Below are 57,671 nucleotides of genomic sequence, written 5' to 3' on the forward strand. Positions count from 1 at the left end.
GTCACCTGACTTCTGGTTGTGGGCGCGATCGTTGCGACTTCGCGCCCGCTTTAGGCGCAACGATCACGCCCACAACCAAAGAAGGTCAGTCGACTACCGTGCCCTTCGGGACCACCACCAGGCCGCTCTCCGTCACCGTGAAGCCCCTGGCGCGGTCCTCGTCGTGGTCGACGCCGATCCGGGCCCGCTCGTTGACGATGACGTTCTTGTCGACGATCGCCCGGTGCACGTGCGCGTACCGGTGCACCTGGACGTCGTCCATCAGCACGGAGTTCGACACGTTCGACCAGGAGTGCAGGTGCACGCCCGGCGAGAGCACCGACCCGGCGGCCTGCGCGCCCGAGATGAGCACGCCCGGCGACACGATCGACTCCGCCGCGTGCCCCATCCGGCCCGGCCCGGCGTGCACGAACTTCGCCGGCGGCAGCCCCGTGTAACCCGTGTACAGGGGCCACTCGTAGTTGTAGAGGTTGAAGATCGGGTGCACGGCGATGAGGTCGGTGTGGGCGTCGTAATACGAGTCGATCGTCCCGACGTCGCGCCAGTAGCCACGGTCGCGCTCGGTGGAGCCGGGCACGTCGTTGCGGATGAAGTCGTAGACGCCGGCGGTGCCCTCGGCGACGAACGCGGGGATGATGTCGCCGCCCATGTCGTGCCGGGAGTCGGGGTTGGCGGCGTCCTTGGTGACGGCCTCGACCAGCGCGTCGGCGTCGAACACGTAGTTGCCCATGGACGCGAGGATCTCGCCGGGGGAGTCGGGCAGGCCCGCCACATCTGTGGGCTTCTCCAGGAACTCGCGGATCTTGGTGGGGTCGGCGGGGTCGACGTCGATGACGCCGAACTGGTCGGCCATGCCGATCGGCTGCCGGATGGCGGCGACCGACGCGCGCGCACCCGACTCGATGTGCGCGTCCACCATCTGCGAGAAGTCCATGCGGTAGACGTGGTCGGCGCCGACCACGACCACGATGTCGGGACGCTCGTCGTCGATGATGTTCAGGCACTGGTAGATCGCGTCGGCGCTGCCGAGATACCAGTGCTTGCCGACGCGCTGCTGCGCCGGCACGGGCGCCACGAAGTTCCCCAGCAGCGGCGACATGCGCCACGTCTTGGAGATGTGGCGGTCCAGGGAGTGGGATTTGTACTGCGTCAGCACGACGACGTGCAGATAACGCGAGTTGACGATGTTGGACAGGGCGAAGTCCACCAGGCGGTAGATACCCCCGAAGGGGACTGCCGGCTTGGCGCGGGCGGCGGTCAGCGGCATCAGCCGCTTTCCCTCGCCGCCGGCGAGGACGATCGCTAGGACGCGGGGGGCAGAAGCCATACCGTGAGATTAGGGCCTTGAGGCCCAGTACGTCAGGTGGCGCGCTGTGACGTCGCGCGCGCTAGGTTGGGCCCGTGTCCGATGTCCCAGCCTCGCCAGGCTTCGCCCCCGTCCCCATCCCCGGTCCGGTCTCCGTTCGGAGCACCACCCGGCGGCCCGCGGACATGCTCCGCGTGGACCTCCTGACCCGCGAGTTCCCGCCGCACGTGTACGGCGGCGCCGGCGTGCACGTGGCCGAGCTGGCCGCCGTCCTGGCGCAGCACGCGGAGGTGCGGGTGCGCTGCTTCGACGGCCCGCGCGACGCCGTGACGGAGGCGTCCGGCGTCACGGGCTACTCGACCCCGGCGGCCCTCTCGCGCGCGAACCCGGCCCTGGCCACCCTGGGCACGGATCTCGTGATGGCCGACGACGTCGCAGGCGCCGACCTGGTCCACTCCCACACCTGGTACGCCAACATGGCGGGCCACCTCGGCGGCCTCCTGCACGGCGTGCCGCACGTCGTCACCGCGCACTCCCTCGAGCCGCTGCGGCCCTGGAAGGCCGAGCAGCTCGGCGGCGGCTACGCGCTCTCGTCGTGGGCGGAGCGCACGGCCTACCTGGGCGCCGCGGGCGTCATTGCGGTCTCCGCGGGCATGCGGGCCGACATCCTGCGCGTCTACCCGGAGCTCGACCCCGAGCGCGTGCACGTGGTGCACAACGGCATCGACCTGTCGGGCTGGCGGCGGCCCGACACCGGGAGCTCAACGGTGCAGTCCGCCGCCGCGGCGACCGTGCGCCGGTACGGCATCGACCCCGACCGGCCCGCCGTCGTGTTCGTCGGACGGATCACCCGGCAGAAGGGCCTGCCGTACCTGCTGCGGGCCGCCGCCGAGCTGCCGCCGGAGGTGCAGCTCGTGCTGTGCGCGGGCGTGCCGGACACGCCCGCGATCATGGCCGAGGTGGTGGCCCTCGTGGAGCGCCTGCGCGAGACGCGCACCGGCATCGTCTGGATCGAGGAGATGCTCCCGCGGCCAGACCTCATCGCGGTCCTCGCCGCGTGCACCGTCTTCGTGTGCCCGAGCGTCTACGAGCCGCTCGGCATCGTGAACCTCGAGGCCATGGCCGTGGGCCTGCCTGTGGTGGGCACGGCGACGGGCGGCATCCCCGAGGTGGTCGACGACGGTGTCACCGGCCTGCTGGTCCCCATCGAGCAGTCCGACGACGGCACCGGCACGCCGCTCGACCCCGACCGGTTCGTCGCCGACCTGGCGGAGGCGCTCACCCGCGTGGCCACCGACCCCGAGGGCGCGGCTGCGATGGGAGCCGCCGGCCGCCGTCGGGCCGAGGACCACTTCGCCTGGACGGCGATCGCGGACCGCACGATGGAGGTCTACCGGCAGGTGCTGTCGCAGGCCTGAACCGCCATGAGGGTCAGGCGACCCGGCCGTAGGTCGCCGCGCTCATCGCGTGGCGGGCCGTGCGGTCCACCTCGCGCAGCGCCGTGGACCGCTGGTCGACCTGAAAGACGTTCACGGCGCCGCCGTCGTCCACCTTGCCCAGCGCCACTATCGCGCGCAGGCGCGCCGCGAGGTCCAGCACGCGGGCGCGCCGGCCGTCCAGGTGCGGCACCGGCCACGACGACGTGCTGGCCGACCGGATCCGCTCGATCGCGTCGGCCGCGTCGTCGCGCCAGCGGGCGACGTCGAGCTGGTCCAGGGCGTCCGTCGCGGTCATCAGGCTCGTGCGCAGCTCACGCTCGGCGTCGGCGACCGACCCGATGGTGCCGAGCACCAGCCGGGTCCACTCCGGGATCTCCAGCACGTGCCACGTCACCATGTGCCCTGGCTCGATGTGGCTGCCGAACGCCTGGACCCGCGGTATCGCGGCCCAGCTCCCGGCGTCCGTCGTGACCACGACGCACTCGCCGGCCTCAGTGGCCTCGTGGTTGGCCGCGGCAGGAACACCCGCGGCGTCGCCGGGTGCGGGCAGCAGCGCGCAGACCTCTCGCGGCCCCACCGTCCAGGCGGTGAAGAGCGTGTCGAGGTCGGTTCCGTCGGCAAAGCCGGGTAGCCCCTCCACGGTGTGCGGCTCGTCGTCGCCCACCACGGACTTCACGGCGTCCGAGGTGTCGCCCACGCCCTGCAGCCACAGGGCGAGCAGCACGCTCCGTGGGAGGTCCTGATCGGTGTCCACCGCAGAACTGTAAATGACTCCTCCTCGGGTAGGGTCGGGACCCATGAGCTCGGTTCTCCACCTTGCGGGCGTAACCGTCCGTCGCGGCACCTCGATCATCCTCGATTCTGTGGACTGGCAGGTGAACGAGGGAGAACGGTGGATCGTTCTCGGCCCCAACGGCGCCGGCAAGACAACTCTCCTCCAGATCGTCGCCGCGCGCCTGCACCCGACGTCGGGCACGGCCACCATCCTCGACTCGACCCTGGGCAAGGTCGACGTGTTCGAGCTGCGCCCGCGGATCGGCCTCTCGAGCGCGGCGCTCGCGGAGCGTCTGCCGACGGCGGAGTCGGTGCGCGACGTCGTGCTGACCGCCGCCTACGGCGTGACCGGGCGCTGGCACGAGAGCTACGACGAGCTCGACGAGCAGCGCGCGAAGGACCTGCTGGCGGCGTTCGACGTCGACCACCTCGTCGACCGCACGTACGGCACCCTCTCGGAGGGCGAGCGCAAGCGCGTGCAGATCGCCCGTGCGCTCATGACCGACCCCGAGCTGCTGCTGCTCGACGAGCCCGGCGCCGGCCTCGACCTGGGCGGCCGCGAGGAGCTCGTGGGCGCGCTGTCCGAGCTCGCGAGCGATCCCGCCTCGCCCGTGCTGGTGCACGTGACGCACCATGTCGAGGAGATCCCGCCGGGTTTCACCCACCTCCTGCTCATGAAGAAGAGCGGGATCCAGGCTGCCGGGCCGATCGAGGAGGTCCTCACCGCGGACAACCTCTCGGCCGCGTTCGGGCTGCCGCTGATCGTGGCGCACGGCGGCGGGCGCTGGCTCGCACGCGCCGCCCGCTGACCCGGGCTGCCGCGCTCCGGCGCGCTGCGCCGGACAGCGTTTGACGCGCCCTTTGACGCGCGCTGCGGCGCCCGGGGAATTGGTAGCGCCGCACCGGCAGAAGCCGGAATGTCAGCGCGCTAGATAAAACCCGCTGAAACGTCGATTTCGCTACCGCTGTGTCAGTGGACCTTGGTAAAGTCCGGGCAAAGGTCCGAGGTAGCGGTAAATTCACCGCGAGGGCCCGTCGCCGGAGAGGTTCCGGCGGCGACCGGTCGCCAGCCGGAGTGGACGCTCGGAGGGAGCAACCCATGGCGTGGTTGTGGTGGGTAGGGGCGGCGCTGATATTCGCGCTGATCGAGCTCTTGTCGTTGGACTTCGTCTTCATCATGTTTGCGGGCGGCGCGCTGGCCGCAGCCGTCGCGAACGGCGCCGGTTCCCCCCTGTGGGTGCAGGCCATCGTGTTCGTGGTCGCATCGGTGGTGCTGCTGGTCACGCTGCGGCCCACGCTGATCCGACACCTGCGCAACAGCACGCCCAAGGCGCCCACCAACGCGGAGGCGAACCTCGGTCGCACGGCGTCGGTGGTCCAGGAGGTCAGCACCGCATCGGGGCTGATCAAGCTCAGCGGAGAGGTGTGGAGCGCGCGGGCCGTGCCTGGCTCGCCTCTGCTGCCTGCCGGCACTAGCGTTCGTGTCGTCCAGATCGACGGCGCGACCGCCGTCGTCGAGCCGGCGTAGCCGCCAGGCGCCTGGGCGCCGGCCTTGTCGTTCCTGCTTGAAGAAGTCCCAGACAGTCCAGTCAGAAGCTTGAAATCGTCCGTGCGGGCCTGGGTGCTCGCGTAAAGGAGACGTTCGTGGAGTCATTCGGGCAAGTCCTGCTCTACCTGATCATTGCCCTGGTCGTGATCGTCGGCATCGTCGCGGTGATCCGTGCCGTGCGGATCGTTCCTCAGTCGGTGGCGCTCGTGGTCGAGCGCCTGGGTCGGTACTCCAAGACGCTCGACCCCGGCCTGCACGTGCTGGTGCCGTTCGTCGACCGAGTCCGCGCCGGCGTGGACCTGCGTGAGCAGGTCGTGTCGTTCCCGCCCCAGCCGGTGATCACCAGCGACAACCTGGTGGTCGAGATCGACACGGTCATCTACTTCCAGGTGACGGACGCCAAGTCCGCGGTCTACGAGATCGCGAACTACATCACGGCCATCGAGCAGCTCACCGTCACGACGCTGCGTAACGTCATCGGTTCGATGGACCTGGAGCAGACGCTCACCAGCCGTGACCAGATCAACGGCCAGCTGCGTGGTGTGCTGGACGAGGCGACCGGCCGCTGGGGCATCCGCGTCAACCGCGTCGAGCTCAAGTCGATCGAGCCGCCGCCCTCGATCCAGGGCGCGATGGAGCAGCAGATGCGCGCCGAGCGTGACCGCCGCGCCGCCATCCTCACCGCGGAGGGCATCAAGCAGTCGGCCATCCTGACGGCCGAGGGTGAGAAGCAGTCCGCGATCCTGACGGCCGAGGGTGCCGCGCAGTCGCAGATCCTCCGGGCCGAGGGTGAGTCCCGAGCGATCCTCCAGGTCTTCGAGGCCATCCACCGGGGCGACGCCGACTCCAAGCTGCTGGCCTACCAGTACCTGCAGATGCTGCCGAAGATCGCGGAGGGCACGTCGAACACGACGTGGGTCATCCCGACCGAGTTCACCGCGGCGCTGGGCAGCATCGCCAAGGGCTTCGGCGGGGTGCCCGGCACCCCGGGCATCCCGACGCCGCCGAGTGGCGACGAGCAGCCGGGCGCACCGCGCACCGCGGTCCTCGACCGGCCGCTGCTGCAGGACCCGGGCGAGGCCCTTGCCGAGGCGCAGCGCCAGGCCGAGGCCGCCGTGGCCGACGCGACGAGCGCCGGCACCCGGTCGGGCGAGCCGTTCGACCCCCGCACGGAGCGCGGCCAGCGTCCCGGCGGCGACTCGACGCCCCCGCCGCCGGTGCCCCCGGCACCGCCGGCCGGCTGAGCTGAGCCGGCCCGACGTCAGCAGTTCCCAGAAGCCCTCCGGTGTTCGCACCGGGGGGCTTCTGGCATGCAGGAATCTGCTCAGCGGGATCCGCGCAGCAAATCTGCTCACCGAATAAAAAGTTGCGGAGTGAGTGCTCACTCATTTACCGTCGCGGGCATGGACAGCGCACGACGTCGGGCAGTCCCCATGGCACCCGAGGACCGGAAGGCGGCCATCATCGACTCGGTGCTCCCGCTGGTCGCGGACCGGGGGAACGACGTGACCTCGCGCGAGCTGGCGCAGGCCGCCGGCGTCGCGGAAGGCACCCTGTTCCGGGCGTTCGGCGACAAGACCGCGCTGGTGGGAGCCGTAGCCGTCGAGGGCCTGCACCGGGCGGCCCGCCCTGAGGAGACACTCGCGGAGCTCGCCGCCATCGACCCCGGCCTTCCGCTGGAGCGGCGGCTGGAGCTGGTGATCGAGACGGGCCGTGACCGCTGGGCCGAGGTCATGCGGTGGATGTCCGTGCTGCGGCACCTGCACGGCACCATGCCCCCGCCCGACGACGGCGAGGCGCGCCGGAAGATGGGCGAGTTCCGCAAGGTGCTCATGGCCCAGCGCGCGAGCCAGCGCGAGGCTACCGTCGAAGGCATCACCGCGGTCCTGGCGCCCGACCTGCACCGCCTGCGGGTCCCCGTCGAGGTGGCGATCTCCCTCATCGAGTCCGCGACGGCGGGCACGCACTCGCCCATCGACAACCACCCCGCGGTTCCCGCCGATGTCCTGGCCGACGCCCTGGTGAACGGGCTCGCCGGTCCCGAGGAGCCGCGCTCCGTGCCACCCGAGCCGGAGTCCGCCAGGCCCCCCGGATCAGCTGAACCCCCCACGACCCGAACCCGCAGCCCCGAAGGGATCCATTGATGCTTGTCACGCTCGCCCGAAGGTACTTGGGCCCGTACCGCTGGGCGGTGGTCGCGGTGCTCGTCCTGCAGCTGGTGCAGACGCTCGCGGCGCTGTATCTGCCCAGCCTGAACGCGGACATCATCGACGACGGCGTGGTGGTCGGCGACATCGGCCACATCTGGAGCACCGGCGGCTGGATGCTCGTCGTCTCGCTGGGCCAGGTCGTCGCGTCGGTCGTCGCCGTCTACTTCGGCGCGCAGGTCGCTACGGCCTTCGGCCGGGACCTGCGGCGCGACCTGTTCCACACCGTCCAGACCTACTCCGCGCGGGAGATGGCCCAGTTCGGCGCGCCGACCCTGATCACGCGCGGCACCAACGACGTGCAGCAGGTCCAGATGACCGTGCTCATGACGTTCACCATCATGGTGATGGCCCCGATCATGCTGGTCGGCGGCGTGATCCTGGCGCTGGCGGAGGACGTCACGCTGTCGGGGCTGCTGCTCATCATCGTGCCGGTGCTGGCCGCCACGGCGGGCGTCATCGTGTGGCGCATGGTGCCGCACTTCCGGCGTATGCAGAAGCGCATCGACGCCATCAACAGCGTGCTGCGCGAGCAGATCACCGGGCTGCGGGTGGTCCGCGCGTTCGTGCGGGAGCACCGCGAGAAGGAGCGCTTCGGTGTGGTGAACGAGGAGCTGTTCGACACCTCGCTGCGCGCCGGCCGCCTCATGGCGCTCACGTTCCCCGTGGTCATGCTCATCATGAACATGGCGTCCGTGCTCGTGCTGTGGTTCGGCGCGCGCGAAATCGAGGCGGGGGGCATGCAGATCGGCTCCCTCACGGCGTTCCTGAGCTACATCATGTACATCCTCATGGCCGTGATGATGTCGACGATGATCTTCATGATGATCCCGCGCGCCTCGGTCGCGGCGGAGCGCATCGGGGAGGTCCTGGAGACCAGGTCGTCCGTCGTCGACCCGGAGTCTCCGGTCGCCCTGGCGGGGGCCTCGACAGGCTCGACCAGCGGGGCCGACGACGACGGCGGGGCCGGCCCGCGCGGCCGCGTCACGTTCGAGGACGTCGAGTTCCGCTACCCGGGCGCTGAGGCGCCGGTGCTGCACGACCTGACGTTCACGGCCGAGCCGGGCCAGATCACGGCGATCATCGGCTCGACGGGTTCCGGCAAGACGACGCTCCTGAACCTGGTGCCGCGCCTGTTCGACGCGACGGGCGGCACGGTCCGCATCGACGGGATCGACGTGCGCGACGTGACGCAGCGCGACCTCGGCTCGCTCATGGGGCTCGTGCCGCAGAAGGCGTTCCTGTTCACCGGGACCGTCGCGGACAACCTCCGGTACGGCAAGCCCGACGCCTCCGACGAGGAGATGTGGGCGGCGCTCGAGGTGGCGCAGGCCAAGGACTTTGTCGAGGCGCTGCGCGACGACGAGAACGAGAGCGGCCTCGAGGCGGTGGTTGCCCAGGGCGGTGCGACGTTCTCCGGCGGCCAGCGGCAGCGGCTCGCCATCGCGAGGGCCGTGATCCGGGGGCCCCGCATCTACCTGTTCGACGACAGCTTCTCCGCGCTCGACTACTCGACCGACGCGCGGCTGCGGGCGGCCCTGCGGCCACAGACCGCCTCCGCCACGACGATCATCGTGGCGCAGCGGGTCGCGACCATCCGCGACGCCGACCAGATCCTGGTGCTCGACCATGGTCGAATCGTCGGCCGCGGCACGCACGCGGAGCTGCTGGCCGACAACCCGACGTACCAGGAGATCGTCACGTCCCAGATGAGCCTTGAGGAGGCGGCATGATCGACGATGGCGGAGCCGCGATCGTGCCGGCCGACCGGGTGCGGGTGTCCCGCAAGGCACAGGAGGAGGCGGCATGATCGACAATGGCGGAGCCGCGATCGTGCCGGCCGACCGGGTGCGGGTGTCCCGCAAGGCACAGGAGGCGGCATGAGCGCGCAGGACAAGCCCCAGAGCAGCGCGGCGACCACTGCCGCGCCGCCGGCACCGCCGCGCGGTCCAGGCGGGGGCCCCGGCCGCGGTCCTGGGCCGATGGGTATGGGCATGGGCATGCCCGTGCAGAAGCCGATGGACTTCAAGGGTTCGCTGCGCCGACTCGCCGCCGTGCTGCGGCCGGAGCGCCTGAACGTCGTGGTCCTGATGGTGCTGGGCATCGGTTCGGTGGCGCTCACCGTGCTGGGGCCCAAGCTGCTGGGCAACGCGACGAACGTGATCTTCGCGGGCTTCGTGGGTTCGGGCTTGCCCGCGAACCTGACCACCGAGCAGGCGATCGAAGGGCTCCGCCAGCGGGGCCAGGACCAGCAGGCGGACCTGCTGTCCGGCGTGCCCGGCGTCGTGCCCGGTCAGGGCATCGACTTCACGCTGCTGGCGCAGACCCTCGGCTGGGTGGTGGCGGCGTACCTCGGGGCGTTCCTGTTCGGCTGGCTGCAGGCGCGGATCACCACCGGCGTCGTGCAGCGGACGATGCGGAACCTGCGCGACGAGGTGGAGGCCAAGCTGCACCGCATCCCCTTGTCGTACGTCGATGCGAAGCAGCGCGGCGAGATCCTGTCGCGCGTCACCAACGACATCGACAACGTGGCCCAGACGACGACGCAGACCCTCGCGCAGCTCGTGACCGCAGCGCTCACCGTGGTGGGCGTGCTCGGCATGATGTTCTGGATCTCGCCGGTCCTGGCCCTCGTGGCGCTGGTGACGGTGCCGCTGTCCGTGATCCTGACGGCGCAGATCGCCAAGCGCAGCCAGCCGCAGTTCGTTGAGCAGTGGGCGGCCACGGGGCGCCTCAACGCGCACATCGAGGAGTCGTTCACGGGCCACGCGCTCGTGAAGGTCTACGGGCACCAGGAGACCACCGCCGAGGCGTTCGCCAAGGAGAACGGCGCGCTGTACTCGTCGAGCTTCAAGGCGCAGTTCATCTCGGGCACCATCCAGCCCGCGATGGGGTTCCTCGCGAACCTGAACTACGTGGTCGTGGCGGTGGTCGGCGGGCTCCGCGTGGCGTCCGGCACGCTGTCGCTGGGCGACGTGCAGGCGTTCATCCAGTACTCGCGCCAGTTCACGCAGCCGCTCACGCAGGTCGCAGCGATGATGAACCTGCTGCAGTCCGGCGTCGCCTCCGCGGAGCGGGTGTTCGAGCTCCTGGACGCGCCGGAGCAGTCGCCGGACCCGGCGGAGTCGCAGAAGGTGGAGCCCGTGCGCGGGCGCGTCGCGTTCGAGGACGTCACGTTCTCGTACACGCCGGACCGGCCGCTCATCACCGGGCTGAACCTGGTCGCGGAGCCGGGGCAGACCATCGCCGTCGTCGGCCCCACGGGCGCGGGCAAGACGACGCTGGTCAACCTGCTCATGCGGTTCTACGAGGTGGACGGCGGGCGCATCACGCTGGACGGCGTGGACACGCGCGACATGTCGCGCGACGACCTGCGCTCGTCGATCGGGATGGTGCTGCAGGACACGTGGCTGTTCAAGGGCACGATCGAGCAGAACCTGCGGTACGGGGTGGCGGACGGCGTCACGGTCGGTGAGGAGGAGTTCCTCGCCGCCACCCGGGCCACCCACGTGGACCCGTTCGTGCGGACCCTTCCCGACGGCTACGACACCGTCGTGGACGAGGAGGGCTCCAGCGTCAGCGCGGGGGAGAAGCAGCTGCTCACGCTCGCGCGGGCGTTCCTCGCCGACCCGGCGATCCTGGTGCTCGACGAGGCGACGTCGTCCGTGGACACCCGCACCGAGGTGCTGGTGCAGGAGGCGATGAACCGGCTGCGCAAGGACCGGACGTCGTTCGTCATCGCGCATCGCCTGTCCACGATCCGCGACGCCGACGTGATCCTCGTGATGGAGCACGGCGACATCGTGGAGCAGGGCTCGCACGACGAGCTGCTCGCTGCCGACGGCGCGTACGCGCGGCTGTACGCGAGCCAGTTCGCGGCGCCGGCGGTGGAGGAGCCGGCGGCGACGTAGCGGGCATCGGCTGTTTCGTTGACCCGGTCGGCATATCGTGTTTCGATAGTATCGATAAACGATATGCCGACCGAAGGGTGACGATGATGGCTCAGCGAGTGTCCAGTGGCCAGCGACAGGAGTTCGTGCTGCTGATTGTCCTGGGCGGCCTGGCCGTCCTCGTGGGTGCGGTGGGAATCGTCCGGGAGCTCATCCAGATCCTGCCCAACACGCACATCCCGGTCGCGGTCGACCTCACGGACGTACCGCACGAGCTCCTGCTGGACGGCGCCTCCGGCGTCGGCTCCACCGGCGTCGAGGTCACCGACGCGGTGGTCCGCGTCTCCCACCTCGGCCCGACGCCGCTCGCGCTCGCGCTGGCCGCCGCGCTGCTGCCGGCGATAACGCTCATGGTGGTCGCGGCGTGCTTCACGGTGCTCGGGATGTCGTTCTACCGGGGGGACTTCTTCGTCCGCCGGTGCCTCGTAGCGATCATCACGGCGGCAGTGGCGCTGGTGGTGGCCTCCGTGGCGATACCCACGCTGCAGATGCTGGCGGCTGAGGGCGCCCTGGAGAGCCTCGGCGTGGGCTCCGGCCAGCTGGCGGCCATGGGCGTCGACGGGCCCCTCTCCCTGGCGGGTGCCCTGCTCGCCGCCGTCGGGCACGCCTTCTGGCGCGGCGTCCACCTGCAGGAGGACACGGAGGGCCTGGTCTGATGCCGACGGAGGACGGCGACGGCCGCGTGCACTGCCGGCTGGACGAGCTCCTCGCGGAACGCGGCATGACGCTGGCGCGGCTGGCGGAGCTGGTCGGCGTCACGGTGGTGAACCTGTCGGTGCTCAAGAACGACCGTGCTCGGGCGATCCGGTTCTCCACCCTGACGGCGATCTGCGACGTCCTCCAGTGCGAGGTCGGTGAGCTCCTGGTGGTGACGCCACACGCGTGAGACCCGGCGCTAGGGTCGGCGCGTGACCTCTCTCTTCACCGCGCCCGACGACGGACGCACGCCCGACCCAAGCCTGGCGCACCGGCACGCCGATGCCACCGTGACCCTGCGCGGACCGGACGGTGCGCCGCTCGCCGACCGCGACGTCGTCGTACGGCAGACCCGGCACGCGTTCCTGTTCGGCTGCATCGGGTTCGACCTCATCGACCTCGCGAACGGCACCTCGCAGGACCCGGAGTACGACGGCCGCCTCGCCGACGCCTGGTTCGACGTCTTCAACCAGACCACGCTCCCGTTCTACTGGGGCACGTTCGAGCCCGAGCGCGGGGCCCCGCGGACCGAGCGCCTGCTCGGCGCGGCGCGCTGGTTCGCCGAGCGGGGCGTCGTGGTCAAGGGGCACCCGCTGGTGTGGCACACGGTCCAGCCGGGCTGGCTGCTCGGCCTGCCCGACGCCGAGGTGGAGCGGCTGCAGCGGGAGCGCATCCGGCGCGACGTCGGCGCCTTCCGGGGCGTGATCGACACGTGGGACGCGATCAACGAGGTGGTGATCATGCCCGTGTTCACCGCTGAGGAGAACTCGATCACGCCCCTGGCGCGGACCAAGGGGCGCGTCGAGATGATCCGGATGGCGTTCGAGGAGGCACGCGCCGAGAACCCGGGCGCGACGCTGCTGCTCAACGACTTCGACATGTCGACGGCGTACGAGTGCCTCATCGAGGCGGTGCTGGAGGCCGGGATCCCGATCGACCGGCTCGGCCTGCAGAGCCACATGCACCAGGGCTACTGGGGCCAGGAGAAGACCCTCGCGATCCTGGACCGGTTCTCGCGCTACAACATCCCGATCCACTTCACGGAGACCACGCTGCTCTCGGGCGACGTGATGCCGGAACACGTGGTGGACCTCAACGACTGGCAGGTCGAGTCGTGGCCGTCGACGCCGGAGGGTGAGGCGCGCCAGGCCGACGAGGTGGAGCGCCACTACCGCACGCTGCTGTCGCACCCGAGCGTGGAGGCCATGACCTACTGGGGCCTGTCCGACCGGGGGATGTGGCTGAACGCCCCGGGCGGGCTGCTGCGCGACGACGGGTCGCCGAAGCCCGCGTTCGACCGGCTGCGGGAGCTGGTCAAGGGCGAGTGGTGGCTGCCGCCCACGGAACTGCGTACCGACGCCGAGGGCCGGGTGCGGTTCGGCGGTTTCCTGGGCGACTACCGGATAACGGCCGACGGCGGTGCCGTGGACGTCACGCTGGACCACCCCGGCGCCCTGGACCTGTCCGCCACGCTCCCACGGGACTAGCTGTGCACCTCTTGGTTGTGGGCGTGATCGTTGCGCCTACGCGCCCGGTTTAGGCGCAACGATCCCGCCCACAACAAATCGAGGTTCAGGGGGCGGCGATCGGTTCCAGCGCGTTCAGGGTCTCCACCACCTGGTCGTAGTCGCCGCGGACCTCGCCGTAGCGGAGGAACTTGACCCGCTCGACCTGGATCTCGTGCGCGTCGGGCTGGGACTCCAGGAGACTCATGGTCTCGTCGGCGTACTCGTCGAGCGGCATGGCGTGGGGGTCCTCGTCGTGGCCCGGCATGAGGGCGGTCTGCACGGACGGCGGCACCAGCTCGACCACGGACACGCTCGTGCCCGCGAACTGCAGCCGGATGCTCTCCGACAGCATGTGGATCGCGGCCTTGGACGCGTTGTACGTCGCCGTCGCGCGCAACGGGGTGTGCGCCAGGCCGGACGACACGGTCAGGATGGTCGCGTCCGGCCGGCTCTGCAGGTGCTCGGTGAACGCGGCGATCAGCCGGATCGGGCCCAGCATGTTGGTGGTGACGACGGCCTCGGCGTCCGCGAGGAAGCCCGGGGTGCGCCAGTCCTCGGCTCGCATGATCCCGGCCATCGGAACCAGCACGTTCACCTCGGGGAACCGTTCGATCACCTCGGCGGAGACGACGGCGATCGAGGCCGCGTCCGCCGTGTCGATCCGCACGGTGGCCGGGCCCCGCTCGGCGGCGGCCTCCAGCGCTGCGGTGTCGCGGCCGCCGACGATCACGGTGTTGCCCCTTGCCTGGAGGCGGGTCGCCAGGGCGAGGCCGATGCCGCGCGTCCCGCCGGGAATGAAGATGGTGTTGCCTGTTGTGTTCATGGCCCCACGGTGCGGCCCCCGCGCCGACGGCGGGAGAGACCCGGTGAACCAGGGACCGGCGATCCCTGGTTCGCATCCGTGGCGCGGCGCACGATAGGTGCATGAACCGAGCCGCCCTCGCCGACTTCCTCCGCCGACGCCGCGAGGCCCTGCGCCCGTCCGACGTCGGGCTGGTGCCCGGGCCGCGCCGTCGGGCACCGGGGCTGCGCCGGGAGGAGGTGGCCGCCCTCACCGGGATGTCCGTGGACTACTACGCGCGGCTGGAGCAGCAGCGCGGGCCGCAGCCGTCGGAGCAGATGCTCGCGGCGCTCGCGCGGGCGCTCCGCCTGACCGTGGAGGAGCGCGACTACCTGTTCCGGCTCGCCGGGCACGGCGTGCCGCGGCGTCTGCCGCTCGAGTCGCACGTCGCGCCGGCCCTGCTCCGGGTGCTCGACCGGCTCGAGGACTCCCCGGCCCTGATCCTGTCGGGCCTGGGCGAGGTGCTCGTGCAGAACCGGCTCGCCGAGGCGATCTTCGGGGCGCCGCCGGCTACCGGCCTGGCCCGCAGCTCGGTGTACCGGTGGTTCATGGAGCCGGAGTCCAGGAACGTGTACCCGCCCGAGGACCACGAACGGCAGGGCCGGAGCCAGGTCGCCTCCCTGCGAGCGGCGCACGCGGCGGCCGGACCCGGTTCGGCCGCCGACGAGGTGCTGCGCGTCCTGCTGCGGGAGAGCCCCGAGTTCGTCCGCATGTGGGAGCTGCACGAGGTGTCCCGGCGGTTCGAGGACCACAAGACGCTGGTGCACCCCGAGCTCGGCCGGATCGACGTCGACTGCCAGGCGCTGTTCACCGAGGACCAGTCGCAGGCGTTGCTGGTGCTGACGCCGGCGCCCGGCACCGAGGCCGAGGAGAAGGTCCGCCTGCTGGCGGTGCTGGGCCACGAGACCTTCGCGTAGGCAGGGGCGCGGAGGCCGACATGAGAGTGCCCGGGCTGCAAGGCCCGGGCATTCTCATGGTGTCGGCCGATGCGACGATCAGCCGGTGATCAGGACGTACGGGCTCGTGAAGCCCGCGAACGTCAGCGTGTAGGTCCAGCTCTCGAGCGTGACGCTGCCCGGCTGGACGGAGGGGGTCCAGTTGGGGTTCGGGCAGTCGGCCTGCGCGAGAATCTCAGCGTTGGTCGGGGTCGTCGAGGTCAGCGCCGGGACGGTGAGCCGGCCGTTCTTGCTCGAGGTGAGGGACGCGCTGGTGACCTCGGTCACCGAGTCGTCGTGGGACTCGACGAGCGAGCCGCCGCGGTTGGTGCACTGGATGGTCGCTGAGTACGTCGCGGCCAGGGCGACCGTTGCGTTGGTGCGCCCGACGCCGGCGAGCTCATACGTGGTACAGCTGACACCCGCCGCGGACTCGGTACAGTCGATGGTTCCCGTCTGGAGGTGCGTGCCTGAGGGCGCATTCGCGGGGAACACGGCTGCAGACGCCGGGCTGGAAAAGATCAGCAGGGCGAACAATGCGGTTATAGCGGTCAATACCGCTGTGAACGCGCGTTTTGAAGTGAACATGGTGGTGCGCTCCTTCGTGTTTTGGACATGGCGCCCGAATGGCGCGCTCTTTGATTCTTCCGGGATGTCCCGGAAGGGATCGGATGGGTGTTCTGCGAGGTAGATGCCGGTGTTTACCTAGGCATCCAATCGCGACGTTACCTCTCCGTGATGTCGGTCACAATAGGTAGCGCAGGCCTACACATTTAGTCGTTTCAGTGCGACGGTCGAAGGGGTTAAAAAAGCATTCACGTGCATTTCATGGCCGATACATCTTCGTATTCTGATCGGCATTTCAGGCGGCATCAGAACGTCAGCGCAGCGCGCGCCGGTGTCCCTCTCGCCACTTCTCCGTCGGCGGATGCGAGGATCGTCCCGTGCACGACGACGAACGCTGCCCCTGCCTCTCCGGCGACACCTACGGCGCCTGCTGCGGGCGCTACCACTCCGGTGCCGCGACCGCACCGACCGCCGAGGCGCTGATGCGCTCGCGGTACTCCGCGTTCGCGGTCGGGGACGACGCCTACCTGCTGGCGACGTGGGCGCCGCAGACCCGGCCGGACACCGCCGGGACCGGCGACGAGCAGTGGCGCCGCCTGGACATCCACCGCACGGAGCGGGGCGGCCCGTTCGACACCACCGGCGTCGTCGAGTTCACCGCCTTCTACAGCTACCCGGCCACCGGCGTGCGGGGCAGCCTGCACGAGACCAGCCGCTTCGTCCGCGAGGCCGGGCGCTGGTACTACGTCGACGGCGACCGGGAGGCCCGCGACCGCTAGGGCTGGGCAGGCCGGGTCAGATCCAGCCTTCCTCCCAGGCGCGGTGGGCTGCCGCATGGCGGGTGGCGACGCCGAGCTTGGCCATCGCGGACGACAGGTAGTTGCGGACCGTCCCCGGCGCGAGATGCACGGCGCCGGCGATGTCCGACACGGGTGCTCCCGTCCGCGCCTCGCGCAGGACCTCCAGCTCGCGGTCCGTCAGCGGGCACTCGTTCTCCGTGAGCGCTGACGCGGCGATCTCCGGGTCCACGTACCGGCGGCCCGCGGCGACGTCGCGCACGATCTGCGCGAGCCGCGCGGCCGGCGTCGACTTGGGCACGAAGCCGCTCACCCCGGCGGCGAGGGCCCGGCGCAGGACGGCGGGGCGGGCGTGCCGCGTGACGATGATGATCCGGGGCGGCGTGCCGTCGGTCCGGGCCAGGATCTGCGCGGCCGCGTGCAGCCCGTCGGTGGGCGGCATCTCGAGGTCCAGCACGGCGACGTCGGGCCGGTGCTGCTCGGCGAGCCGCACGGCGTGGGTGGTTGTGGCGGCCTCGGCCAAGACCTGCAGGTCGTCCTCGAGGTCGAGGAGGGCGCAGAGCGCACCGCGCAGCAGCTCCTCGTCGTCGGCCAGCAGCAGGCGGATCATCCGGCCACCGTCGCGGTGACCACGAACCGGTCGTCGTCGCCGGCCCACGACAGACGCCCACCGACGGCGTCGAGCCGCTCCGCGAGGGACGCGAGCCCGGTGCCGTCGCCCGCAGATCCGTCGCCCGGCCGCGCCGGCCGTGCGCCGTCGTTGTCGATCACGAGGCGGGCGCCGGCGTCGTCGGGCACCAGGACGATCGCGGCGCGGGTGGCGCGGCTGTGCCGCAGCACGTTGGTGGTGGCCTCGCGCACCACGAGGCCGAGGAGGCTCCGCGGCGCGTCGGGGAGGGACGCCGCGAGGCCGGCGTCGACGTCGGCCCGGACCTCGACGCCCGCAGCGGCCAGGACTTTTGACGCGTTGGCGATCTCAGCGTCCAGGGTGGTCCGGCGGTAGCCCTGCACCAGGGCGCGGGTCTCGCGCAGCGCGTCCCCGGCGAGCTGCTGCACCTCGCGCATCTGCTCGGCGGCCCGCGCCGGATCGGCCTCCGCCAGCCGCGCCGCTAGCTCGCTCTTCAGGGCGATCACCTGGAGGTGGTGCCCCTGGATGTCGTGCAGGTCGGCGGCGAACCGGAGGCGCTCGTCGGCGACGGCGAGCTCCCCGGCGAGGCGCCGGGCATCGTCGAGACGGGCCGCGACCTGCCAGGCGTGGAGCATGCCGACCATGGCGGGGCCGAATGCCAGAACCATCAGGGCGGGCATCCACGCCGCATGCGCAACGTTGGGCTCGCCCATGGCCAGGGCCGCGACCAGCCCGATCGTCGGCAGCACGAGCAGGGCGGCGCCGAGCGTGAACCACGCCTGGCGGGCGGGCAGGAACGTGACCAGCACCGAGATCGTGGCGGCGGGCGCGATCGGCCAGATGCCAAAGCTGCCGAGCGCGAGCGGCACCGCGGCGGCGACGAGCGCCGCGCAGCAGGCGGTCGCGAGCCAGGCGGCCGACGGCGCCTCGTCCCGGATCCGCCGTGCCAGCAGGACACCGCACGCGACGATCGTCGTCGCCGTCGCCAGACCCGTGAGGGCGCGGAGACCGGCCTGGACGTCCGGGTCCAGCACCCAGTCGCCGACCGAGAAGCCCAGCACGCACGCCACCGTCCCCGCGAGGACCCACCACGTGTTGCGGCGGAAGCTCACGAGGCCGCTGCCGTCGTCGTCCGCGACGGCCCTGGCGGTGCTCATGACGCCATCCTGCCAGCGACGACGCCCCCCGGGCGGACTGCTGGGGGCCTTCATGACATCTGTCATGCCGGCTCGTGACAGGTGCCCGCGACCAGGTGCGGTCCCGCACTACTGGCCGCGGCCGCCGTCGGACAGCGTGGAGACCAGCGCGGCGAGGAGCGCCGCCCGGAACGAGGAGACAGGGACATGACGGAGACAACGGGCCAGGCGGGATCGGCGCACGGGCACCTGCACGGGGCTGCGCACGGGACGGGCCACGGGACCGTGCCCGCGACGCGGGCGCGCAAGGCGCTGAGGTTCCTCGCGCACCTGGCCGAGATGGTCGTGGTGATGGTGCTCGGGATGATGCTGCTGGCACCGGTGTGGGACTGGGCGGGCGCGGCCCTCGGGATCGAGGCGGTGCTGGGCCGGCCGGACGTCGCCGCGGTCGTGATGGTTCTCGACATGGTGGTCGCCATGACGGTGTGGATGCGGGTGCGGCGGCACGGCTGGGCCCCGATCTGGGAGATGAACGGGGCGATGGCGGCGCCGTTCGTGGTGCTGCTCGTTCTGTACTGGGCCGGCGCCGTCACCGCCGGCGACATGATGCTCTGGGGACACGTGCTGATGGTGCCCGCGATGGCGGGAGCGATGCTCCTGCGCCGGGCCGAGTACACCGAGCACGTCCATGGCCGGCGGCAGCGGTGACGGTCGTTCCCTGATCCGGGCGGCCCGCTCCGACCGGCGCCGATGAGCGGGGCCTTGCGGCCCCGCTCATCGTCATGCTGCCGTCACAGCGTCCAGCGCTGGTTGGCGCCGCCGTTGCACGGGTACTGCTTCAGCCGGACGCTGTTCGCCGTCGACGAGGCCGGCACGTCGAGGCACTTGCCCGAGTGCCGAGCGACGATCTCGACGTAGCCGCCGGTGACGCTGCGGAGCTGCCACTGCTGGTTGGTGCCGCTGCCGCACGCGTACTGGATGATCGCAGCGCCGTCGGCCGTCGAGGCGTTGTTGACGTCCAGACACTTGCCGGAGTGCTGCGCGACGAGGTTGTGGTAGCCGTTGCCGAGGTCGTGCAGGGCCCACAGCTGGTTGGCCGCGCCGCCGCAGGTGTACTGGACGATCTCGGCCGCGTTCGCCGTCGACGCGCCGACCACGTCGACGCACTTGCCGGAGCTCTGGTTCACGATGTCGGTGGCGCCGCTGCCGCCGTTGCCCGTGTTGGCGTTGACGTTGTCGCCCCACGCCCAGCGGAGGCGGTTGGCGCCGGATGCGTTGCGGATCGTGAGGTTGAGGTTGGTGCCGCTGCCGCCCTTGATGTACATCGAGTAGCCGTCGTAGCCGATGTCGCCGGGCTTGCCGCCGATCGCCGGCCAGTAGGTGCCGCCCATCTGGTTCTCGCGCATGACGTCGGTGACCGCGCGGATGTGGCGGACGAAGTTGTCGCCGCTGTTCGGGTCGCCGTAGTTCAGGCCGCTGTTCATGGCCGCACCGAACTCGGTCATGACCGCGCGGGAGGCGCAGCTCCCGAGACGGGTGATGACGTGGTTGCGCCAGCCCTCGTACGTGTTCGTGCCGTAGAAGAACGCGTAGTGGTGGTAGGACAGCAGCGTCCCGCTGAAGCGGCTGTCGTTGCACACGTCGCGCAGATCGGCGCTGTAGCCGACGCCGCCGATCAGGGTGCGGCCGCGCGGGGCGGAGTAGTGGTAGGCGATCCAGTCGGCGGCGACGTTGCGCCACTCGGTGGAGCTGTAGCCGTGCGGCTCGTTCATCGGCTCGAAGTACACGAGGCTGTTCGACCCGTACTGGGAGGTCACCGTCGACCACATGGTGTTCCACGCGGCGAGGTTGGTGATGCGGCCGCCGGACGCGGCGCCGTCCTCCCAGTAGGCCAGGATGACCTTGAACCCTCGTGCGGTCGCGGCGTCGATCGCACCGCGATAGTTGTTCCACCAGGCGGTGCCGACCGTATGCGTGTTGACCGGCAGACGCACGGTGTTGATGCCGAGGGTGTCCTCCATGTCGTCGTACACGGCGTTGGCCTTGGCCTGCACGGTGGCGTAGCTGTCGGAGCTGCTCAGCCCGTCGAGGACGAGCGGCCCGGTGCTGAAGTTGTCGCCCAGCACCGCCCAGTTCATGCCGCGGAACTGGCTGGTGGCGGCCGTGGCCGGGGTGTCGAGGGACAGCGCGGTGATCGGGAGCAGGATCAGGGCGGCCAGCATGCTGACCACAACCCGGTGCAGGGGCTGCCGGCGGGGGCGCCGCCGGGTGGGCGGAATGGAGCGGTGACGGTGAGGCGCGTTCATGGCGTCGACCTATCTCGTGCATCGTTGCACGTAGCACGGGCTCGAACTGCGGATGATGCGGACGTTGACTATTAACGTCAACATTGGCGCAAGTGTCCCGGTTTGCCCAAGTATGGTCAAGCAGTCGCGGAAGGCCGCTCCAGGCCGTGGCGGCAGGCCGTGGCGGCCGGGCCGACGGCGGGGGTCCGAACCCGGGGCTGCTCCGGCGGCGCCATTGACGCCGGAGGGCCCCGAGCCCGGCTCGGGGGAACAGGTCAGGCTGAGATCACTGCTGACCTGCGGTGCGGAGCCCGCGGGGGTGAGCCTGTGGCGGCGCACCGACTTCCGGGGCTTCCCTGTGGTGGGTTACGGCTAGTGGTCGCTCGGCTGACGCCGGCTGGGCCCTCGGGTGCCCAGCCGGCGGTCACGCAACGAGGGGAATCGGGTTGACGACGTCGCGCAGCCGGGCCAGCGCCGACTCGAGGATCTGAGCCACGCGCTCCTTGGTCACGCCAAGGCGGCGGCCGATCTCGTCGAGGGTGCGGGTGGTGCCGTCCAGGAGCCCGAAGCGCATCTCCAGCACCCGGGCCTCGACGGCGTCGAGGTGCCGCAGGGCCTGCCGGACGCGGCGGCGCAGCAGGGTCTGCTCGGGAGTGGGGCCGCCCGCGTCCGCCTTCTCGGCGTGCTCGGCGGCGGCGACCGCGCGGACGATGGAGCGGCGCACCCAGCGGTGGGCGTAGGCGGCGAACGTGCCGTGCGCGGGGTCGTAGGAGTCGGCGGCGCGCACCAGGCCGATATTGCCCTCCTGGACGAGGTCCATGAACGGCAGGCGGCCGGAGTAGGAGCCCGCGACCGCCGGGACGAGCCGGAGGTGGGCGAGGACAAGACGCTCCTTTGCGTATTGCCCGTCCTTGACCTGTGCTTCGAGCCGGATGCGGAGGCCGGGGGATACCGCGGTGGCCTCGAGCGTGCGCGCGGCGTCGGTGCCGGCGACGGCCCGCTCGAGGAGGGACTCCAGCTGCGCGTCGTCAAGCGACGGCGTGCGCTCGATCATCGCTGCGTAGGACTGCGGCAACGCCGGGTGCGGGGTGGGTTCCTTGGTGCGGCGCGAGCGGGGCGACCGGGGATTTCGGGTAGTTCTCATCACAACTCTCCTCACGAGCGGGACGAACTTTCCTTGCCCGGAGAATATGGAGTCTTGGTGCCCTGAGGGAAGGGGCAGGGATTTCGCTATGAGAGATAACAGGACGATAACGGTGTGCCAGCCCGGTCGGTGGCGGCAACAAGAGTTCCAGGCCAAGGCGGGACCCGGTCCGAGGCCGATGGCCGTCCGGCCGACCATGTGACAGCACGAGGCCGTCCCGGGACACTCGTGCCATGGGCCCGCGCGCATTCCGCTGGGTGTTGCACGTCGACCTCGACCAGTTCCTGGTCGCGGTCGAGGTCCTGCGGCGCCCGGAGCTCGCCGGGCAGCCGGTTATCGTGGGCGGGCGCGGCGACCCCACAGAGCGGGCTGTCGTGTCGACCGCGTCGTACGAGGCGCGGAAGTTCGGAGTGGGGTCCGGCATGCCGCTGCGCATCGCTGCCCGCAAGGTCCCGGACGCGATCATCCTGCCCGTCGACCACGAGGTCTACCTCGAGGCCTCCGGGCACGTGATGGACACCCTGCGCGGGCTCGGCATGGTGGTGGAGGTGCTCGGCTGGGACGAGGCGTTCCTGGGCTGCGACGCCGACGACCCGGAGGCGGTCGCCCACAGTGTGCAGGAGGCCGTCCTTGCCGCCACCGAGCTGCACTGCTCGGTCGGCATCGGCGACAACAAGATCCGCGCCAAGATCGCCACCGGCTTCGGCAAGCCGTCGGGCGTCTTCCGCCTCACCGAGCAGAACTGGTTCGAGGTGATGGGGGAGCGGCCCACGATCGACCTGTGGGGTGTCGGCTCCAAGGTGTCCAAGCGCCTCGCCGCACACGGCATCGAGACAGTGGCGCACCTCGCCGCGGCCGACGGCGACGTGCTGGTCGGTGAGTTCGGGCCCCGCATGGGCGCCTGGTACGGCGACCTGGGTCGCGGGCACGGTTCCGCCGTCGTCGACGATGCGCCCTGGGTGGCGCGCGGGCACAGCCGCGAGACCACCTACCAGCGCAACCTCACCACGCCCGAGCAGGTGGAGGCGGCGCTGCGGGACCTGGTCACGCAGGTGCACGCCGACACCGAGGCGGAGGGCCGGCCGGTCTTCCGGATGGGCCTCAAGGTGCGCTACGCCCCCTTCTTCACCCAGAGCTACTCGAAGAAGCTCCCGGCGCCGACGCGGTCGCTCGGGGAGATGACCGCCGCCGTCCTCGCCCTCGCAGCGGGCATGGAGCCCGGTCGCGAGGTGCGCCTGCTCGGCGTGCGCGCCGAGATGGTGATGCCCGACGGCGGTGACCCCCTCGAGCGCACGCCCGTCCGCGGGCGGATCTGACCGCGCCCGTCCGCGACCTCCGGTCAGGGAGAATGGAGCGGTGACCACCCTCGACGTCGTCCGCGTGGACGACCCCGCCGACGAGCGCCTCGCCGACTACAACAGCCTCACCGACGTCGTGCTGCGTTCCAAGCACGAGCCGGCCAAGGGTCTTTACATCGCCGAGAGCTCGACGGTGATCCGGCGGGCGCTCGCCGCGGGCCACCGGCCGCGGTCGTTCCTCATGGCGCCGAAGTGGCTGGACTCGATGACCGACCTGATCGCCGAGACCGGCGCGCCCGTCTACGTCGCCGAGGAGCCGCTGCTGAAGGAGATCACCGGTTTCCACCTGCACCGCGGGGCCCTGGCCGCGATGCACCGGCCACCGCTGCCCGGGGTGCACGAGCTGCTCGCGGGTGCGCGCGGCGGGGCGGGGGCCCGCCGGGTCGCGGTGCTGGAGGACGTGGTGGACCACACGAACGTCGGTGCTGCCTTTCGCAGCGCCGCGGCCCTCGGCGTGGACGCCGTGCTCGTCTCGCCGCGCTGCTCGGACCCGCTCTACCGGCGCTCGGTGCGCGTGTCGATGGGCACGGTGTTCCAGGTGCCGTGGACGCGGATCGAGGCGTGGCCCGACGGCCTGCACGACCTGCAGGACGAGGGCTTCACCGTCGCGGCGCTCGCACTGTCCGACGACTCGATCACGCTCGACGACCTCGTCGCGCACCCGCCGGAGAAGCTCGCGCTCGTGCTCGGCACGGAGGGCGACGGCCTGAGCCGGGGTGCGATCGAGGCCGCCGACCTGGTGGTGCGCATCCCGATGTCCGGGTCTGTCGACTCGCTCAACGTCGCGGCGGCGTCGGCGGTCGCCTTCTGGGCCACCCGCGTCTGACGACGGCGACAACGGCGCCGGCGTGCCGTAGCGTGACGCGGCGTGACGACGACATCGCAGACATCCGATCTTCCCGGCTCGGCCGACGCGTGGCGCCGATCGCTGCTCCCCGACAACATGCTCGACACGTGGTACGACCGTGCTCGCGCCGCGCTGCCCGGTTCCGACGTTCCGCGAGTGTTCCGCGCCTGCCTCGCTCGCACGATACATCGCAGCCTCATCCCCGACGGCGATGAGGTCGCCGTCATCACGGGAGACATCCCCGCGATGTGGCTGCGCGACTCCAGCACCCAGCTGTGGCCCTATCTCTCGATCGTCGCGGAGGATCCGCACGGTCGGCTGGCCGATGCGATCGGCGGCGTGCTGCGACGGCAGCTGCGGCTCATCGCGCGTGATCCGTACGCGAACGCGTTCAACGTCCGTCCAGACGGGCATGCGCATGACAGCGGGGACCGGTGGGGCGATCATCCCGCCGACCCGCACATCTGGGAGCGTAAGTACGAGGTCGACTCTCTCTGCTTCCCGGTCCAGCTGCTCGCGCGCTTCGTCGAGCTCACAGGCCGGCGTGAGCTGCTCGACGGCCTGTTCCTCGGCGCGGCCCGTTCGATCGTCGACACGCTGCGGCGCGAACGTCACCATGAGGAGCGCTCGCCGTACCGCTTCGAACGGCCGGGCGGAAACGTCCTGGACACCCTCGCGCGCGGGGGGCGGGGGAGCGAGACCGCCTTCACCGGGATGACCTGGTCCGGCTTCCGGCCGAGCGACGACGCCTGCGTGTTCGGGTACAACGTCCCTGCCAATCTTCACGCAGCGGCCGCCCTCGGCGACCTGGCGAGCCTCGTGGCGCCACGCGACGCGGAGCTCGCCGCCGACGCCCGGCGGCTCGCCGAAGAGCTCCGAGTCGCGGTCGCGCGGCATGGTGTGGTCGAGCATCCCCGGTTCGGCGAGATCTGGGCCTACGAGGTCGACGGGCTCGGCGGACACCTTCTGATGGACGACGCGAACCTGCCGAGCCTCCTCTCCCTGCCGATCGTCGCCGGTATCGACAAGAGTGATCCGCTCTACCGCCGGACGCGCGCGTTCGTTCTCTCGTCCGACAATCCGACGTTCACCCACGGATCCCGGCTGTCGGGAGTGGGGAGCCCGCACACCTGGCCGGGATGGGTGTGGCCACTTGCGCTCGCCGCGGAAGGGCTCACGGCGCCGAGCGCGGAGGATGCGGTGCGCCTGATGGAGACGATCGCTGCCACCACGGGGGCGACCGACCATATCCACGAGAGCGTGGACGCCGACGACGATGCACGCTTCACCCGCCCCTGGTTCTCGTGGGCCGACGCGACGTTCTGTCAGCTCGTGATCTCGGTCGTGGCGCCTGAGCGCCATGTTGCCCCCGGCGGCCCCTCGCGTTAATGCCGCGTTAAAACATCGGACCTTTGTTAGCGAACCTCTGGTAGCCGGACTAATTAACAGCTAGCGTGCCTGTTAATTAACCGGCGACAGGGATCGCGGAGGTGCACGGCATGGAACGCAGGGTGCTCTCCGCGAACGAACGCCTCGTCGTCGAGCTGCTTCTCGAGCACGGATCGCTGTCGCGCTCGGCACTGGCGAGATCTGCAGGGCTCTCCAAACCTGCCACGAACGACCTCGTGCAGCGACTGGTCGATGCTGGATTCGTCGCCGCCGTGGGGGAGGTCTCGTCGGTGCGTCGCGGTCCCAACGCCGTCCATTTCCGGGCAGTCACCGACCTGGCACATGTAGCGGGCGTGGAGATGCAGCCAGAGCACGTGCGCGTGGCCATCGCCGGTCTCGAAGGGCGCCCGCTCGTCGAGCTCGACCTGCCGCGGGACGATGCGAGCCCGGCGGCGCACGTCGCGGAGGCGGTGCGCAGGGCCGCGGCGAAGATCGGACTGGGGACCTCGGACCTGTGGAAGGTCGTCGTCGGCACGCCCGGTGTCGTGACTCCCGACGGCGATGTGGACTTCGTCTCCGGCCATCCCGACTGGCACACCGGTCAGCGTGATCGCCTGTCCCAGGCGCTCGGATGCCCGGTGCGCCTGGAGAACGACGTCAATCTCGCCGCGCTCGCAGAGTCAGAAGAAGGACGAGGTGCGGACGTCGACAGCTTCACGCTGCTGCGTCTCGACGAGGGCATCGGCGCGGCGACCGTGCTGGGAGGCGTCCTGTTGCGGGGGGCGCGCGGATACGCCGGTGAGATCGGTTTCGCGCCGGCCATGGCGTCGTCCGAGCGGATCGGTGACTTGGAGACCGGGTATCAGAGCTGGGTCGGGCGCGCGGCGATCGATGCGCTCGTGCGCGAGCAGGGCATGACCCACGTCTCCGCAGAGGAAGTGCTGACCGCGCCGGATACGGAGACGGGCGCCGCACGAGTGCGGGCCGAGGTCGTCCGGCGGGTCGCGGCGCTGGTCGCCACCGTGTCGACGGTGATCGATCCGCAGCGAGTCGTACTTTCGGGCGCACTCGGCGAGGCGGGCGGTGAGCGACTCGCGACGCAGATCGAGGAGGCCATCTCCCGCGACTCCCCGCTCCGCGTACAGGTTGTCCCTGCCGCGCTCGGCAGCGGCTCCGTCGTCATCGGCGCGCTCGCCCTGGTCATCGACGACCTCCGCGATCACGTCTACGGAACGCCCACAGCGGCCGTCTCATCACGGGCCTGGCGGCAGAGGAGAGGAGATCCCTGACCGGTTTCCTCGCGCAGGACGAACGCACGTGCGCTTCCTGACGCGTCCAGCTCCTCGCATCTCTTCCGCGCCCGTTCCCAGGCGCTCGCTTCATCGAACAACCCGGCGCCCCCATGATGCCGGTCGTCGTCATGCCCCCAGGAAGGAATCACACCGTGTCCGAATACGTTGCCAGACCCCTCCATCGCCGACTGCTGAGCTTAGTGGCAGGTCTTGCCGTCGTGCCAGCCGCCCTGACCGGGTGCGGCGTCGGCTCCGGCGCCGACACCGACGCCACCGCGATGGCAGGCTCCTGCGAGCTGTCAGAGGCCGTCACGAACGACGAGCCGATCACCGGGGAGCCCTCCGGTGAGATCACGTTCCAGACCACGGCGCTCAAGCAGTCGTTCAGCCCCTACTTCGAGGACCTCATCGCCGCCTTCGAGGAGCAGTACCCCGAGGTGACCGTCACGTGGCAGGACGACCCTGGCGACGCGGAGTTCACGCAGCGGCTCGTCACGGACGCCCAGGGCTGCCAGCTGCCCGACGTCGTCAACCTGAACCAGACCACGGCCTACGCGCTGTACCGGGAGAACTTCCTCCTGAACCTCTCGACCAAGGCCCCCGACGTCGGGGAGGAGTTCATCCCCTCGGTCTGGAACTCGCTCGTGTTCCCCGGATCCGACGAGCACTTCGTCATGCCCTGGTACTGGGGGCTCGGCGGGCTGCAGACCTACAACACCGAGCTGATGAAGCAGGTGGGGCTGGACCCGAGCGCGCCGCCGACCACGGTGATGGAGCAGTTCGACATGGCCGAGACCGTGGCGGAGAACAGCGACGGGCAGTTCTACGCGTTCACGGCCAGCCCCTCGCAGCGCGTGCCGAGCGACTGGCAGCTCATGGACGCGCAGATCATGAACGACGACGAGACCGAGTTCACCTTCGCCGACGACCCGAAGATCATCGAGTGGCTCCAGCGCTACGCGGAGCTCTACGAGGCCGGCGCGTTGCCGAGGGACACGCTCTCCACCGATGTCGACGTGACGCAGCTGTACTCAGCGGGCGATGTGGTCTGGGGATCGACCAACGCCTCCTTCATGCGCTATGTCCAGGAGACCAACCCGGACACGTACGAGATCACCGGCGTCTCCTCGCTGCTGGACGCTCGCGGTGACGCGTTCCAGGAAGGGCAGCTCATCGCGGTCCCGTCGACCTCCGACAACCCCGTCGCGGCACTCGCCTTCGCGGAGTTCCTGTTGAGCCCCGACTGGCAGACGACATTCGTCTCGGACGAGCGCATCTCCAACTTCCCTTCGACGACGGAGTCACTCGACATCCCGAAGTTCACGGAGGTCTCGGACACCCCGCTGGGCGAGGCGAACAGGCTCTCGGTGGAGCTCGCCCCGGATGCCACGAACAGCTTCATCTACAACTGGTCGGACTCCGTGAACTCGGCGGTCCTCTCGGAGCTGCAGCTGGCGATCGCGGGATCCAAGGACCCCGAGCAGGCGCTCGCGGACGCGCAGGACGCGGCCAACGGCATCCTCGCCGAGCAGGGCTGATCGGAGCATTCGAGATGACCACTCCGATCAGCCCTGATCGCCGGATCCAAGAACCCGGCGCAGGCGCTCGCGCGGGACGCGCAGGGCGGCATCCTCGCCGATCAGGGCTGATCGGAGCACTCGAGATGACCACTCGGATCACGTCACGGCGTGCCGCGGTGCGTGCAGCGTCACCGCCGGCACGACGCCGCTCGCGCGGCGGGGCGACCTCGGGGGCCGCCCTGTACCGGCAATGGTGGACGCCCCTGCTGTGGACGGCACCGGCGATCGCGGTCATCGTCGGGTTCGGGATCTTCCCGTTCGTGAACACCGTCGTGCTCTCGTTCACCGATGCGAGGCCGCTCGGCGGAGGCGGATCGTGGGTGGGGTGGGAGAACTACGCCCGCCTGCTCACCGACAGCGCCTTCTGGCTGGCGACCCGCAACTCGATCTTCTACGCCGTGGTGGCCGTGCCTCTGCTCGTGGTGCTGCCGCTCGTCCTCGCGCAGCTCGTGGTCACCCGGATCCCCGGGATCGGCTTCTTCCGGACCGGGTTCTACGCTCCCGTGGTTGCCTCGATGGTCGCCGTCGCGCTGGTGTGGCAGAGCCTCCTCAGCGAGCGCGGCCCCGTCAACAGCGCGTTGCAGCAGTTCGGTCTGATCTCGTCTCCGATCCCGTTCTTGTCGGATACGACCCTCTTGCTGCTGTCGGCGATCGCGCTGACCGTGTGGAAGGGCCTCGGGTGGTACATGATCTTCTACCTGGCCGCCCTCGCCAACGTGCCGAAAGAGCTGTACGAGGCGGCCGAGCTCGACGGCGCGGGCCCGGTGCGCCAGTTCCTCCACATCACGGTGCCCGGCGTGCGGCTCACGATGCTGCTGATCGCGATCATGTCGGGCATCGGCTCGCTGCGCGTGTTCACCGAGATCTACGTGCTCGGCGGGGCCACGGGCGGACTCGGCGGGCAGGCGCGGACGCTGCCGTTCTACATCCGCGACACGGCCCTTGACCCGATCGCCGGCAACGCCGGATACGGAGCGGCGGTCTCCGTGGCGCTGTTCCTGCTCACAGTCGGGCTCGCCGTCCTCTCGCACCGTCTCGGATCGGAGAAGGAGGAGCCATGAGCATCGTCGAACGCTCGCCGCGCAGGACCGTCGGACGCTCTCCGCGCCGGACGCGGGCGCTGATCGTGCGCTACGCGATCCTGACCGGCATCCTGGCGATCTCGATCGGGCCGCTGCTGTGGCAGCTCAGCTCGTCGCTGAAGGGTCAGGGGGAGGCGCTCTTCGGCACGGAGGCGACGTTTCTCCCGCAGGACCCCTCGTTCGCCGCGTACGCGACGGTGTTCGAGCAGGTCCCGATGGCGCTGTACATCCGCAACAGCCTCATCATGTGCCTGCTGACGGTGGCGAGCCAGGTGGTCTTCCCCACGCTCGCCGGATACATGCTCTCCCGCCGGCAGTGGCGAGGGCGAACGGTGTTCTACTGGCTGCTCATCGTATCGATGATGTTCCCCTTCGAGTCGATCATGGTGTCGCTGTACATGCAGATCCGCGACCTGGGACTCGTCAACTCGTTCGTCGGGGTGTGGCTGCCCGGCGCGATCGCGGCGGTGAACGTGCTCATCATGCGGGCCACCTTCGCGGCCGTCCCCGACGAGGTGGAGGAAGCCGCCATGCTCGACGGCGCCGGCGAGTGGCGCCGCTTCGTGCGCATCTATCTGCCCGCCGCCCGAGGATCGCTCGTGGTGGTCGTCATCAACTCGTTCATCGCAGCCTGGGACGACTTCTTGTGGCCCTTCATCGTGCTCCGCTCGGAGGAGCTGTACACGCTCTCGCTCGGGCTGGCGCGTCTGTCCGCATCGTCGTTGTCGTTCGATCCCCGCGTGCTGATGGCGGGGTCGGTCATCGCGATCGTGCCGATCATGGTGCTGTTCATCGCGTTGCAGAAGCATTTCTTCAAGGGCGTCGAATCGGGAGCCATCAAATGACGATCCCGCACCATCCGGCACACCTCGTCCCGACGCCCGAGCAGCTGACGTGGCAGCGCCTCGAGCTCGGGATGTTCTTCCACTTCGGCCTGAACACCTTCCACGGGAAGGAATGGAGCGACGGCACGTTGCCGGCCTCGTCGTTCGATCCGTCCGAGCTCGACGCTGACGAGTGGGTGCAGCTCGCCGTCGAGGCAGGCGCCCGCTACGTGGTGCTCACGGCGAAGCACCACGACGGCTTCTGCCTGTGGCCCACGGCGACGACCGACTACTCGGTCGCGTCATCTCCCTGGCGAGAGGGACGGGGCGACGTCGTGGCCGAGGTGGCGCGCGCGTGCCGTGACGCGGGCATCGGCCTGGGGCTCTATCTGTCCCCCTGGGACCGTAACCACCCGGCGTACGCCGCCTCCGACGCCTACGCCGAGGTGTACGCCGAGCAGCTGACCGAGCTGTGCACGCGGTACGGCCCGCTCGTCGAGCTGTGGTTCGACGGGGCGGGTTCCGAGGGATATGTGTACGACTGGGAACGCACCATGGCGATCGTCCACGAGCATCAGCCGCAGGCGATGGTGTTCAACATGGGCGCCCCCACGATTCGGTGGATCGGCAACGAGGACGGGTTCGCGCCCGATCCGGTCGAGTACACGGTGAGTCATACCCAGATGAGCAACTACACGATCGTGACGACTCAGTTCGCCGATGCGCTCTATCTGCCTCCCGAGTGCGATGTCTCCGTCAGGCGGGGCTGGTTCTGGCACCCCGATGACGAGCCCAAGTCGCTCGAGCACCTGTTGGCCATCTATTACCGTTCCGTGGGCATGGGTGCGAACCTCCTCCTCAACGTCCCGCCCGATACGCGAGGACGCATCGACCCTGCCGACGCCGAGGTGATCCGTGCTCTCGGTGGGGAGGTCCGTCGGCGCTTCGGCGCCCCGATCCCTGCTGCGCTCGAGCGGGCCGGCGATGGCCGCTGGCGCGCTGTGCTCGGCGACGAGGCGGTGACCTTCGACCACGTGCTCGTACGGGAGGAGCTCTCTCGTGGTCAGCGCGTACGAGCCCACCGCCTGCGGGTCGACGGGGACGACGTCGGTTCCGGTCTCACGATCGGTGCGAACCGACTTCACGTCACGGGGACGCGGACGGCGCGCGTGGTCGAGCTGGAGGTCGATGGCGACGATCCGGTGATCGACGAGGTGCTCGTCTACCGCACGGGGGAACCAGTTGCGCCGACGGCCCCGGAGGGCTACGTCGCGCCCACCGCGTACCCCGAGGACTGACGTGCGCGTGGACGGCGGAGAGGACCTGCTGCGGACGCTCGACCTCGCGGAGCTCGAGTGGACCGTGCGCCTGTCGAGCGCACCCGATGCGAGCGCACCCGATGCGTGCGGAGCCGGCGCGGCGCTGCCGGCCGATGAGCTCGCGTCCGTACGCGCGGGGATTCCGGCGCGGGTGCCCGGCAACGTGCACGACGATCTGCTGCGCGCGGGGATCATCCCCGATCCCTATCGGGACGACGCCGTGAACGGGCTGGCCTGGATCGGGGAGGGCGACTGGACGTACGAGGCGCCGCTCCCGGACGGGGCTGTGCGCGCCGGCGGTCGCGAGAGAGCCGAGCTGGTCTTCGAGGGCCTCCAGACCGTGGCCGTCGTCGAGATCGACGGCGTGCCGGTCGCGCACACGGAGAACATGCACCGACGGCACGGGACCGACGTGACCGGGCTGATCTCGCCGCACGGATCGCGGATCAGCGTGGGATTCGCATCGGCGGCACGTGTCATGCGGGAGAGAGAGGCGGCAGATCCCGGAGGCCCGTTGCCCTACGACTGGGCCTACCCCTACAACAGGCTGCGCACGATGGCGTCCAGCGTCGGCTGGGACTGGGCGCCGCCGCTCGTCAGTGCCGGCATCTGGAGGCCGGCCAGGCTGGAGGTGTGGGAGGGCATCCGTCTCCGATCGCACGTGCGCACCTCGCTCGCGCCCGACCTGACCGACGGCGAGCTGATCGTCGATGTGGAGCTCGCCGCAGCCGGGGACGCCGTCGCTCGCGGCAAGGTCGACATCCGTCTCGGGGACCGGACATGGACGATCCCGGTCGACGGCGCGACCTCGGTCCGCCTGCCCGTCGCCGCGCCCGAGCTCTGGCATCCGCGCGGTCACGGTGACCCCGTCCTGCACGAGGTCGTGATCGGGGTCGTGGGCACGGGAACGTGCGAGCGGCATCGTGTCGCCTTCCGCCATGTCGCTCTCGACACGGCGGTCGACGAGTGGGGCAGGAGGTTCGGCCTCGTCGTCAACGGGATCGCCGTACAGGCCCGGGGCGCGAACTGGATCCCCCAGGACCTGTTGATGTCGCGCGTGGGCGAACAGCGCTGCATCGGGCTCGTGGGTGAGGCCGTCGCCGCGAACATGACGATGCTGCGCGTCTGGGGTGGCGGCGTCTACGAACAGGACGCGTTCTACCGCGCCTGCGACGAGGCGGGACTCCTCGTCTGGCAGGACTTCGCCTTCGCCTGCGCGGCCTATCCCGAAGAGGAGCCGCTGCGGGCGGAGGTGGAGGCCGAGGCACGTGAGCAGGTGCGGCGCCTCGCCGCTCACCCGAGCGTCGTCCTCTGGAACGGCTCCAACGAGTGCTTGCAGGGATGGGACGACTGGGGGTGGCGCGAGAGGGTCGGCACACGCACATGGGGCGAGTCGTACTACCGGCGACTGCTTCCGGAGATCGTCGCGGAAGAGGGATGCGGAACGCCCTACGTCCCTTCGAGCCCTTTCTCGTCGTCTCCCGGCGTAGCCCCCAACGCGGATGGCGAGGGGACGGTGCACCTCTGGGACCAGTGGAACCTGCTGGACCATACGACCTATCGCGATCATGTCCCGCGCTTCGTCGCCGAGCTCGGTCACCAGGCGCCGCCGGCATGGGCCACGCTCAGGGCGGCGCTCACCCGGATGCCTGGCCGAGGCGACGACGCGCAGCTCGACCACCGGCAGCGGCAGATCGGTGGGATGAGACACCTCGTCCGCCGGCTCGACGGACACGTCCCGGAGCCCGATGCGCTCCTCGACGACCTGGACGACTGGCTGTGGGCGACGCAGCTCCAGCAGGCGGAGGCCCTGCGCGTCGCGGCGGAGCATCTGCGCGGCAGGTGGCCCCGGACGACCGGCCTGCTGGTCTGGCAGATGGGCGACGCCTGGCCGGGCATCTCCTGGTCGATCGTCGACCACGCCGGACGTCGCAAGCCCTCCTGGTACGCCCTGCGCCGCGCCTTCGCGCCGCGCGCGGTCTCTCTCCAGCCGATCGACGGAACCCCGTACGTCGTCCTCGTCAACGACACGGGCGAGCCGTGGCAGGCGCACGTCGCTCTGCGCCGCGTGCACGTGGTCGACGGCGAGCTCGCGGCAGAGCTGCTCGAGGTGACGGTGCCGCCGCGGGACACCGCCCGCCGACGCCTCGGAGCGGAGGTGGTGCTTCCGCACCGGAGGCGGGAAGAGGTGCTCGTCGCCGATGTCGGCGAGCTGCGCGCGACGATGATGCTGTGCCGTCCTGACGGCGTGCGGTGGGCGGCGCCTCGCCCCGCCGTCAACATCGTGCGTGACGCCGACGGCTGGGACGTGACCGTCGAAGCAGACGTGCTGCTCGCCGACGTGTCCATCATGGCCGACCGCCTCGCGCCCGCGGCGAGTGCGGACGACCAGCTGCGCACGCTTCTTCCCGGCGAGAGCACGACCTTCCGCATCCTCGCCGGCGGCTCGTTGTCCGGCGCCGATCACACCGATCCGTCCGCCTGGTCGGCACGCCCCCTGCTCCGAACGAGAAACGACCTGTGGCACCGATGACGCCGTCGCACGCAAGAGGCCGCTCCGCGGTGGAGCCCGCAGCCGATGCGCGTGCCCTGACAGCCGGCATGACGCTGCGGGAGAAGGTCGGACAGCTCAATCAGCGGCTGCTCGGATGGCAGTGCGTCGAGCGGGTCGGCGGGCGCTGGAGGACGACGGCGACGTTGCACGAGGAGGTCGAGCGCTGGGGCGGACTCGGTGCGCTCTACGGGCTCTTCCGCGCGGATGCGTGGTCCGGACGCGACTGGGACAACGGCGTGCGGCCACAGGAGCGTGCCGAGGTCGCCGAGATGGTGGTGGCGGAGGTTCGCTCGGCATCCCGGCACGGTATCGGCCCCCTGCTCGTCGAGGAGGCCCCGCACGGGCATCAGGCACTGGGAGCGGCCCTGCTGCCCGTGAACCTCGCAGTGGGCGCGGCCTGGGACGAGGGGTTGTACGCGGAGGCGGCCGCGGCGGTGGCGTCCGACCTGCGCGCGGACGGCGTGCATCTTGCGCTCGTCTCGGCGCTCGACCTCCTGCGGGACCCGCGCTGGGGTCGTGCGGAGGAGTGCTATGGCGAGGTGCCCGCGCTCGCGGCGGCCATGACCTCCGCCGTCGTCACGGGAATGCAGGGCGGCGGACGATCCCGCCTCCTCGACGGGTCAGGCGTGGGCGTCGTGCTCAAGCACTTCGCCGCTCAGGGCGAGGGTGTCGGCGGACGCAACGGGCACTCCGCGCAGATCGGCATGCGAGATCTCCAGGAGCTGCATCTGCCGGCGGCTCTGGCGGGCGTGGGAGCGGGTGCAGTCGGGATCATGGCGGCCTACAACGACATCGACGGCGTGCCCTGCGTCGCCAACGCGCCGTTGCTGACGGGGCTGCTGCGGGACAGCTGGGGCTTTGACGGGATCGTCATGGGCGACGGCCTTGCCGTCGATCGCATCGTGGAGCAGGTCGGCTCACCCCTGTCGGCGGCCGCCACGGCTCTCATGTCCGGCGTCGATCTCTCGCTGTGGGACACCTCTTTCGCACAGCTCGAGGAGGCGGTGGCTCTCCGACCCGACCTGGAGCGCGTCGTGGACCGCGCCTGCGAGCGGGTGCTCGCGGTGAAGGGTCAGCTCGGTCTGCTGCCGGGGACGCCGCGCCCGACGCCCGTGGCTGAGCGCGCGCGGGAGACCGCGGTGCTCTCGCACCGGATCGCCGCGCGCTCGGTCGTGATGCTCCCCGGCACCGGCGAGGACCGCGTCCGCGAGGTCCTGCCCGTGCGCGGTACCGGCGAGTGGGTCGTCACGGGACCGCGTGCACATGACGTCGAGGCCATGCTGGGCGACTACGTCCCGCCGCTCGCCGAGGAGGAGCGCGTGAGCATCGCCGGCGCCCTGGTGGCGGAGTCTCTCGAGTCGGAGGCATCGTTCGCCGCTGTCGACGCGGACGACGTGTCCGCGTTCGCGGCCGCGTCGGGGGTGGTCGTCGTGCTCGGGGGGTCGAGCCACCGCCCCTACGGCAGTGTTTTCGCGGACAACGGGGCGAGCGCGGGGCAGACGGCGGCGGACTGCGGCGAGGGAGTCGACCTGTCCTCGCCCACACTGCCGGACGGGCAGGTGGAGGCGCTGTCCCGGGTGCGTCGGGCGGCCAGGGGGCCGGTCGTGGCCGTCGTCCTGGCGGGCCGTCCGTACGTCCTGAGCGACGTCGCGCGTCTGGCCGATGTGATCCTGCTGGCCTTCTACCCGGGGCCGCACGGCGGGCGGGCCATCGCCGACCTGGTCCTCGGACGCACCCAGCCGGTCGGCAGGCTTCCCGCCACGATGCCGTCGGCGCCGGGTGCGATCCCCGTGCGAGCGGACGAGCGCATGAGCGCCAGCGATGTCTATCACGATGTGGCGGAGCCGGTCCTGTGGCCCGTGGGCGCCGGTGGCGGATACGGCCAGGTCGACGGCGTCCAGGTGCGGGCGCTGCGGCGGGCGGAGGTCGTCGTAGTCGAGCTCGAGGGGCACGTGATCGAGGGCGAGTGGCCGGCCGAGGAACTGGCACAGGTGCGGGCCCTGCGGCGCGGTGGACACACCTGGCCGCGTGCCGAGCTCGTCGCGTGGCGGCGGATCAGAGCCCCTCAGGGCACGCGGTTTCGCGAGCACCTGGAGATCCCGCTTCGCGACGTCCTCCTGCCGCCCTCCGAACGTGCGCCCCTCGCTCGGGCGACGACCGACCTGGTGGTCTCCCTCGGCTCGTCGCGCGTGACGCTCACCCTCGCCGATGACGCCTGAAGGAGGCGCAGATGGCCCTCGAACCAGATGACGTGACGCTCGGACGTCTGCGGCGATTTGTTGATGAACGTCTCACGCCGGCGCTCGACACCGACCGGCTGCCGATGCGTGCGCTCGGCTGGTCGCGCCCCGGCGAGCCCCCCGCCGTCTCCGAGGCACTCGCACTGTCCGGGGACGACCTCGTCGAAGTCGTCCTCGGACAGTCGTGGGGAGAGCCGTGGTCGACCACGTGGCTGAGCCTGAGCGCGGACATTCCTGTGGCGTGGGCGGGAGAGGAGGATCAGGTCGACGTAGTGGTCGATCTCGGATTCACCCGGGACACGCCCGGGTTCCAGGCGGAGGGTACGGCGCGCGACACTGCCGGTCGCGCGCTCAAGGGCATCTCGCCGCGCAACAGGCACGTTCCCCTGAGCCTCCTGCTCGAGCGCGATCCGGTCGCGGCTGGGCGATGGAGCGCGGGCGAGGCGCCGTTCCCCGTGCGGCTCTGGGTGGAGGCGGCGGCGAACCCCGTGCTGGATCCGGAGTTCGTGTTCGCGCCCACAGAGCTCGGGGATCCCGCGACTCTTCCGGCCCGGCACCAGTACCGGTGGGGGGAGTTCGTCGTGCGTCGGCGTCACCCTCAGGCATGGGCACTTCTGCGTGATCTCTCCGTGCTCAGCGAGCAGCGCGAGACGTTGCCGGCGTCGGACCTCCGGCGTGGGCGCATCCTGCGCGCCGTCGCTCGTGCGCTCGACCTCGTGCAGATCTCGTCGCCCGCCGCCGTGCGCTCGACGGCGCTGGAAGCGCGCGAGGCGCTCGCGCCTGTCCTGTCAGAGCCCGCTGCGCAGGCCGGGCATCACGTCGTGGCCGTCGGGCACGCGCACATCGATTCGGCGTGGTTGTGGCCGTTCCGCGAGACCCGCCGCAAGGTGGTGCGCACGTACGCGAACGCCCTGGCCCTGCTGCGGGAGTATCCCGAGACGACCTTCGCCACGTCGTCAGCGCAGCACCTGGCCTGGGTGAAGGAGGCGGAGCCCGAGCTGTTCGAGCGCATCGTGGCTGCCGCCCGCGAAGGGCGGTTCGTCCCGGTGGGCGGCATGTGGGTCGAGTCGGACACCATGCTCCCGGGCGGAGAGTCGATGGTGCGCCAGCTCGTCGAGGGCGTCTCCTGGATGGAAACGGAGCTGGGAGTGCGGTGCCGAGGCGTCTGGCTGCCGGACTCGTTCGGGTACTCCGCGGCCCTTCCTCAGATCGCGCGTGCGGCCGGCATGCGCTGGCTGCTCACTCAGAAGCTGTCCTGGAACGACACCAACCGCATGCCGCACCACACTTTCTGGTGGGAGGGCATCGACGGCTCGCAGGTGCTCACCCACTTCCCTCCGGTGGACAACTACAACAGTGACCTCGCTCCGCGGCAGCTCGCGCACGCCGAGGCCAACGTCGCGGACTCCGACCCCGTGTCGGCGAGCGTCTCGCTCGCGCCGAGCGGGTGGGGGGACGGCGGGGGCGGTCCCACGCGCGAGCACGCGGAGAGCGCTCGCCGGCTGTCCGGCCTCGCGGGAACACCCGCCGTGTCCTGGGGCACACCCGAGGACTTCTTCACAGACGTCGAGCGGCGCGCCGCGGAGACGAGCGAGGAGGGCGCACCCCTCGGCCGCTGGTCCGGGGAGATGCCCTTGGAGCTCCACCGGGGGATCTTCACCTCACAGCACAGGACGAAGGAGGGCAACCGTCGATGCGAGTCACTGCTGCACGAGGCCGAGCTGTGGTCCGCCGTGGCGTCGCTGCGCTGCGGGGTCTCCTATCCGCGGGAGGAGCTCCGTGAGCTGTGGCGGGTGGTCCTGCTCCACCAGTTCCACGACGTGCTGCCGGGTACGTCGATCGCCTGGGTCTATCACGAGGTCGAACGCGCGCACGCTCGGGTGATCGAACGGTGCGAGGAGCTCGTCTCACATGCCTTGCGGACGCTGGCCGGATCCTCGGACGGGCAGGGCACAGACCTGCGGGTGAACTCCGGCCCCGTCGTGCTCAACGGCGTCGCCCCCTTCTCCGCGGGTGCTGTGCAGGAGGCTCGGCCCGCCCGTGCGGTCCGTTCCCGCGATCTCTGGGTCCTGGAGGACTCGTCCGTCCGTGTCGAGGTCGATGCCCGCGGACACGTGGTCGCCCTGGTCGATCGATCGAGCGGGCGCGACGCGATCGGGCCGGCCGGCCCGGGAAACGTGGCCTCGCTTCACCGCGACCTCCCCAATCGCTGGGACGCGTGGGACATCGACGCGCATCACGATCGCGTCGTCAGGGATTTCCCGGAGGCGAGGGTGCGCGCACAGGATCACATGGTGATCATCGAGCGCGACCTGGCGCAGGCGCGTCTCGTGCAGCGCTTGGAGCTCGACCGCGGTGCGCTCCGGGTGACGACGGAGGTCGACTGGCATGCGCAGGAGGAGCTCCTGACGCTGTCGTGGCCGTGGGACCTGCGTGCCGACGACATCGCTGCCGAGACACAGTTCGGGCACGTGCGGCGGCCTATGCATCGCAACACCACGTGGCAGAGCGCACGGTTCGTGGACGCGGCGCATCGTTGGGTGCACGTGGGCGAGCCCGGCTTCGGTGTCGCCATCGCCAATCACGTCACGCACGGATACGACGCCGCGCGGACGACCCGTCCCGACGGCGGCACCACGACGCGCCTGCGGGTCCACCTTCTGCGCGGGCCACGGTATCCCGATCCGCGCGCTGACGAGGGCAGGCATGAGTTCGTCCATCTCCTGCGACCCGGTGCGACCGTCGCCGACGCGATCGGCGACGGCCTGGCGCTCGCGCTGCCGTTGCGTGCCGTCTCCGGACCGGCGGACCCGGCATTGTTCGTTCCGCTCGTGAGGATCGAGGGTGAGGGGATCGTCGTCGACACCGTCAAGCTGGCCGAAGACGGCAGTGGCGAGCTCGTCGTCCGGCTTCACGAGGCATGGGGAACCCGCGCGACCGGCAGGATCGAGGTCGACATCCCTGGGCTCACCCTGATGAGTACCGATCTGCACGAGCGCCCCCTCGCACCGGGCGACTCGGACGGCAGTCTCCACTTCCTCCCCGACGATGCGCCCGGAGCGGAGCGCAGCGGCGCGAACATGATGCTGCGTCCGTTCGGCATCCTCACCCTGAGGGCGTGCAAGTCGCGCGGTGAGGCAGTCCGGTAGCCCGCTACGCTTCTCGGACGGAACGGGTTTAACCGGCATAAATGCGACGGCAAGCCGAGGGCGCCGCAGCCCGTCTCCGGCCGGCGACAGCGACAGGAACGGGTGCATGCAGCTACTACCACTCATCCAGCAGGCGCTGTCGGACGACGCCGGCCGGCTCCACCTGGCGACGGCGGCGGGACCGCCCGCACCGGGAGCTCTGAACGGCCTCACGGTGCTGGTCGTCGGCTTCTGCTTCCTCGTGCCGATGGTCTGGATCTACGCGGTGCGCCAGAGGGGTTCCAGGGGGGCCCTTGCACGCCTGGCGACGGCGCTCGCGGTCCTCTCCCTGTGGTTTGTCGGCGCGAGCGCACTGGTCTACCCGGCGGGCGTCCTGACCTATCTCGGCACCGCCGAGCTCGAGAGCCACCCCGAAGCGTGGCAATGGACCGCCGTGTCGCCGCTGGTGGCACTCTTCTACGCCTGGTGGTTCGGGCGGGACTTCCCGCGCCCCCGCGTATCGAGTCTCCTCACACGGGCCGGGCTGCTGTACGGCGCGTGCCTGATAGCCGTGCTCTTGGCGGTGCACGCCGGCCTGCCGGTGTTCTCCATGGGGGGAGTCGGCAATCTCCTCGCCCTCACGGCAACGCTCGTATGCATCGTCACCTGGCAGCTCATCGATCGACTGCGGCCGGCGCAGCTGCTCGTCAGAGCGGGGTGGGTCCTCGCTGTGTGTGTTGCCGTCGTCTGGCTCGCCCTTGCCAACGACGTGCAGATCATGGCCGACCCTCGCACCGCTACTGGTGTCGGTCTGCTGGTTACCGTCGGACTGCTCGCCCTTTTGGCCCTCGCCGGTTCCGTGGCCTGTATCGGCGCATGGCGGCTCATCAACCGGCACGGGCGGCCGCTCCGCCGCGAGGCACTGCCAAGGCCCGGCGAGGTCTGGAACGCGGAGGTTCCTTTCGAGGACGACGGGAGCGAGTCGAAGGACCGGCCCGTCCTGGTGGTGCGCGTCTCCGGCGACCACGCGGCCGTCATGAAGATCACGAGCCAGGACAAGTCCCGCTTCGACAGCTACCTCCACCTCCCGCACGCCCGCTGGCGGAAGGTACTGACGAAAGACAGCTGGCTGGATCTGGCGACCACGGACCTGCCGTTGCGGAACTTCCGCAGCCTGCGGGGCCGCTGCCGGCCCGACGTGTGGCGCGCCGTCACCAAGGGAGACCTGCCCCGCCGCAAGCCGCGCGGTATCGCCGAGCCGGAGCTCCCGCACTGAGCAGGTCCGCTCAGCAGGTCCGGCTCAGCAGGTCGGGTTCAGAGGAGCTGGGACCGGCGCTGCGGAAACACGTCCTCCCGCTGGATCTCGTCCTGCCGGTCCTGCCAGCCCTCGAACTTGGCCTGCGCCTCCATCTCCTTGGCGCTGGGCGCCAGGCCCACCACCAGGAGCAGCAGGATCGTGCTGATGGTGACGCCGATGATGAGCGGGCCTAGGAGCGCTCCCACACCGATGCCGCCGTCGGCCGGGACGACGCTCGCGACCTCGTCCACCCGCATGGCCGACATGCCCGTGTAGTGCATCCCGGAGACGGCGATGCCCATGATGAGCGCGGCGCCGGCGCCGGCGGCGAGGTTGCGCACCTTCGCGGACAGCCAGAGACCGGCGGTCGCGGCGAGGACGGCGACGAGCACCGACATGGCGACCGTGACGGCGTCGTAGTTGATCGCAACGCCCACGTGCAGGGCGCGCATGCCGAGGTAGTGCATGGCGGCGATGCCCAGGCCGGTGATCGTGCCGCCCCCGAGCAGCGCGAGGACTCCGACGCCCGCCCTGCGGACGATGAAGAGGCCGAGGCCCACGACGAGGATGGCGAGCAGGCCGCTCGCGATCGTCAGCGTCACGTTGAAGCGGGCCTCGGTGCCGCGGACGTGGAACCCGAGCATGGCGACGAAGTGCATGACCCAGATACCGGTGCCGCCGATGGAGATCGCGCCGAGGGCGAGCCAGGCGGTGCTCGCCCAGCCGCGCGCGACGCGCGCGCGGGCTGCGCAGGTCAGGCCGACGGCGCACCCGGCGCACGAGAGCAGGAACGACAGGATGGGCGTGACCCAGCCGAGCGCGAAGTGGTCAATCATGGGGAGCTCTCCAGCAAGTACGAGGGAAGCGTTGGGTCTGCCGCCGACGGCGTCGTCGCGGGCAGTCAGCATGTTGCGATCGGTGCTAATTAGCCGATCGGTACCAATTAGAAGGGTCTGACGGGGTGAGATCCACCCTTTGGGGCGGTTGAGTTGGCGCGAAGAGGGTGATCTTTTTGGTCCCCGCGGGCTCTGTTTACGCGGCCGTCTTTTGTTCGTGGTGAGCCGTTCACACACGGCTCGACGGGGGCGAGCCGACAACCCGGAAGGAGCGGCGCAGGGCCGACAAAGTTAGGTTAGGCTCACCGTTGTGACCATCAAGACCGAGGGGCTCGAAGCCAAGCCCTCGCGAATGTTCGATGTCGAGGTAGCGCGGGTGACGCGCCTGTGCCCGTCCTTCGTCCGCTTCACCTTCCGCGGCCCGGACCTGGACAAGTTCGCGGACAACGGCCGTGACCAGCGCATCAAGCTGCTCCTCCCGTCGCCCCGCGGTGGCTGGGACGCATTGCGCCGCGACGACCCCGACTGGTACGCCGCCTGGCGCGCGCTCCCGGACGAGCACCGCAACCCGATGCGAACCTACACGGTCCGCACGGTGCGCCAGGACATGCGCGAGGTCGACGTGGACGTCGTGATGCACGGTGACTCCGGTCCGGCGTCGCGCTGGGCGCTGACCGCGTCCCCGGGCGACCCGCTGGTCATCATGGGACCCAACGCCGAGTACGACGGCATGCACGGCGGTGTCGAGTTCGCCCCGCCGGAGTTCAGCCACGCGCTGCTGCTGGCCGGTGACGAGACCGCGGTGCCCGCGATCTCCGCCATCTGCGAGTCCCTGCCCGCTGACGCCGTGGGCGAGGTCTTCCTCGAGGTGCCCCACCCTGAGGACGGCTGGGCGCTCGCCGCGCCCGAGGGCGTGCGGGTGCACTGGCTGGCCCGCGACGGGCGCGAGCACGGCGACGTGCTGGTCCCGGCCGTGCAGGCGGCGGCGGACCAGCTGCTCGCGATGGGTGTGCGGCCGTCGTCGGACAGCTCGCCCGCCCTCACCGCGGCCGGGGTGGACCTGTCGGGCGAGGCGCACGACGTCGACATCGACTCCGAGATCCTCTGGGAGGTGCCGATCGACGAGTCGGGCCGCCCCCTGGCCCAGGACACGGTGCTGTACGCGTGGCTCGCGGGCGAGGCGGGTGTCATCAAGACGCTGCGCCGCTACCTCGTGAACGAGTGCCAGGTCGACCGCAAGTCCGTGGCGTTCATGGGCTACTGGCGCAAGGGCCGCGCGGAGAGCTGACCGCGGCTTTCACCCACGCCTTCGCTCGCCGCGTGGTGCCCCGATACTGCCCCGACCCGGGAAATGCCTGGTCAGATGTGGTAAGTATCGGACCCTGACGTTCGGGAGGACGGATGGGTGCGACGAGGCAGCCTGCAGGCAGTACCGAGCGCCGGGACGGTGGATCCCGGCCGTGGTGGAGCGACCACCGCGCGACGGTGTTCACGGTGTTCGGCGGCGCCGCCGCCATCTGCACCGCCGCGATGGGTGTGGTGGACCGCTCGACCCAGATCGTGCTATTGGCGGTCTCCGTCGGCCTCGTGCTGGCCGGCCTGGCCTCGCTCGTCCGGATGCAGACGTACGCACGCTGGTTCCGGGCGTCGCGGAAGTGGGGTCGAGCCCACTGGGTCATCGTCCTTGTGGTGGCAGTCGTGGGGCTGGCCGGCTCGACGGGCGCCTCGCTCGGGCTGCAGTCGGCCCGCTCCTGCGAGGACCCGACCGAGGTGGCTGTCATGGTTCCCGAGGACGGCGCCGCGGGCTTCGCGGCTGCGGCCACGGCGTTCGAACGCGACTCGACGACGGCGTTCTCCTGCCCCCGGTACCACGTGACCACGTTCGGCGTGGGCTGGCCCGCGCTCCGCGCGGCGTTCGCCTCCGGATGGGAGGACACGTCGGGCGAGGGCGGCCCGGCCTCGCTGGACCTCGGGCCGCGGCCGGACGTGTGGATCGCGGAGTCCGGGGCCCAGGCCGACATCGTGGCCGCCGCGAGGCCGAGCAAGAGCTTCTGGGTCTCCGGCCGGACGCTCGTGGCCGGCTCGCCGCTGGTGCTGGCCGTGCCGGAGCCGCACGCGGCGGAGCTGAGCGCGACGACGGGGCCGGGCGACACCGTCCAGGAGCTGATGGCGGCGGCCGGCGCGGCGGGACTCGAGGTCGTGCGGGCCAACCCGGACACGTCCTTCGCCTCGGCGCTGCACACCGTGCGCCTCTACGCCGAGTCCGGCGTCGGCACCGACACCGAGGCGCTGGAGGCGCTGGAGCTCGACCTGGGGCACGCGCTCGAACAGGTCGGCCTGCCGGTCGGGACCGACAGCGCGCTGCTGTGCCGCCTCGACGCGCTGTCCGGGGCGGAGCCGCCCCGGGTGGCCGTGCTGACCAGCGAGCGCGCGATGATCGACGGCGGCACGGCCTGCCCCGCCTCCGGGGGGAGCGACAGCGACGCCGCGCTGGTCCCGTTCTACCCGGACTCTGCCCTCAGCCTGGACTACACCGCGGTGCAGCTCGACTGGAGCGGGAGCGAGGCGGAGCGCCGGGCCGGGGCAGCGGCGGCCTTCGTCGAGTGGCTCGGCACGGCCGAGGGGCAGGCGGCCCTCGACCGGGAGGCGGGCGTGCGGCGGCTGGACGGACGGCCGCCGTCGGGCGCGGACGGGCCGCTGCCCGGCCTGCAGGACGCGCCGGTCGTCGAGCCCGGCAAGAGGCTCCTGGCGTACACGCGTGTCCTGTCGACCGAGGAGCAGTACCGCACGGCCCGGCGACCGGCGCGGGTCCTGGTGCTGGTGGACTCGTCGGCGTCCATGGGCCGGCCCGCGGACGGCGACCGGCGCCGCATCGACGTCGCCGAGCGGGGCGTGCTCGGGGCGCTCGGGCATCTGAGCGGGTCCGACGAGGTGGGCATCTGGTCGTTCTCCGGGGAGGCCGGGTCGAGCCCCCGGCCGGTGCTGGACGTGAGCGCGAGCGCGGCGGCGCGCAGCGAGGCGCCGGAACGTCTGGGCGGGCTGCAGCCGGCCGGTCACACGCCCCTGTACGACGCGGTCGACGCCGGGACGTCCTACCTGGTCGGCCTCGACCCCGGCGGCGCCTCCCGCAGGCACCTGACCGCGGTGGTCGTGCTGACCGACGGGGAGAACCTCCCGGGCGGCGGCCCCGGCGCGGAGCTGTCGGCGTCCGACCTGGTCCGTTCCGCCCGCGCGGAGGCCGCCGCAGGCGTCCGGGTCTACGTTGTGGCGGTGGGCGAGGCGTCGTGCCAGGTGAGCGAACTGCAGCGGATCGCTGCCGAATGGGACGGCGAGTGCTGGGACAGCTCCTTCGGCGAGCTGGAGAGCACCCTGGGCAACCTCTTCGGGCAGCTGGGAGGTCGGTGACGTGACGGGCGGCACGGCGGGCGGTGGTACGGCGAGTGGCGGCACGGCGGGCGGCGGCTCCCACGGAGTGATCACCCGCAGGGGTTTCATCGTGGGCGGCGCGGCGGGCCTGCTGGCGGGTGCAGGACTCCCGCTGGGCCTGGAGGGACTGTTCGGCGGCCCCGCGGACATGGAGACGTTCGGCGCGGGCGACCAGCTCACGATCCTCAGCGGCCGCGACGAGACCGACGGCGGGCAGCGCCGTCTGCTCGTGGACCTGTGGAACCGGGTGCACGAGGCGCACCCCGCGCGGATCGTCGAGGTGTCGAGCAACGCCGACCGCGCCTACAGCACCATGCTGTCCGCGGCGCAGGCCGGCGAGACGGGCTACGACGTCTACAACCTCGACATCCCTTGGGTGCCGCAGTTCGCGCAGAGCGGCTACCTCCGGGTGCTCGACGGCGCCACTGGCGAAGGGTTCCTGGGCGAGCCGTGGGCGGCCGGCACCTGGGACGGCGCGGCGTACGCGCTGCCGTTCAACTCCGACGTCGGGCTGCTGTACTGCAACCTGGACCTGATCACCGAGTACTACGAGGGCCAGGTACCCGCGACCGACCCGATCCCCGTGCACGACGGCTGGGCCGGCCTCGACACGTTCGCGCACGAGGTCCTCGCCGCGGTGGGCGGCGACCGCCCCGGGCTGAGCCGCGCGCCCGTGGACACGGCGATCGCCCTGCAGCTGGCCGACTACGAGGGGTTCACCGTCAACCTCTGGGAGGTCCTGCTCGGTGCGGGCGCCGTCTCGGTCGACGCCGCGGGGCGCCCGGTCTTCCAGGACGTCGAGCAGATCGGGGCGACGGTCGAGAGCCTGGCGGCGCGGCTGCGTGCGTCGTCGGACGGCCCGAGCGGCGCGGCGGCGTCGCTCGCGTTCGACGAGCAGGGATCGCTCGCCGCGTTCGCCGCGGGCCGCGCGGTATTCCTGCGGCACTGGCCGCGTGCGCTGCGGCTGCTGCGCGGCGAGGACGCGGCGCCGTTCCGTGTCGGGTTCATGCCGGTGCCCGGCGGGGGAGTGCTCGGCGGGCAGAGCCTCGCCGTGGCGGCGGCCTCGAAGTACCCGGTCGCCGCCCGGCGCCTGGTCGAGTTCCTCACGGACGAGCGCAGCCACCAGGTGATCTTCGAGCGCGGGGGTTTCGCCGCGAGCCGCGAGGCGCCGTACCGCGACCCGGCCGCGCCGTGGGCGCGCGAGGCCGTGACCGACGGCCTGGCCGCGTCCCTGGTGGACTACGCGACCGGGAAGGGCGCCGCACGCACCAACGACGCGCTGCGCAAGGCCAACGACGCGCTGCGGCGGGCGGTCGACGGGGCGTCGCCCCGCCCGCGCCTGCAGCACTACGTGGAGCTCAGCGAGGAGTTCCGCCGGTACGTCAGGGCCGCCCTGTCCCCGGCCGGGTCCTCGGGCAGCGCCGCGCGGTTCGACGCCGCCGAGCTCGCCGAGCGCATGGACACGGCGATGGACGGCAAGGTCACACGCAGCTGACGCCGTGCGCGGTGGGTATTGACGGTCGTGCTGCGGCCTGCTGTACTTAACGCATCGCGCAATTAACAGGAAGGCTAAATACGTGCCTGACACCGCGTCCGACGTCGACACGCTCAGCGTCATCTTCGCGGCGCTCGCCGACCCGACCCGGCGCGCCATGCTGGCGCGCCTGCGGCAGGGGGAGACGACGGTGACGCAGCTCGCCGAGCCCTTCGCGATGAGCCTGCCCGCGGTGTCTCGGCACCTGAAGGTGCTGGAGCGGGCGGGGCTCGTGAGCAAGGGGCGGGACGCGCAGTGGCGCCCGTGCCGGCTCGACGCCGCGCCCCTGCGCGAGGTGGACGAGTGGGTGAAGGGCTACCGAGCCTTCTTCGACGAGCGATACGACCGGCTGGCGGCGCAGCTCGCCGAGCCCACCACTGCGAGCACGACCGCCACCGACAAGACGGAGGAATCATGACCATCGAGCCGACCACCGAGTCCGCCACTGAGTCCGCCACGGGGCCGACCACCGGCCGCGGGTTCACGATGACCCGCGAGCTGCCCGCGTCGCGCGACGCCGTCTGGGCGGCGTGGACCGAGCCCGAGAAGCTGCGCTGGTTCGCCGGCGTCGAACCCGGTTTCGACTTCGAGCCGAGCGTCGACCTGCGTGTCGGCGGCGCATGGCGCGTGCACCTGTACCAGCCCGACGGCGTGGACTACTTCACCGGCGGCATCTACCAGGAGATCGTGCCGAACGAGCGCCTCGTGTTCGCGTGGGGCGCCGTCGGCGGCTGGCCCGAGCTCGACCCGTCCCGGGTCGACGAGGTGCCGGTGGTCACGATCGAGCTGGCCGACGGCGCCGACGGCTGCGTCATGACCACGAGCTTCCGCTTCGTCGACACGATGCCTGACACCGACGTGGCGAAGTGGTTCGACCTCGGGATCCGCGCGGGCTGGAGCGACACGATCGACCGCTTGGCGCCGGCGCTCAGGTAGTCTCCGCGCCCGGCGAAGTTCCTCACCGCTCGATGCCGAGGTCCTCGACCACCTCGACGCCCGGCATCGCGCACAGCAGCGGTCCGGGCATCAGCAGCTTGGAGCGTCGCACGCCGGATCCCATCAGCGCCGACGTGCCTTCCTCGGCGAACCGGGAGTCGACGAGCACGCGGTAGCCCTCGGGCAGCCCGACCGGCGTGATGCCGCCGTACTCCATGTCCGAGTCGGCCACGGCGCGGTCCATCGGCAGGAACGACGCCTTGCGCACGTCGAGCAGCTTGCGCACGCGCCGGTTCACGTCGGCGAACGTGCTGGCGGGAACGACGCACGCGGCCACCCGCTCGTCGTCGCCCCGCTTGCCGGCCACGAGCACGCAGTTGGCCGACGCCTCCGGCGGCAGGCCGTGCAGCTCGTTGAGGGTCGCCGTCTCGGCGTGGTCCGGATCGATCTCGGTGACGGCGACCTGGCCCGCCACGCGCGGGTCGGCCTGGGCCCAGGCGGTCAGGGCGGCGAGCACCGGGCCTGCGAGGAGCTCCGGGTGGTCGAGCGCGGGCGCCCAGACGAGGTCCCCGAGGGTGGGCAGGGTGGCGTTCTCGCTCATCGGCTGTACGTCGCCGTCAGCGTGGCGCGCCCCAGCAGGTGGAAGTACACGTTGAACGCCACCTGCGCGTTCGAGCTGTCCGGGCTCAGGCCGAGCTCGCCGGGCTCCACGTCCAGGGCGTGCACGGCGAAGATGTACCGGTGCGGGTGGTCGCCGCGCGGCGGCCCCGCGCCCTCGAAGCCCGGCGTGTGGCCGTCGCTGTGGGTGTGGAACGCGCCGGCGGGAAGGCCCGAGCCGTCGGGGGCGCCCGCTCCGGTGTCGAGCGACGTCACATCGGCCGGCAGGTCCACGACGGTCCAGTGCTGGTAGCCCATCGGCGTCGGCGCGTCGGGGTCGTAGCAGGTCACGACGAACGACTTGGTGCCCTCGGGGAAGCCGCTCCACTCGAGCGCGGGGGAGACGTTCTGGTCGTGCGCGGCGTGCGCGTCCGGCATGCGCTCGCCGTCGGTCAGGTTGCTGCTCGTCAGCGCGAAGGTCGCGGGAGCGGGCAGCAGCGTGTACGGGTCCGGCGGGTAGGGGCGAGTGAAGTCCATGAGTCCACTCTGCCGAATCGACGGCTCGGCTGCCAGCGACGTCACCCCTGGCGAGCACCGTCGATGTGCGCACAGGATGAGCTCGTGTTCGATGACTTCGTGGAAGAGCGGATCGACGTCGGCGACGTGGCACCGGGTGGCGCCGTTGCTCGCCGCCCCCGCGAGCGTGACGTCCTGAGCGACCCGGCGTCGGGCCGGTACGGTCTGGAGACGACGGAAAGGAAACCCCTCATGACTCGTACCGCCATCGTCACCGGCGCGGCCCGCGGCATCGGCGCCGCCACGGCCCGCCGGCTCGCACAGGACGGCTTCGCCGTCGCCGTCCTGGACCTGCTGGAGGACCAGGCCAAGGCCACCGCGGAGGCGATAGTGGCCGACGGCGGCCGCGCGCTCGCCGTGGGCGTCGACGTCGCCGACGAGGAGTCGGTCGCGGCCGCCGTCGCCCGCGTCACCGCCGAGCTGGGCGCACCCACCGTGCTGGTGAACAACGCCGGCATCCTGCGCGACAACCTCCTGTTCAAGATGTCCGCGGACGACTGGGACTCCGTGCTGAGCGTGCACCTGCGGGGTGCGTTCCTCATGACCCGGGCCGTGCAGACGTCCATGGTGGAGGCCCGGTTCGGCCGCATCGTGAACCTCTCCTCGACCTCCGCCCTCGGCAACCGCGGCCAGGCCAACTACTCGGCCGCCAAGGCGGGCATGCAGGGCTTCACCAAGACGCTGGCGATCGAGCTCGGCAAGTTCGGCGTCACGGCGAACGCCGTGGCGCCGGGGGTGGTCGAGACCGACATGATCCGGGCCACCGCCGAGCGCATCGGCATGCCGCTGGCCGACTACCTCGGCGCGGCCGCCGAGGACGTCCCCGTGGGCCGCGTGGGCCAGCCCGAGGACATCGCCAACGCCGTGTCGTTCTTCTGCTCGGAGCAGTCCGGGTTCGTGTCGGGCCAGGTGCTGTACGTGGCGGGCGGGCCGAAGGCGTGAGGACGGCGGCGTGAGTGACGGCGGCGTGGGTGCCGGCGTGAGTGAGGCCGTGAGCGACGGCGGCGTGGGCGAGGTCATCGTCGTCGCCTCGCCGGCTGCCCTCGCCGACGCCGTGGGGCGGACGGCCACCGGCGAGTGGTTCGAGATCACGCAGGAGCGGATCGACGCGTTCGCCGACGCCACCGAGGACCACCAGTGGATCCACGTCGACGTCGAGAAGGCGGCCGCCGGGCCGTTCGGCTCCACGATCGCCCACGGGCACCTCACCCTGTCGCTGCTGCCGCACCTGGCGTCGTCGCTCGTCGAGGTGGGCGGCACCGCCATGGCGATGAACTACGGCATGGACCGGCTGCGGTTCCTCGCCCCGGTGCCGGCGGGCTCGCGCGTGCGGGCCCGCACCGATCCTCTCGGCCGAGCCGACGCCGACCGGCGTACGTCTCGCCTCCAGGGTCACCGTCGAGCTCGAGGGGTCCGAGAAGCCGGCGCTGGTCGCGCACACGCTGTTGCTCTACGTGCCGGAAGCCTGAGCTTCGCTGGGGTGCAGGTGCACCTGGGATCGGGTGCCCGAAGGTCATGCCAGTGCGAGGAGTGCGGAGCGGGGCGTGAGCGAAGTGCCGGGGCGTCCGACAGGTCGCTGGTGAGGTGGCCTCGGGGAGCGGGTGCCAGGTCTGCTGGATTTCGTTCGGCCTGGCCCGACTCAGTTCGCCTCTGCTGAACAGTTCAGGAGAGGCGGCAAGCGCGCGGCTGAGGCGTACGCAGTTCACCCTGGCTGAACTGTTCGGCACAGCCCGCGAATCCTGGTCCCAACCGAACCTGGTTCAGCCCGCCCGGCACCCACTGAACGGGTGCACTGTGCGACGGCGCCGCCTCGCCCGAGAGCATTTCGGCCCGTTCGCCGACCGAGCGCGGGCTGTGGGAAGCGCAGGTCGTCGAAGCTGGCCGGGGCACCGCAGTGTTGCGAGGCAGATGGTTTGACAGGCGTGCCCTGCGAGAGGTGTACTGGTGTTCTATCGAACATGCGTTCGATTGGGTGCTCGACCGATCCGGTCACCACCGGCAGACACCATCGCTGGAGGGTCATGACCGTTGTACCAGTCTCCTCGGAGGCCGGCACCGACTTCGACACCGGCGCCCCCGATGTCGAAGACAGTGCCGTCGTCGCGGACACCCGGCACGCCCGTGCGCTCGCAGCGCTGCGGTCCGCCGAGGTGCGCACCGGTGTGCGGAAACAGGCCACAGCCGCACGGGCCATCCAGGTGGTCCGCACCGAGCAGCCTCGCGAGCATCTTCCTGAGCAGCCCGCCGAGCCGGCGTTCGAGCCACTTGCTGAGCTGTCTGTCGAGTCGCCCGCTGGGTCGCCCCGCGAGCTGTCTCGCGAGCCACGGGTACAGGTCCGGGCGCTGCGGGGTGGGCTCGCGACCAGGCCCGGGACCGAGTCCGCGACAAGGTCGGCCCCGTCGTCGGGCGGCCTGGTGGGCGCGCCGGGCGAGGACGCACGCATCCTGCCCGTCCACCCGCACCTCGCGGCCCTCCTGCCCGACGGCGGCCTGCGCACCGGCACCACCGTCGTGGTCCGGGGCTCGACGTCGCTCCTGCTCACCCTGCTCGCCGAGGCGTCCCGCGACGGGGCCTGGACCGTGCTGGCCGGGTACCCGGCCGCCGGGATGGCCGCCGCGGCCGACGCCGGGTGCGACCTGGCACGCACCCTGGTGGTGCCGCTGCCGAGCGGGTCGGGTGTGGACGCGCCCCCCGTGCTCGCGGCGCTGATCGACGGCATGGACGTGGTGGTGATCGGGCCGGAGGTGACGCTGCTGGACCACGACCGGCGCCGGCTGACGGCGCGCGCCCGCGAACGGGGGAGCGTGCTGGTGGCGGCGGGGCCGCCGAACGACGGCGCCGGCAGAGCGGGTCTCGGCAGTGCTGGTGCCGGAAGTGCGGGTGCCGGCTGGCCCGGTGCCCACGTGGTGCTCGAGGCCACCGCGGGGGCCTGGGCGGGGATCGACCACGGGGCGGGCTGGCTGCGGCGTCGGACCCTGCGGGTGCGGCGCACCGGGCGGGGGAGCGCGGCGCGCCCCCTGCACCTGGACGTGGAGGTGCCGGTGTGCCGGGCGGCCGCCGGGGCCGCGGACCTCGTCGGAGGTGTGGAGCTCGTCAGAGGTACAGAGCTCGTCGGAGGCGTGGAGCTTGCCGCAGAGCAGAGTTCCGTGGTCGGGGAAGCCGGGACGACGGGCGGTGCCTCCGAGAGCCGTCCGCAGCTGGAGCTCGTCGGATGACCACCGACCGCGCCCCACGCGCCAACGATGCCGGCTCCGCCACCCCCGCCGCGCCGGTCGCCACCCGCACCGCCTGCCTCTGGGTGCCCGACTGGCCGGTCGTCGCGGCCCTGGTCGTCGCCGGCCTGGGCCCGGAGGTGCCCGCGGCCGTCACGGGCGGCCCCGGCGGGCGGATCATCGCGGTGTCCGCCCCCGCGCGCAGCGCCGGGGTGCGCCGCGGCATGCGCCGCCGCGAGGCCCAGGGGCGCTGCCCCGACCTGCAGCTCTGGCCGGCCGACGACGCCCGCGACGCCCGCGAGTTCGAGCCCGTCGCCGTGGCCGCGGAGACTGTGGTCTCCGGGCTGGAGATCGCGCGCCCCGGTCTGCTCCTGCTGCCGTCGGGCGGCGCGGCCCGCTACCACGGCTCCGAGCACGACCTGGCCCGCGAGCTGACCGAGCAGGTCGCCGTCCGCACCGGTCACGAGTGCCAGGTCGGGGTCGCCGACGGGTACCTGGCCGCGGTCCTGGCCGCCCGCGACGACGCCGTCGTGCCGCCGGGCGCCTCGCGGGACTACCTCGCGCCCCGCCCTGCGGCCGTGCTCGTGCACGCCCGCCCCGGGGACCGCACCCTGACCGAGCTGGTCGACCTGTGGCGCCGGCTCGGCGTGCGCACCCTGGCGGACCTGGCCGCCCTGCCCGACGCCGCCGTCGCCGCTCGCTTCGGCGACCTCGGCGTCTGGGCGCAGCGCCTCGCCCGGGGTCAGGACGTGCGGCCCCCGGCCCGGCGTCGGCTCGCCGAGGACCTGACCGTCACCGAGGAGCTGGACCCGCCGGCGCACCGGGTCGACGTCGCGACCTTCGCCGCCCGCCGCCTGGCCGAGCACCTCCACGACGACCTGGGCCGACGCGGCCTGGCGTGTGGGCGGCTGCGGATCACGGCGCGCGCCGTCGACCCGGTCACGGGCGAGGCCCGCACCCTGGAACGGCTGTGGCGCACCGACGACACGCTCGGCGGGCTGTCGGCCGCCCGGATCACCGACCGGGTGCGGTGGCAGCTGGAGGGCTGGCTCACGGCGTCGTCCCTCGGGCAGGGCGAAGCGCCCGCCCCGATCGCGGGCCTGACCCTGGCCGCCGAGGAGGTGGCTCCCGCCGGGGCGCTGCAGCCGCGCCTGTGGGGGCCCGGCGCGGGCGAGGACCTGCGCGCCCGCCGCGCCGTCGAGCGCGTGCAGGCCCTGCTCGGCGGCGACGCCGTCCTCACCGTCCGCCTCCAGGGCGGGCGCGACCCCCGCGACCGCGTCCAGCTCGTCCCCTACGGTGAGCAGGTCCCGCCCGAACGCGACCCCGACCGGCCCTGGCCCGGCGCCCTGCCGCCCCCGGCGCCGTCGGTAGTGCTGCCCGAGCCCGTCCCCGCACGCGTGCTCGACGCCGCGGGTCGCCCGGTGGTGGTCGGGGTACGCCTCGCGACGAGCGGCGACCCGGCGGTCGTGGAGGTGCCCGCCGCCGGCGCGACCGCTGTGGAGGCCCTGGTCGGTCGGCACGCGGTGACCGGCTGGGCCGGGCCGTGGCCGGTCGCCGAGAGATGGTGGACGCCCGGCGGCAAGCGGCGCGTGTTCCTGCAGGTGGTGACCGATCTTCCCGGTGACGTGGGGCTGCTCCTGTCGGCGTCGTCGGGCACCTGGGTGCTGGAGGCGGTCTATGACTGATGTGCCCGCCTACGCCGAGCTGCATGCCCACTCCGCGTTCAGCTTCCTCGACGGTGCCTCCCACCCCGAGGAGCTCGCCGCCGAGGGCGCGCGCCTCGGGCTGAAGGCGCTCGCGATCACCGACCACGACGGGCTGTATGGGGTGGTGCGGTTCTCGCAGGCCGCCAAGGCCGTAGAGCTGCCCGCCGCGTTCGGGGCGGAGCTGCACCTGCCGGTCCCGGCGGGTGCATCCGGTGGTGGGGGCGGCGCGCCCGTGCTCGACCCGCCCACCGGGATCCCCGACCCGCGCGCCACGCACCTGCTCGTGCTCGCGCGCGGACCGCAGGGGTACCGCAACCTGTCGAGCGCTATCGGCACCGCGCACCTCGACGCCGGGGTCAAGGGCGCCGCGAGCTACACCATGGAGGGGCTGGGGGAGGCGTCGGGCGGGGAGTGGCTGGTGCTCACCGGGTGCCGCAAGGGTGCGGTCCGCCGGTCGCTGATGTCCGGCGGGCCGGGCGCCGGCGTCGGGCAGAACCGCACCGACCGGCTCACCGCCGCCCGGCGGGAGCTGGACCTGCTGACCGACACCTTCGGCCGGGACAACGTCGCCGTCGAGATCACCGCCACCGGCGACCCGCGCGACGCCGACCTGCACGACGCGCTGGCCCTCCTCGCCCAGGGGGCGCACCTGCCGCTGGTCGCCACCACCGCCGCGCACTACGCGCGCCCCCGGGACAGCGACCTGGCCGGGGCACTGGCCGCCGTCCGGGCCCGGTCGAGCCTGGACGACCTCGACGGCTGGCTGCCCGGCGCGCCCACCGCCCACCTGCGCAGCGGCGCCGAGATGGCGCGCCTGCACCGCCTGCACCCGCAGGCCGTGCCGACGGCGGCCGCGCTGGGGGAGGAGTGCGCGTTCGACCTGAAGCTCATCGCCCCCGACCTGCCGCCGTACCCGGTGGAGCCCGGGCACGACGAGGCGTCCTGGCTGCGCGTGCTCGCCTACCGCGGTGCGACGAAGTACTACGGCCCGCGCGAGAGCAACAAGAAGGCCTGGACACAGATCGACCACGAGCTGCAGGTCATCACCGACCTGAACTTCCCCGGGTACTTCCTGGTGGTCTACGACCTGGTGCAGTTCTGTCACACCCGCGGGATCCTCGCGCAGGGGCGGGGCAGCGCCGCGAACTCGGCGGTCTGCTACGCCCTGGGGATCACCGCGGTGGACCCGGTGAAGCACAAGCTGCTGTTCGAGCGGTTCCTCGCGCCGGAGCGGGACGGCCCGCCTGATATCGACGTCGACATCGAGTCGGTGCGGCGCGAGGAGGTGATCCAGCACGTCTACGAGAAGTTCGGGCGCAAGCACGCGGCGCAGGTCGCGAACGTCATCTCCTACCGGCCGCGGTCGGCGGTGCGGGACGCCGCCCGCGCGCTGGGCTACGACATCGGGCAGCAGGACGCGTGGTCCAAGTCGATCGAGCGCTGGGGGACGCTGAAGCCGAAGGCGGCCGTGCCCCAGAACAAGACCGCCGCCAAGGACGCCCGTGTCGCGGCGCTGTGGGGCCCGCGGGTCGTCGATGTGGTCACTGAGGAGGCGCGCCCCCCGGGAGAGCCCCGGCCGGACCCGACCCGCGCCGACGACACCCACGACGTCGTGCCGTTCCGCACGCCGCCGTCGGCCGCGGAGGAGGGAGAGATCCCCGACGACGTGCTCGATCTCGCCGACCGGATGCTCCGCCTGCCCCGGCACCTGGGCATCCACTCGGGCGGCATGGTGATGTGCGACCGCCCGGTGATCGAGGTCTGCCCCGTGGAGTGGGCCCGCATGGAGGGCCGCACGGTGCTGCAGTGGGACAAGGAGGACTGCGCGGACGCGGGGCTGGTGAAGTTCGACCTGCTGGGCCTGGGCATGCTGACCGCCATCCGGTACGCGTTCGAGTTCGTCAAGGAGATGACCGGGGAGACGCTCACGCTGCACGGCCTGCCGCAGGACGACGCGGGCGTCTACGACCTGCTCTGCGCCGCCGACACCGTGGGCGTGTTCCAGGTGGAGTCCCGCGCCCAGATGGCGACGCTGCCGCGGCTGCAGCCGCGAGACTTCTACAGCATCGTCGTGGAGGTCGCGCTCATCCGGCCCGGTCCCATCCAAGGCGGCTCCGTGCACCCGTACATCGAGCGGGCCCGCGGGCGCGAGAAGGTCACGTACCTGCACCCGCTGCTCGAGAACTCCCTGAGCCGCACCATGGGCGTGCCGTTGTTCCAGGAGCAGCTCATGCAGATGGCGATCGACGTCGCCGGCTTCACGCCCAAGGAGTCCGACCAGCTCCGGCGCGCCATGGGTTCCAAACGGTCGGTCGAACGCATGGAGGAGCTCCGCGAGCGGTTCTACGCGGGGATGACCGAGAACGAGATCCCGCCCGCCGCGCAGGACGAGATCTTCGAGAAGCTCAAGGCCTTCGCCGACTTCGGCTTCCCCGAGTCGCACGCCTACTCCTTCGCGTACCTCGTGTACGCGAGCTCATGGCTCAAGGTGCACCACCCGGCCGCGTTCTACGCGGGGCTGCTCGCGGCGCAGCCCATGGGGTTCTACTCGCCGCAGTCCCTGGCCGCCGACGCCCGCCGGCACGGGGTGCGCGTGCTGCGGCCCTCGGTGACGGAGTCGCGGGTGCTGGCCGGCGTGGAGCGGCTGGCTGACGGCGACCAGCAGCTCGCCGTCCGCATGGGGCTGGAGTCCGTACGCGGCATCGGCAAGGACAAGGCCGAGGAGATCGTCACGGCCCGGGACGACGGCGCGGGGTTCGCGTCGCTGCGGGATCTCGTGCGCCGGGTCGAGCTGTCGTCGGCCCAGCTCGAGGCGCTCGCCACGGGTGGCGCGCTGGAGCCGTTCGGCGTCGAGCGCCGGGAAGGGCTGTGGGCCGCGGGCGCGCTGGGCCAGGAGGGGCCGACGACGCTGCCCGGTGTCAGTGTCGGCGTCGACGCCCCGATGCTGCCCGGGATGAGCGAGATCGAGCTCACGCAGGCCGACGCATGGGCCACCGGCATCACGCCCGACTCGTACCCGACGCAGCACGTGCGGCCGGGGCTGGCGGCGGCGGGCGTGCTCACCGTGGCGCAGGCGATCGCGACCGAGCCGGGGCGCCGGATCGCCGTCGGCGGGGTGGTGACGCACCGGCAGCGGCCGGGCACGGCCGGGGGAGTGACGTTCCTGTCCCTGGAGGACGAGACGGGGCTGCTCAACGTGATCTGCACCGTCGGGCTGTGGCAGCGGTTCCGGAAGGTGGCGCGGTCGGCGCAGGCGATGGTGGTGCGGGGCCGGATCGAGGCGGCCGACGGCGCCGTCAACCTCCTCGCGGAGCACCTGTCCACGCTGTCGCTGACGGTCCCGGCGCGGTCGCGGGACTTCCAGTAGGACACCCGACGGCGCGGCGGACCGGCGGGCAAGACATACGCAGCGGGGAGGGTAACGGAGCGGTAGCAATGCTCCCTCTCCGTTACCCACCCCGCGGAGTAGTAGTCGCCCCGTGCCGACCCGGCAGTGGGTCAGCCCAGGTGCAGCAGGCCGGCACCCGTCGCCCACAGGGCCACCGACCCCGCGCCGACGAGCAGCGCGGAGAGCACGTAGAACCAGATCCGCATCTTGTGGCCGGCGATGCGCAGGAGAACGGCCAGCCCGAACGCGGCGACGGCGAGTGCCGGCGCGGCGAGGAACGGGTCGCCCGCCTGGGGACCCCGGCTGACCAGCACGTACGCGGCGGCCAGGAGCAGCAGCCGGGGAACCCAGCGCAGCAGCGCGCCGAGCAGGCGCAGCGGCCACGGCCTCCTGCGCGGCGGAGCCGGTGTGGGGGCGGCAGGTCTCGGCTGCGTGCCCGGACGCACACCCGGCTGCATGCTCGGCGGGCGGTTCGCGGGGGGCCGCTGGACGGCGGGGGCCTGTATGGCGGGCATCGGGCGGGTGGCGCGCACCGATGGGCCCGCCCCCGCCTGCCGCGGTGCCGGTCCGAGGTGCTTGACCGGGCTCTTGCGCGGCTCGAACGACTGCGGTGGCGGGTTGCGGACGACCTGGGTCGCCGCGGCAGCCTGGGGCGTGACAGGCGAGGGTACGGCAGCTACGGGCGAGTCTGACGGCGGCCCGCCCGGCCCGCTGCCGACGGCGGCCCGCTCGTTCACCGGGGCGGGCTCCGGGCTGCGGAACGCACGCCAGCCGCGGAGCGTGTCCGC

47 protein-coding genes (1 of these 47 cut by a window edge) are annotated in these 57,671 nt (G+C 71.6%); 35 read left to right on the plus strand and 12 right to left on the minus strand.

What is annotated here, in order from left to right:
- Positions 1-85 precede the first annotated feature (85 nt).
- Positions 86-1,327, minus strand: a complete 1,242-nt coding sequence (locus IE250_RS21295; RefSeq protein ID WP_189671327.1) for a glucose-1-phosphate adenylyltransferase — start codon at positions 1,325-1,327, stop codon at positions 86-88.
- Between the two features lie 164 nt (positions 1,328-1,491).
- Here IE250_RS21295 and glgA point away from each other — a divergent pair, with 164 nt between their 5' ends.
- On the plus strand, positions 1,492-2,724 hold the full coding sequence (glgA, locus tag IE250_RS21300) for a glycogen synthase (RefSeq protein WP_189671439.1): 1,233 nt from the start codon (positions 1,492-1,494) through the stop codon (positions 2,722-2,724).
- A 13-nt stretch (positions 2,725-2,737) separates the two neighbouring features.
- Here glgA and IE250_RS21305 read toward each other — a convergent pair whose 3' ends face one another.
- On the minus strand, positions 2,738-3,499 hold the full coding sequence (locus IE250_RS21305; RefSeq protein ID WP_189671328.1) for an Rv1486c family protein: 762 nt from the start codon (positions 3,497-3,499) through the stop codon (positions 2,738-2,740).
- 43 nt (positions 3,500-3,542) lie between these two features.
- Here IE250_RS21305 and IE250_RS21310 point away from each other — a divergent pair, with 43 nt between their 5' ends.
- The 9 genes from IE250_RS21310 (at position 3,543) to IE250_RS21350 (ending at position 13,408) form a co-directional block, all read left to right on the plus strand.
- The gene (locus IE250_RS21310; RefSeq protein WP_189671329.1) at positions 3,543-4,328 is read left to right on the plus strand and encodes an ABC transporter ATP-binding protein; all 786 of its coding nucleotides are present in this window, start codon (positions 3,543-3,545) and stop codon (positions 4,326-4,328) included.
- 290 nt (positions 4,329-4,618) lie between these two features.
- Complete coding sequence (locus IE250_RS21315) at positions 4,619-5,047, plus strand: NfeD family protein (protein WP_189671330.1); 429 nt, start codon at positions 4,619-4,621, stop codon at positions 5,045-5,047.
- Between the two features lie 116 nt (positions 5,048-5,163).
- Positions 5,164-6,312, plus strand: a complete 1,149-nt coding sequence (locus IE250_RS21320; protein ID WP_189671331.1) for an SPFH domain-containing protein — start codon at positions 5,164-5,166, stop codon at positions 6,310-6,312.
- 159 nt (positions 6,313-6,471) lie between these two features.
- The gene (locus tag IE250_RS21325; RefSeq protein ID WP_189671332.1) at positions 6,472-7,212 is read left to right on the plus strand and encodes a TetR/AcrR family transcriptional regulator; all 741 of its coding nucleotides are present in this window, start codon (positions 6,472-6,474) and stop codon (positions 7,210-7,212) included.
- Entirely contained in the window at positions 7,212-9,008 is a 1,797-nt protein-coding gene (locus tag IE250_RS21330) for an ABC transporter ATP-binding protein (RefSeq protein ID WP_189671333.1), read from the plus strand. Before IE250_RS21325 ends, IE250_RS21330 begins: the two co-directional genes overlap by 1 nt.
- Before the next feature lie 147 nt (positions 9,009-9,155).
- Positions 9,156-11,186 carry an ABC transporter ATP-binding protein gene (locus IE250_RS21335; protein WP_373301728.1) on the plus strand — a complete coding sequence of 677 codons (2,031 nt, stop codon included), beginning with the start codon at positions 9,156-9,158 and terminating at the stop codon, positions 11,184-11,186.
- A gap of 86 nt (positions 11,187-11,272) precedes the next feature.
- Entirely contained in the window at positions 11,273-11,881 is a 609-nt protein-coding gene (locus IE250_RS21340; protein ID WP_229872666.1) for a hypothetical protein, read from the plus strand.
- Positions 11,881-12,111 carry a helix-turn-helix domain-containing protein gene (locus IE250_RS21345; RefSeq protein ID WP_189671335.1) on the plus strand — a complete coding sequence of 77 codons (231 nt, stop codon included), beginning with the start codon at positions 11,881-11,883 and terminating at the stop codon, positions 12,109-12,111. The genes IE250_RS21340 and IE250_RS21345 overlap by 1 nt, the downstream gene beginning before the upstream one ends.
- Before the next feature lie 22 nt (positions 12,112-12,133).
- The gene (locus IE250_RS21350; protein ID WP_229872667.1) at positions 12,134-13,408 is read left to right on the plus strand and encodes an endo-1,4-beta-xylanase; all 1,275 of its coding nucleotides are present in this window, start codon (positions 12,134-12,136) and stop codon (positions 13,406-13,408) included.
- Between the two features lie 85 nt (positions 13,409-13,493).
- On the opposite strand, the gene IE250_RS21355 is transcribed toward IE250_RS21350, so the two are convergent.
- Positions 13,494-14,252: an SDR family oxidoreductase gene (locus IE250_RS21355; protein ID WP_189671336.1), complete on the minus strand. Its 759-nt coding sequence runs from the start codon at positions 14,250-14,252 to the stop codon at positions 13,494-13,496.
- A gap of 101 nt (positions 14,253-14,353) precedes the next feature.
- On the opposite strand from IE250_RS21355, the gene IE250_RS21360 reads away from it, so the two are divergent.
- Complete coding sequence (locus tag IE250_RS21360; RefSeq protein ID WP_189671337.1) at positions 14,354-15,187, plus strand: helix-turn-helix transcriptional regulator; 834 nt, start codon at positions 14,354-14,356, stop codon at positions 15,185-15,187.
- Positions 15,188-15,265: 78 nt separating this feature from the next.
- Here the strand turns inward: IE250_RS21360 and IE250_RS21365 are convergent, their stop codons facing one another.
- Positions 15,266-15,793 carry a hypothetical protein gene (locus IE250_RS21365; protein WP_189671338.1) on the minus strand — a complete coding sequence of 176 codons (528 nt, stop codon included), beginning with the start codon at positions 15,791-15,793 and terminating at the stop codon, positions 15,266-15,268.
- A 356-nt stretch (positions 15,794-16,149) separates the two neighbouring features.
- Between IE250_RS21365 and IE250_RS21370 the strand changes: the two genes are divergently transcribed.
- Positions 16,150-16,551, plus strand: a complete 402-nt coding sequence (locus IE250_RS21370; RefSeq protein ID WP_189671339.1) for a YchJ family protein — start codon at positions 16,150-16,152, stop codon at positions 16,549-16,551.
- 16 nt (positions 16,552-16,567) lie between these two features.
- On the opposite strand, the gene IE250_RS21375 is transcribed toward IE250_RS21370, so the two are convergent.
- Together IE250_RS21375 and IE250_RS21380 are read right to left on the minus strand one after the other, a co-directional pair.
- The gene (locus IE250_RS21375; RefSeq protein WP_189671340.1) at positions 16,568-17,179 is read right to left on the minus strand and encodes a response regulator transcription factor; all 612 of its coding nucleotides are present in this window, start codon (positions 17,177-17,179) and stop codon (positions 16,568-16,570) included.
- Positions 17,176-18,354, minus strand: a complete 1,179-nt coding sequence (locus tag IE250_RS21380; protein WP_189671341.1) for a sensor histidine kinase — start codon at positions 18,352-18,354, stop codon at positions 17,176-17,178. Before IE250_RS21380 ends, IE250_RS21375 begins: the two co-directional genes overlap by 4 nt.
- A gap of 186 nt (positions 18,355-18,540) precedes the next feature.
- Here IE250_RS21380 and IE250_RS21385 point away from each other — a divergent pair, with 186 nt between their 5' ends.
- Entirely contained in the window at positions 18,541-19,041 is a 501-nt protein-coding gene (locus IE250_RS21385; protein ID WP_229872668.1) for a hypothetical protein, read from the plus strand.
- A gap of 83 nt (positions 19,042-19,124) precedes the next feature.
- Here the strand turns inward: IE250_RS21385 and IE250_RS21390 are convergent, their stop codons facing one another.
- Together IE250_RS21390 and IE250_RS21395 are read right to left on the minus strand one after the other, a co-directional pair.
- Positions 19,125-20,639, minus strand: a complete 1,515-nt coding sequence (locus tag IE250_RS21390) for an RICIN domain-containing protein (RefSeq protein ID WP_189671342.1) — start codon at positions 20,637-20,639, stop codon at positions 19,125-19,127.
- Between the two features lie 403 nt (positions 20,640-21,042).
- Complete coding sequence (locus tag IE250_RS21395) at positions 21,043-21,762, minus strand: sigma-70 family RNA polymerase sigma factor (protein ID WP_189671343.1); 720 nt, start codon at positions 21,760-21,762, stop codon at positions 21,043-21,045.
- 233 nt (positions 21,763-21,995) lie between these two features.
- Between IE250_RS21395 and IE250_RS21400 the strand changes: the two genes are divergently transcribed.
- The 12 genes from IE250_RS21400 (at position 21,996) to IE250_RS21455 (ending at position 40,651) form a co-directional block, all read left to right on the plus strand.
- Complete coding sequence (locus IE250_RS21400; RefSeq protein ID WP_189671344.1) at positions 21,996-23,078, plus strand: DNA polymerase IV; 1,083 nt, start codon at positions 21,996-21,998, stop codon at positions 23,076-23,078.
- Between the two features lie 40 nt (positions 23,079-23,118).
- Positions 23,119-23,946 (plus strand): TrmH family RNA methyltransferase, encoded by an 828-nt coding sequence (locus tag IE250_RS21405; protein WP_189671345.1) that lies wholly within the window; start codon positions 23,119-23,121, stop codon positions 23,944-23,946.
- 42 nt (positions 23,947-23,988) lie between these two features.
- Entirely contained in the window at positions 23,989-25,356 is a 1,368-nt protein-coding gene (locus IE250_RS21410; RefSeq protein ID WP_229872669.1) for a glycoside hydrolase family 125 protein, read from the plus strand.
- Positions 25,357-25,466: 110 nt separating this feature from the next.
- The gene (locus tag IE250_RS21415; protein WP_189671346.1) at positions 25,467-26,645 is read left to right on the plus strand and encodes an ROK family transcriptional regulator; all 1,179 of its coding nucleotides are present in this window, start codon (positions 25,467-25,469) and stop codon (positions 26,643-26,645) included.
- A 221-nt stretch (positions 26,646-26,866) separates the two neighbouring features.
- Positions 26,867-28,186 (plus strand): extracellular solute-binding protein, encoded by a 1,320-nt coding sequence (locus IE250_RS21420; RefSeq protein ID WP_189671347.1) that lies wholly within the window; start codon positions 26,867-26,869, stop codon positions 28,184-28,186.
- A gap of 125 nt (positions 28,187-28,311) precedes the next feature.
- The gene (locus IE250_RS21425; RefSeq protein ID WP_189671348.1) at positions 28,312-29,289 is read left to right on the plus strand and encodes a carbohydrate ABC transporter permease; all 978 of its coding nucleotides are present in this window, start codon (positions 28,312-28,314) and stop codon (positions 29,287-29,289) included.
- Positions 29,286-30,155: a carbohydrate ABC transporter permease gene (locus IE250_RS21430; protein WP_189671349.1), complete on the plus strand. Its 870-nt coding sequence runs from the start codon at positions 29,286-29,288 to the stop codon at positions 30,153-30,155. The genes IE250_RS21425 and IE250_RS21430 overlap by 4 nt, the downstream gene beginning before the upstream one ends.
- Positions 30,152-31,432, plus strand: coding sequence for an alpha-L-fucosidase (locus tag IE250_RS21435; protein WP_189671350.1), 1,281 nt, complete (start codon positions 30,152-30,154; stop codon positions 31,430-31,432). Before IE250_RS21430 ends, IE250_RS21435 begins: the two co-directional genes overlap by 4 nt.
- A gap of 7 nt (positions 31,433-31,439) precedes the next feature.
- Complete coding sequence (locus IE250_RS21440) at positions 31,440-33,986, plus strand: glycoside hydrolase family 2 protein (protein WP_229872670.1); 2,547 nt, start codon at positions 31,440-31,442, stop codon at positions 33,984-33,986.
- Between the two features lie 29 nt (positions 33,987-34,015).
- The gene (locus IE250_RS21445) at positions 34,016-36,226 is read left to right on the plus strand and encodes a glycoside hydrolase family 3 protein (protein WP_189671352.1); all 2,211 of its coding nucleotides are present in this window, start codon (positions 34,016-34,018) and stop codon (positions 36,224-36,226) included.
- Between the two features lie 11 nt (positions 36,227-36,237).
- Complete coding sequence (locus tag IE250_RS21450; RefSeq protein WP_189671353.1) at positions 36,238-39,396, plus strand: alpha-mannosidase; 3,159 nt, start codon at positions 36,238-36,240, stop codon at positions 39,394-39,396.
- Between the two features lie 106 nt (positions 39,397-39,502).
- Positions 39,503-40,651, plus strand: a complete 1,149-nt coding sequence (locus tag IE250_RS21455) for a hypothetical protein (RefSeq protein ID WP_189671354.1) — start codon at positions 39,503-39,505, stop codon at positions 40,649-40,651.
- Between the two features lie 38 nt (positions 40,652-40,689).
- Here the strand turns inward: IE250_RS21455 and IE250_RS21460 are convergent, their stop codons facing one another.
- Positions 40,690-41,508 (minus strand): MHYT domain-containing protein, encoded by an 819-nt coding sequence (locus IE250_RS21460; RefSeq protein WP_189671355.1) that lies wholly within the window; start codon positions 41,506-41,508, stop codon positions 40,690-40,692.
- A 310-nt stretch (positions 41,509-41,818) separates the two neighbouring features.
- Between IE250_RS21460 and IE250_RS21465 the strand changes: the two genes are divergently transcribed.
- The 5 genes from IE250_RS21465 (at position 41,819) to IE250_RS21485 (ending at position 47,404) form a co-directional block, all read left to right on the plus strand.
- Complete coding sequence (locus tag IE250_RS21465; protein WP_229872671.1) at positions 41,819-42,796, plus strand: siderophore-interacting protein; 978 nt, start codon at positions 41,819-41,821, stop codon at positions 42,794-42,796.
- Between the two features lie 113 nt (positions 42,797-42,909).
- On the plus strand, positions 42,910-44,913 hold the full coding sequence (locus IE250_RS21470; RefSeq protein ID WP_189671356.1) for a vWA domain-containing protein: 2,004 nt from the start codon (positions 42,910-42,912) through the stop codon (positions 44,911-44,913).
- A 1-nt stretch (position 44,914) separates the two neighbouring features.
- The gene (locus tag IE250_RS21475) at positions 44,915-46,429 is read left to right on the plus strand and encodes an extracellular solute-binding protein (protein WP_189671357.1); all 1,515 of its coding nucleotides are present in this window, start codon (positions 44,915-44,917) and stop codon (positions 46,427-46,429) included.
- Positions 46,430-46,511: 82 nt separating this feature from the next.
- Positions 46,512-46,886: an ArsR/SmtB family transcription factor gene (locus IE250_RS21480; protein WP_268247860.1), complete on the plus strand. Its 375-nt coding sequence runs from the start codon at positions 46,512-46,514 to the stop codon at positions 46,884-46,886.
- Positions 46,883-47,404 (plus strand): SRPBCC family protein, encoded by a 522-nt coding sequence (locus IE250_RS21485; RefSeq protein WP_189671358.1) that lies wholly within the window; start codon positions 46,883-46,885, stop codon positions 47,402-47,404. The genes IE250_RS21480 and IE250_RS21485 overlap by 4 nt, the downstream gene beginning before the upstream one ends.
- A gap of 22 nt (positions 47,405-47,426) precedes the next feature.
- On the opposite strand, the gene IE250_RS21490 is transcribed toward IE250_RS21485, so the two are convergent.
- Together IE250_RS21490 and IE250_RS21495 are read right to left on the minus strand one after the other, a co-directional pair.
- Positions 47,427-48,005 (minus strand): YbaK/EbsC family protein, encoded by a 579-nt coding sequence (locus IE250_RS21490; protein WP_189671359.1) that lies wholly within the window; start codon positions 48,003-48,005, stop codon positions 47,427-47,429.
- On the minus strand, positions 48,002-48,538 hold the full coding sequence (locus IE250_RS21495; protein WP_189671360.1) for a YbhB/YbcL family Raf kinase inhibitor-like protein: 537 nt from the start codon (positions 48,536-48,538) through the stop codon (positions 48,002-48,004). The genes IE250_RS21490 and IE250_RS21495 overlap by 4 nt, the downstream gene beginning before the upstream one ends.
- A 231-nt stretch (positions 48,539-48,769) precedes the next feature.
- Between IE250_RS21495 and fabG the strand changes: the two genes are divergently transcribed.
- The 5 genes from fabG to IE250_RS21520 all read left to right on the plus strand — a co-directional run bounded on the left by fabG (position 48,770) and on the right by IE250_RS21520 (position 56,862).
- Positions 48,770-49,519, plus strand: a complete 750-nt coding sequence (gene fabG / locus IE250_RS21500) for a 3-oxoacyl-ACP reductase FabG (RefSeq protein WP_189671446.1) — start codon at positions 48,770-48,772, stop codon at positions 49,517-49,519.
- Between the two features lie 10 nt (positions 49,520-49,529).
- Positions 49,530-50,234 (plus strand): MaoC family dehydratase, encoded by a 705-nt coding sequence (locus tag IE250_RS25000; RefSeq protein ID WP_308434177.1) that lies wholly within the window; start codon positions 49,530-49,532, stop codon positions 50,232-50,234.
- A 364-nt stretch (positions 50,235-50,598) separates the two neighbouring features.
- Positions 50,599-51,792, plus strand: coding sequence for a DnaE2-dependent mutagenesis accessory factor ImuA' (imuA', locus tag IE250_RS21510; RefSeq protein WP_189671361.1), 1,194 nt, complete (start codon positions 50,599-50,601; stop codon positions 51,790-51,792).
- Positions 51,789-53,474 (plus strand): Y-family DNA polymerase, encoded by a 1,686-nt coding sequence (locus tag IE250_RS21515; protein WP_229872672.1) that lies wholly within the window; start codon positions 51,789-51,791, stop codon positions 53,472-53,474. Before imuA' ends, IE250_RS21515 begins: the two co-directional genes overlap by 4 nt.
- A complete protein-coding gene (locus IE250_RS21520; RefSeq protein WP_189671362.1) occupies positions 53,467-56,862 on the plus strand; it encodes an error-prone DNA polymerase in 3,396 nt (1,131 codons plus the stop codon). The genes IE250_RS21515 and IE250_RS21520 overlap by 8 nt, the downstream gene beginning before the upstream one ends.
- Before the next feature lie 131 nt (positions 56,863-56,993).
- Here the strand turns inward: IE250_RS21520 and IE250_RS21525 are convergent, their stop codons facing one another.
- On the minus strand, positions 56,994-57,671 hold the 3' portion of the coding sequence (locus IE250_RS21525) for a serine/threonine-protein kinase (RefSeq protein ID WP_189671363.1). Its footprint extends 1,437 nt past the window's final position; only the last 678 of its 2,115 coding nucleotides appear in the window; the start codon falls outside the window, past its right edge; the stop codon is at positions 56,994-56,996.

It is taken from the genome of Promicromonospora soli, from assembly GCF_014653785.1.
GTDB lineage: Bacteria > Actinomycetota > Actinomycetes > Actinomycetales > Cellulomonadaceae > Promicromonospora > Promicromonospora soli.

Excerpts from the sequence above, each read along its gene's own strand:
- IE250_RS21295 (WP_189671327.1), bottom strand. The coding sequence starts at position 1,327 with ATGGCTTCTGCCCCCCGCGTCCTAGCGATCGTCCTCGCCGGCGGCGAG.
- glgA (WP_189671439.1), top strand. The coding sequence starts at position 1,492 with ATGCTCCGCGTGGACCTCCTGACCCGCGAGTTCCCGCCGCACGTGTAC.
- IE250_RS21310 (WP_189671329.1), top strand. The coding sequence starts at position 3,543 with ATGAGCTCGGTTCTCCACCTTGCGGGCGTAACCGTCCGTCGCGGCACC.
- IE250_RS21315 (WP_189671330.1), top strand. The coding sequence starts at position 4,619 with ATGGCGTGGTTGTGGTGGGTAGGGGCGGCGCTGATATTCGCGCTGATC.
- IE250_RS21325 (WP_189671332.1), top strand. The coding sequence starts at position 6,472 with ATGGACAGCGCACGACGTCGGGCAGTCCCCATGGCACCCGAGGACCGG.
- IE250_RS21330 (WP_189671333.1), top strand. The coding sequence starts at position 7,212 with ATGCTTGTCACGCTCGCCCGAAGGTACTTGGGCCCGTACCGCTGGGCG.
- IE250_RS21335 (WP_373301728.1), top strand. The coding sequence starts at position 9,156 with ATGAGCGCGCAGGACAAGCCCCAGAGCAGCGCGGCGACCACTGCCGCG.
- IE250_RS21340 (WP_229872666.1), top strand. The coding sequence starts at position 11,273 with ATGGCTCAGCGAGTGTCCAGTGGCCAGCGACAGGAGTTCGTGCTGCTG.
- IE250_RS21345 (WP_189671335.1), top strand. The coding sequence starts at position 11,881 with ATGCCGACGGAGGACGGCGACGGCCGCGTGCACTGCCGGCTGGACGAG.
- IE250_RS21355 (WP_189671336.1), bottom strand. The coding sequence starts at position 14,252 with ATGAACACAACAGGCAACACCATCTTCATTCCCGGCGGGACGCGCGGC.
- IE250_RS21360 (WP_189671337.1), top strand. The coding sequence starts at position 14,354 with ATGAACCGAGCCGCCCTCGCCGACTTCCTCCGCCGACGCCGCGAGGCC.
- IE250_RS21365 (WP_189671338.1), bottom strand. The coding sequence starts at position 15,793 with ATGTTCACTTCAAAACGCGCGTTCACAGCGGTATTGACCGCTATAACC.
- IE250_RS21375 (WP_189671340.1), bottom strand. The coding sequence starts at position 17,179 with ATGATCCGCCTGCTGCTGGCCGACGACGAGGAGCTGCTGCGCGGTGCG.
- IE250_RS21380 (WP_189671341.1), bottom strand. The coding sequence starts at position 18,354 with ATGAGCACCGCCAGGGCCGTCGCGGACGACGACGGCAGCGGCCTCGTG.
- IE250_RS21385 (WP_229872668.1), top strand. The coding sequence starts at position 18,541 with ATGACGGAGACAACGGGCCAGGCGGGATCGGCGCACGGGCACCTGCAC.
- IE250_RS21390 (WP_189671342.1), bottom strand. The coding sequence starts at position 20,639 with ATGAACGCGCCTCACCGTCACCGCTCCATTCCGCCCACCCGGCGGCGC.
- IE250_RS21395 (WP_189671343.1), bottom strand. The coding sequence starts at position 21,762 with ATGAGAACTACCCGAAATCCCCGGTCGCCCCGCTCGCGCCGCACCAAG.
- IE250_RS21400 (WP_189671344.1), top strand. The coding sequence starts at position 21,996 with ATGGGCCCGCGCGCATTCCGCTGGGTGTTGCACGTCGACCTCGACCAG.
- IE250_RS21415 (WP_189671346.1), top strand. The coding sequence starts at position 25,467 with ATGGAACGCAGGGTGCTCTCCGCGAACGAACGCCTCGTCGTCGAGCTG.
- IE250_RS21425 (WP_189671348.1), top strand. The coding sequence starts at position 28,312 with ATGACCACTCGGATCACGTCACGGCGTGCCGCGGTGCGTGCAGCGTCA.
- IE250_RS21430 (WP_189671349.1), top strand. The coding sequence starts at position 29,286 with ATGAGCATCGTCGAACGCTCGCCGCGCAGGACCGTCGGACGCTCTCCG.
- IE250_RS21435 (WP_189671350.1), top strand. The coding sequence starts at position 30,152 with ATGACGATCCCGCACCATCCGGCACACCTCGTCCCGACGCCCGAGCAG.
- IE250_RS21450 (WP_189671353.1), top strand. The coding sequence starts at position 36,238 with ATGGCCCTCGAACCAGATGACGTGACGCTCGGACGTCTGCGGCGATTT.
- IE250_RS21455 (WP_189671354.1), top strand. The coding sequence starts at position 39,503 with ATGCAGCTACTACCACTCATCCAGCAGGCGCTGTCGGACGACGCCGGC.
- IE250_RS21460 (WP_189671355.1), bottom strand. The coding sequence starts at position 41,508 with ATGATTGACCACTTCGCGCTCGGCTGGGTCACGCCCATCCTGTCGTTC.
- IE250_RS21470 (WP_189671356.1), top strand. The coding sequence starts at position 42,910 with ATGGGTGCGACGAGGCAGCCTGCAGGCAGTACCGAGCGCCGGGACGGT.
- IE250_RS21485 (WP_189671358.1), top strand. The coding sequence starts at position 46,883 with ATGACCATCGAGCCGACCACCGAGTCCGCCACTGAGTCCGCCACGGGG.
- IE250_RS21490 (WP_189671359.1), bottom strand. The coding sequence starts at position 48,005 with ATGAGCGAGAACGCCACCCTGCCCACCCTCGGGGACCTCGTCTGGGCG.
- IE250_RS21495 (WP_189671360.1), bottom strand. The coding sequence starts at position 48,538 with ATGGACTTCACTCGCCCCTACCCGCCGGACCCGTACACGCTGCTGCCC.
- fabG (WP_189671446.1), top strand. The coding sequence starts at position 48,770 with ATGACTCGTACCGCCATCGTCACCGGCGCGGCCCGCGGCATCGGCGCC.
- imuA' (WP_189671361.1), top strand. The coding sequence starts at position 50,599 with ATGACCGTTGTACCAGTCTCCTCGGAGGCCGGCACCGACTTCGACACC.
- IE250_RS21515 (WP_229872672.1), top strand. The coding sequence starts at position 51,789 with ATGACCACCGACCGCGCCCCACGCGCCAACGATGCCGGCTCCGCCACC.
- IE250_RS21520 (WP_189671362.1), top strand. The coding sequence starts at position 53,467 with ATGACTGATGTGCCCGCCTACGCCGAGCTGCATGCCCACTCCGCGTTC.